The organism is Pseudomonas alloputida (assembly GCF_021283545.2).
Lineage (GTDB): Bacteria > Pseudomonadota > Gammaproteobacteria > Pseudomonadales > Pseudomonadaceae > Aquipseudomonas > Aquipseudomonas alloputida.
This window is the reverse complement of the sequence record NZ_CP128540.1, coordinates 6063704-6120198: the sequence shown is the minus strand read 5'-3', so window position 1 is coordinate 6120198 and position 56495 is coordinate 6063704. Positions and strand designations below refer to the sequence as shown.

The following is a 56495-nucleotide window of genomic DNA, read 5'->3' as shown; positions in this document are numbered from 1 at the left end:
GAAGCGCTCGAAGAGTCCGAAGACGGCGAGAGCGACTACATGGAAGTCATGGAATACCTGCGCGTGGCGCCCCTGCTGCTGTTCTCCGAACTGGCCAAGCCGGCCGCACCCGCGCCCAAGCCCTCGCTGCACTGATCAACCAAGGGTAGTCTGCCCATGAGCCACATTCCCAAGGCCGAGTATGCCCGTCGGCGCAAGGCGCTGATGGCGCAGATGGTCCCCAACAGCATCGCCATTCTGCCCGCCGCTGCGGTTGCCATCCGCAACCGCGACGTCGAGCACGTGTACCGCCAGGACAGCGATTTCCAGTACCTCAGCGGCTTCCCGGAGCCCGAGGCGGTGATTGCGTTGATTCCAGGGCGCGAGCATGGCGAGTACGTGCTGTTCTGCCGTGAACGCAACCCTGAGCGCGAGCTGTGGGACGGCCTGCGGGCCGGCCAGGAAGGGGCGGTGCGTGATTTCGGCGCCGACGATGCCTTCCCCATCACGGATATCGACGAGATCCTGCCTGGCCTGATCGAAGGCCGCGAGCGTGTCTACAGCGCCATGGGCAGCAACCCGGAGTTCGACCGCCGGCTGATGGACTGGATCAACGTGATCCGCTCCAAGGCACGCCTGGGCGCCCAGCCACCGAACGAGTTCGTTGCGCTGGATCATCTGCTGCACGATATGCGCCTGTATAAATCGGCGGCGGAAGTGAAGGTGATGCGTGCTGCCGCGGACATTTCTGCGCGGGCCCATGTGCGGGCCATGCAGGCCTGCCGCGCCGGGCTGCACGAGTACAGCCTGGAAGCCGAGCTGGACTACGAATTCCGCAAGGGCGGGGCGAGAATGCCGGCCTATGGCTCGATCGTTGCGGCCGGGCGCAATGGCTGCATCCTGCACTATCAACAGAACGATGCGCCGCTCAAGGATGGCGACCTGGTGCTGATCGACGCTGGCTGCGAAATCGACTGCTATGCCAGCGACATCACCCGCACCTTCCCGGTCAGTGGGCGGTTTTCGCCCGAGCAGAAGGCCATCTACGAGCTGGTGCTAAAGGCACAGGCGGCGGCGTTTGCCGAAATAGCCCCCGGCAAGCACTGGAACCACGCCCATGAGGCGACCGTGCGGGTCATCACCGCGGGCCTGGTGGAGCTGGGCTTGCTCGAAGGTGATGTGCAGGCGCTGATCGAAAGCGAAGCCTATCGCGCCTTCTACATGCACCGCGCCGGGCACTGGCTGGGCATGGATGTGCACGACGTGGGCGAGTACAAGGTGGGCGGCGAGTGGCGGGTACTGGAACCCGGCATGGCGCTGACCGTGGAGCCGGGTATCTACATTGGCGCCGACAATCAGGCCGTGGCCAAAAAGTGGCGCGGCATTGGGGTAAGGATCGAGGACGACGTGGTAGTGACCAGGCAAGGTTGTGAAATCCTGACTTCGGGCGTGCCGCGTACGGTCGCCGTGATCGAGGCGCTGATGCAGGCTGCCCGCAAGGCCGTGGCATGAGCCGGGTAAACCTGGCGATCATCGGCGGTGGCCTGGTTGGCGCAAGCCTGGCGTTGGCCCTGCAGGCCGGCGCCAGGGCGCGCGGCTGGAAGATCCTGCTGATCGAGCCGTTCGCCCCCGGTGACAGCTACCAGCCCAGCTATGATGCGCGCTCTTCGGCATTGTCATTCGGCACCCAGCAGATTTATCAGCAACTGGGCCTGTGGCAGGCCATCGGCCGCCGCGCCGAGCCTATTCGCCAGATTCACGTGTCCGACCGTGGTCGTTTTGGCGCCACCCGCCTGGATGCCCTGGAAGAGGGCGTGCCGGCGCTGGGTTACGTGGTGGAAAACGCCTGGCTCGGCCAGTGCCTGTGGCAAGGGTTGGACAGCGAGGTGGTGAGCTGGCGCTGCCCGGCCGAAGTGACCTCGATGCAGGCCATCGAACGCGGTTACCGCCTGCGGCTGAACGACGACACCCAGCTGGAATGTGACCTGGCGGTACTGGCCGATGGTGGCCGCTCTGGCCTGCGCGAGCAGTTGGGTATCCATGTACGCCACACGCCTTACCAGCAGAGCGCGTTGATCGCCAACATTACCCCGGGTGAGGCCCACGGCGGCCAGGCTTTCGAGCGCTTCACCGAAGAGGGCCCCATGGCCTTGCTGCCGTTGCCGGAAAACCGCTGCGCACTGGTGTGGACCCGTCAGGGCATGGATGCGCGGCGCCTGGCCGACATCGACGAGCGTAGCTTCCTGCGCGAACTGCAGGGCGTGTTCGGCTACCGCCTGGGCGCGCTGCGCCAAGTTGGCGCACGGCACCTCTACCCGCTGTCCTTGATCGAGGCCCAGGAGCAGGTGCGGCCGCACCTGGTGGTGCTGGGCAACGCAGCACACAGCCTGCACCCCATCGCGGGCCAGGGTTTCAATCTGTCGTTGCGTGATGTGCAGGCCCTGGCCGAAGCGCTGCTGGCGGGCCCACAGCAGCCTGGCGACCTGACCACGCTGCAGGCCTATCACCAGCGCCAGCGCCTGGACCAGGCTATGACCATCGGCTTCTCCGACCAGGTCACCCGCCTGTTCGGCAGCAATCAGCCGTTGCTGACGGCCGGACGCAACCTTGGCCTGCTCGGGCTCGACCTGTTGCCACCGGCAAAAAGCTGGTTCGCCCGCCAGGCGATGGGCCTGGGCACCCGCCCTGATCCGCGGGGCCAGGCATGAGCAACCCGCGTAAACTGGCGCGCCGGGCGCGCATGCTGCGCTGGATGCTGAACCTCTACCCACCGTACCTGGGTGCCGGTATCCGTGTGCAGCACATCAGCCCGGACCTGCGTAGCGTCAAGGTGGCGATGAAACTGACTCGCTGGAACCGCAATTACGTCGGTACCCAGTTCGGTGGCAGCCTGTATGCCATGGTCGACCCGTTCTACATGCTGCTGCTGATCGAGCAGCTGGGGCGCGACTACATCGTCTGGGACAAGGCCGCCAGCATCGATTTCATCTCGCCGGGCAAAGGCCCGGTTTATGCCGAATTCCACGTCGATGATGCGCTGCTGGACGAAATCCGCCAGCAGGCCGCCACCGGCAAGAAATGCCTGCCGCGTTTGCAGGTCGATATCCGCGATGGCGCCGGCGAGTTGGTGGCGCGGGTCGATAAAACCCTATACGTGCGGCTCAAGCCGCAAGCGAGGCAGGCGTAAGGCATGGAAATGCGCGCAGATCTGTTGATTGTCGGTGCCGGTATGGTGGGCAGCGCCCTGGCCTTGGCGTTGCGCCACAGTGGCCTGCAAATTTTGTTGCTCGATGGTGGCCCGCTGACGGTCGTACCCTTCGATGCCCAGGCCCCGTTCGAGCCGCGTGTCAGCGCGCTATCGGCGGCCAGCCAGCGCATCCTCGAGCGCCTTGGCGCCTGGGACGGCATTGCCCAGCGGCGCGCCACGCCGTATTCCGACATGCATGTGTGGGATGGCAGCGGCACCGGGCAGATTCACTTCTCGGCGGCCAGTGTGCATGCCCAGGTGCTCGGCCATATCGTCGAGAACCGGGTGGTGCAGGACGGCCTGCTGGAGCGCCTGCACGACAGCGACATCGGCCTGCTGGCCAATGCGAGGCTGGAGCAATTGCGTCGCTCGGGCGATGAGTGGCTGCTGACCCTGGCGGATGGCCGGCAACTGCGGGCACCGTTGGTGATCGCTGCCGACGGTGCCAATTCGGCGGTGCGGCGTCTGGCCGGCTGCGAAACCCGCGAGTGGGATTACCTGCACCATGCCATTGTCACCAGCGTGCGTTGCAGCGCCGGGCACCAGGCCACGGCCTGGCAGCGCTTCACTGACGAAGGTCCGCTGGCGTTCCTGCCGTTGACCCGCGATGGCCAGCAGGACTGGTGCTCGATCGTCTGGTCGACCACCCCGGAGCATGCCGAGCAGTTGATGGCGATGGATGAAGCGGCCTTCCTGCAGGCCCTGGAGCGGGCCTTCGAAGGGCGTCTGGGCGAGGTGCTTCAGGCCGACCCACGGGTGTGCGTGCCGCTGCGCCAGCGACACGCCAAGCGCTACGTGGATGAAGGCCTGGTCTTGATCGGTGATGCTGCACACACCATTCACCCACTGGCCGGGCAGGGTGTGAACCTCGGCTTCCTCGACGCGGCGGTGCTGGCTGAGGTGCTGGTCAATGCTTGCGAGCGCGGTGAGAGGCTGGCCGATGTGAAGGTGCTGAGCCGTTACGAGCGCCGGCGTATGCCACACAACCTGGCGTTGATGGCGGCGATGGAGGGCTTCGAGAGGTTGTTCCAGGCCGATCCGCTGCCGTTGCGCTGGTTGCGCAACAGCGGGTTGAAGCTGGTGGAGCAGATGCCGGAGGCCAAGGCGCTGTTTGTGCGCCAGGCGTTGGGTTTGAGTGGTGACCTGCCGGATCTGGCCAAGGCTTGAGCGTGGCGGGGCTGCGTAGCAGTCCTTTGCAACATCCGGTAACGCCTAGGTAGGTGAGCCAGAAAATGGGATTCACTACCATTCGCACCTCTCATACGATCGAGGAGTGCTTAAAATGTTGCCACGCAAGCCCCTACTGGCCGCCTTGGCCCTGACCCTGTTCGGCGGCACTGCCCAGGCAGCGGACGAAGTGGTGGTGTACTCCTCGCGCATCGACGAGCTGATCAAGCCGGTGTTCGATGCCTATACCGCCAAGACCGGGGTCAAGATCAAGTTCATCACCGACAAGGAAGCCCCGCTGATGCAGCGCATCAAGGCCGAGGGCGATAACGGCGTGGCCGACCTGCTGCTGACCGTCGATGCAGGCAACCTGTGGCAGGCCGAGCAGATGGGCATTCTGCAGCCGATCGAGTCCGACGTCATCGACCAGAACATCCCGGCGCAGTACCGCGCCTCGTCCCATGACTGGACCGGCCTGAGCCTGCGCGCCCGCACCATCATCTACTCCACCGAGCGGGTCAAACCCGAGGAGTTGAGCACCTACGAAGCCCTGGCTGACAAACAGTGGGAAGGCCGTCTGTGCCTGCGCACGGCCAAGAAGGTGTACAACCAGTCGCTGACCGCCACCCTGATCGAAACCCACGGTGAGGCCAAGACCGAGCAAATCGTCAAAGGGTGGGTCAACAACCTGTCCACCGATGTGTTCTCCGACGACAACGCGGTGATCCAGGCCATCGAGGCCGGGCAATGTGATGTGGGCGTGGTCAACACCTACTACTACGGCCGTCTGCACAAGCAGAACCCGAACCTGCCGGTGAAGATCTTCTGGCCCAACCAGGGTGACCGTGGCGTGCACGTGAACCTGTCGGGCATCGGCCTGACCAAGCATGCGCCACACCCGGAAGCCGCGAAGAAACTGGTGGAATGGATGACCGGCGAAGAAGCGCAAAAGCTGTTTGCTGATATCAACCAGGAGTTCCCGGCCAACCCGAAGGTGAAACCATCGGAGGAAGTGGCGGCGTGGGGCAGCTTCAAGGCCGACAGCATTCCGGTGGAAATTGCCGGCAAGCGCCAGGCTGAAGCCATTCGCCTGATGGATCGGGCTGGCTACAACTAAGCGCCAGGCTTTATCCTCTTTGGGCCCGTTAGGGCCCTTTCGCGGGTAAACCCGCTCCTACAGGATCTGCACTGCCTTGCGCGGTCCCCGTAGGAGCGGGTTTACCCGCGAACGACCGCGCAGCGGTCGCCATCGCACTCGAGATTTCAGCCTTGCCCCACACCCCCCAACGCCGCTGGTACCTCCCGGTCTCCCTGATCGCCGCCTTGGTGCTGCTGCCCCTGAGCGTGCTGCTGTTGTCCTGGCAATCCATCGACCTGCAGATCTGGTCTCATCTGCTCGACACCCAGATGGGGCGCCTGCTCGGCAATACCCTGACCCTGGTGGTGGGCGTGGGCATTGGTGTCACCGTGCTGGGCGTCAGCCTGGCCTGGCTTACCAGCCTCTGCGACTTCCCCGGTCGACGCTGGCTGGACTGGGCGCTGATGCTACCGTTCGCCATCCCGGCCTACGTGCTGGCGTTCGTCTTCGTCGGCCTGCTGGACTTTGCCGGCCCGGTGCAAAGCGCCCTGCGCGAGGTGTTCGGGCCAATGCGCCTGCCTCGGGTGCGTTCCACCGGTGGGGTAATCACCGTCCTGGTGCTGGTCTTCTATCCCTATGTCTACTTGTTGGCGCGCACGGCTTTCCTGGCTCAGGGCAAGGGCCTGATGGAGGCGGCGCGGGTACTTGGGTTATCGCCCCTGCAGGCTTTCTGGCGGGTGGCCTTACCCATGGCTCGGCCGGCGATCGGCGCCGGTATCGCCCTGGCGCTGATGGAAACCCTGGCCGACTTCGGTGCAGTGGCCGTATTCAACTTCGACACCTTCACCACAGCCATCTACAAGACCTGGTACGGCTTTTTCAGCTTGTCCAGTGCGGCCCAGCTGGCCAGTCTGCTGCTGCTGGCGGTGATGCTGGTGCTGTACGGCGAGCGCCGCGCCCGCGGTGCCAGCCGGAGCGGCAACGAACGGCCGCGCGCGCAGGCGCTGTATCACCTGCGCGGCCTCAAGGCGCTGTTGGCCAGTGGCTGGTGCCTGCTGGTGTTCGCCTGCGCTTTCGTCATCCCGCTGCTGCAGTTGCTGGCGTGGTTCTGGCAACGCGGCCGGCATGACCTGGATGAGCGTTATATCGGCCTGGTGCTGCACACCCTGTACCTGGGCAGCATGGCGGCGCTGGTCACGGTATGCGTGGCGCTGCTGCTGGCCTTTGCCCGGCGCCAGGCACCGACGGGCGGTATCCGCGCCGGGGTTGGCCTGGCCAATCTGGGGTATGCCCTGCCCGGTTCGGTGTTGGCGGTATCGATCATGCTGGCCTTCAGTTACCTCGACAACCACCTGGTCATCCCGTTGTCCAGTTGGCTGGGCGGCGCCGGCAAGCCGCTGCTGCTAGGTAGCCTCTCGGCGTTGCTGCTGGCCTACCTGGTGCGCTTCATCGCGGTGGCCTACGGGCCGCTGGAGAGCAGCCTGGAGCGCATCCGCCCTTCACTCCCTGAAGCCTCGCGCAGCCTGGGTGTTGGCGGCGCAAGATTGTTTTTCAAGGTGTATCTGCCGCTGCTGGTGCCGGGGGCGCTTGGCGCCGCGCTGCTGGTGTTCGTCGATGTGCTTAAGGAAATGCCCGCCACGTTGCTGATGCGGCCGTTCGGCTGGGATACCCTCGCCGTGCGGGTGTTCGAGATGACCAGCGAGGGCGAGTGGGCGCGCGCCTCGCTGCCGGCACTGACCTTGGTATTGGTGGGCCTGCTGCCGGTCATCGGCCTGATTCGCCGTTCGGCCCGTCGACCCGGTCACAGTCACTGAGGATGTCAGTTTGCGACCTTGCGGCTACAATGCGCGGCATTCGCGCGGCGGGTGTGAGTAACAAGAAAAGCTGACGACCCAACGTCATCGACCGCCGCCGCTTCGCCACGCCCGGAAGGAGAAACCCATGGGACAGCGCACGCTTTTGTATGACCTGCACCTGGCGCTAGGCGCCAAGACGGTCGATTTCGGTGGCTGGGACATGCCCCTGCACTATGGCTCGCAGGTCGAGGAGCACCATCAGGTGCGCAGCGATTGCGGCGTCTTCGATGTTTCTCATATGACCGTGATCGATGTCGACGGCACTGATGCCACAGTTTGGCTGCAGCGCCTGCTGGCCAACGACGTGGCCCGCCTCGACGACCCCGGCAAGGCGCTGTATAGCCCGCTGCTGAACGAACAGGGCGGGGTGATCGATGATCTGATTGTCTACCGCACTGAAACCGGCTATCGCCTGGTCACCAATGCCGCCACCCGTGCCAAGGTGCTCGATTGGCTGCAATTGCAACGTGCCGGTTTTTCCGTGGACTTCCAGGTCCGCCCTGATCTGGCCATCCTTGCCATCCAGGGGCCGCGTGCCCGCGAAAAGGTGGCGGCCCTGCTCAGCCCCGCGCGCGCTGCACTCATCCGCGAACTGCGCCCGTTCGAGGGCGTTGCCGACGGCGACTGGTTCATTGCCCGCACCGGCTATACCGGTGAGGACGGCCTGGAGATCATCTTCCCGGGCGATCAGGCGGTGGCCTTCTTCAACGACCTGGTCGGCGCCGGTATCGCCCCAAGCGGCCTGGGCGCCCGCGATACCCTGCGCCTGGAAGCCGGCATGAACCTGTACGGCCAGGACATCGACGAAAACCACACCCCGCTCACCTCCAACCTGGGCTGGAGCATCGCCTGGGAACCGGCCGAGCGCAACTTCATCGGCCGTGTCGGCCTGCTTGCGGAAATCGAGCACGGCGTGCAGGAAAAGCTGGTGGGTCTGGTGCTGGAAGAGCGCGGTGTACTGCGCGCCCATCAGGTCGTGCGTGTAGCCGGCATTGGCGAAGGGGAGATCACCAGTGGTAGTTTCTCGCCTACGCTGAGCAAGTCCATTGCGTTGGCGCGTGTGCCTATGGCTACCGGGGATCGGGCCGAGGTGGAAATTCGCGGCAAGTGGTACCCGGTGCGGGTGGTCAAACCGACCTTCGTGCGCCACGGCAAGATTCTGATCTGAACAATTTATAACCGGCGGGCGTACCGCTGAGCCAATCGAGGAATTCAAGACATGAGCAATATCCCCGCCGAACTGCGTTTTGCCGAAAGCCATGAGTGGGCTCGCCTGGAAGCCGACGGCAGTGTGACCGTGGGTATCAGCGATCACGCCCAGGAAGCCTTGGGTGATGTGGTATTCGTCGAGCTGGCTGAAGTCGGCAAAGTGTTTGGCGCTGGCGACGCTGCGGGTGTGGTCGAGTCGGTCAAGGCCGCTTCGGACATCTATGCCCCGGTCGGTGGCGAAGTGATTGCGGTCAACGAAGAGCTGGCCGATAGCCCGGAACTGCTGAACGAAGAGCCTTACGGTTCGTGGATCTTCAAATTGAAGCCAAGCAACCCGGCCGAGCTGGACAAGTTGCTGGATGCGGCTGGCTACCAGGCGCTGATTGGCGAGTAAGACCGCGTTGCTTGCTTCGCGGCTAAAGCCGCTCCTACACAGGTACAGCACTGCATTCGAGACGGGTGCAGCCCCTGTAGGAGCGGCTTTAGCCGCGAAGAGGCCGGGCCTGCAAACAAGTTTCCCCGCACAATCGGCAATCCCTTCCTAGACTTGTAAGTTTCCATGAGGCCTGGTCTAGGAAGAGAGCGTCGTCATGTCCCAGTCGCCATCCCTGCATCAACTGCAAGAGCTCAACCCGTTTCTGCGTCGCCACCTGGGCCCCGATGCCACAGAGCAGCAGGCCATGCTCAACGCGCTGGGTATCGCCAGCCGCAACGAGCTGATCGAGCAGACCGTTCCGCCAGACATCCGCCTCAATCGCCCCCTCGACCTCCCAGCGGCACTGGACGAGCAAGCCGCCCTGGCCAAGCTCGCCGGTTACGCCGAACAGAACCAGGTCTGGACCAGCCTCATCGGCATGGGCTACCACGGCACCATCACCCCCACGGTCATCCTGCGCAACGTGCTGGAAAACCCTGGCTGGTACACCGCCTACACGCCCTACCAACCCGAAATTGCCCAAGGCCGGCTGGAGGCGCTGCTGAACTTCCAGCAAATGGTCATCGACCTCACCGGCCTGCCTCTGGCCAATGCCTCGCTGCTCGATGAAGCCACCGCTGCCGCCGAAGCCATGGCCCTGGCCAAGCGGGTGGCACGCAACAAGAGCAACGCCTTCTTTGCCGACGAGCACTGCCATCCGCAGACCCTATCGGTACTCAAGACCCGCGCCGAAGGCTTCGGCTTTGAGCTGATCGTCGATTCTGTGGATAACCTTGCCAAGCACTCGGTGTTCGGCGCCTTGCTGCAGTACCCGGACACCCACGGCGAAGTGCGCGATTTGCGCCCGCTGATCGACCAGTTGCACAGCCAGCAGGCCCTGGCCTGCGTAGCCGCTGACCTGCTGAGCCTGGTGGTGCTGGCACCGCCCGGAGAGCTCGGCGCCGATGTGGTGCTGGGCTCGACCCAGCGCTTTGGTGTGCCGATGGGCTACGGCGGGCCTCACGCGGCCTATTTCGCCTGTCGCGACGACTACAAGCGAGCCATGCCGGGGCGCATCATCGGCGTATCGCGCGATGCCCGTGGCAACACCGCATTACGGATGGCCCTGCAAACCCGCGAGCAGCATATTCGCCGCGAAAAGGCCAACTCCAACATCTGCACGGCCCAGGTGCTGTTGGCCAACATTGCCGGCTTCTACGCGGTGTACCACGGCCCGGAAGGCCTGCAACGCATCGCGCAGCGTGTGCACCGGTTGACCTTCATCCTGGCAGCCGGCCTTGAGGCCAAAGGCATCAAACGCCTCAATCAGCACTTCTTCGACACCCTTACCCTGAATGTTGGCGGTGCCCAGGCGGCCATCATTGAAAGCGCCGAGGCCGCGCACATCAATTTGCGCATTCTCGGTCGCGGGCACCTGGGGGTGAGCCTGGACGAAACCTGCACCGAACAGACGGTGCTGCGCCTGCTCGACATCTTCCTGGGGGTGGATCATGGCCTGGAAATCACCGCCCTCGACCAGCTGGCCCTGCCTGAAGGCATCCCCGCCAGCCTGGTGCGACGCACGCCATTCCTCGCCCATCCGGTGTTCAACCTGCATCACAGCGAAACAGAGATGCTGCGCTACCTCAAGCAGCTAGAGAACAAGGACCTGGCGCTGAACCAGTCGATGATACCGTTGGGCTCGTGCACCATGAAGCTCAACGCCACCAGTGAGATGATCCCCATCACCTGGCCCGGTTTTGCCCAGCTGCACCCGTTCGCCCCGGCGGCCCAGGCAGCGGGCTACAAGGCGATGATCGACGAACTGGAAAGCTGGCTGTGCGCGATCACCGGCTTCGATGCGATCTGCATGCAGCCCAACTCCGGTGCTCAGGGTGAATACGCCGGCCTGATGGCCATTACCCGCTATCACTGCAGCCGCCACCAGCCGATGCGCACGTTGTGCCTGATCCCGTCGTCGGCCCACGGCACCAACCCGGCGTCGGCACAGATGGCCGGCATGGAAGTGGTGATCGTCGATTGCGACAACGATGGCAACGTCGACCTGGCTGACCTCAAAGCCAAGGCGCATGCGGCCGGGGAGCGTCTGTCGTGCCTGATGATTACCTACCCCTCGACCCACGGCGTGTACGAAGAGGGGATACGCGAAATCTGCGATGTGGTGCACCAGTACGGCGGCCAGGTTTACATGGACGGTGCCAACCTCAACGCCCAGGTGGGCCTGGCGCGCCCCGCAGACATTGGGGCCGACGTTTCACACATGAACCTGCACAAGACGTTCTGCATTCCCCACGGCGGCGGCGGCCCGGGTATGGGGCCGATCGGTATCCGCGCGCACCTCAAGCCGTTCGTCGCCAGCCATCCGGTGGTGCCGGTGCCTGGGTTGGACCCGAACAACAGCGCGGTCAGCGCCGCGCCCTGGGGCAGCGCAAGCATCTTGCCGATCAGCTGGATGTACATCGCCATGATGGGCCCGCAGCTGGCCGACGCCAGCGAGGTGGCTATCCTTTCGGCCAACTACCTGGCCAGCCAGTTGGGCGCGGCGTTCCCGGTGCTCTACCGCGGGCGCAACCAGCGCGTGGCGCATGAATGCATCCTCGACCTGCGGCCGTTGAAAGCGCTGACAGGCATCAGCGAAGAGGACGTGGCCAAGCGCCTGATGGACTATGGCTTCCACGCACCGACCATGTCCTTCCCAGTGCCGGGCACGCTGATGGTGGAGCCGACCGAGAGTGAATCGAAGGCTGAGCTGGATCGGTTTGTCGAAGCGATGCTGGCGATTCGCGCGGAAATTGACGAAGTACAGCAGGGCAACTGGCCAGCGGAGAACAACCCGCTGAAACATGCACCGCATACCTTGGCTGATGTCTTGGGGGTATGGGACAGACCGTATAGCCTGGAGCAGGCGGTGGCCCCCAGTGCTCACGTGCGCCAGCACAAATACTGGCCGGCGGTGAACCGGGTAGACAACGTGTATGGGGACAGGAACCTGTTCTGTGCGTGTGTGCCGGTAGAGGCTTATCGCTGAGGTTGGTGTTGGATGCTTCGCGGGTGCCTGTAGGAGCGGGTTCACCCGCGAAGCAGGCGACGCAGTTACTCGGCTACCGCATTCTTGGCCAGGATGGCATTGGCCAACTCCATGTCGGAAGCCTGCATCCCTGGGTTCTCTGCCCGTGCCTCGCGCATGGCCGCTTCCAGGAACGGCCCGCGGATCGCGCCTTCGCTGGCGACGAAGCTGCTGGCGTCATCCTGCGCGGCCACTACCAGCTTGTGATCCCGCGAGGTCAGGTAGCTCGACGCCGTGGTAGCACCGGAAGTCATCACGTTACGCCAGAAGGTATCGGCCATGGCCGAGCCAAGAGGCAGCGAAAGCAAGGTAGCGGCGGCAATGGCGGTTTTGAGACGCATGTTGAAACACCTCGAAGGGTGATGGTTGAAGATGCGCGCTTGGATCTTTTCGGGCAAGGCAAGTTCCTTGAATACAAAGGACTTTTCGTCAGTTGCAGACGCGCAGCACTTCCTCGGCACGGGTCTGCCCAGCGGCCACCTTGGCCTCGCCGCAACGGCGCAGGTCAACCAGGCCATCGGCCAGCGCCTGGCGCCGCAAACAGGTCAGGTCGGCATCAGGGCCGATCAATGCGCGCAAGGTGTCGCTGGGCTCGAGCAGTTCGAATAATCCCGTGCGCCCCTGAAAACCGGTGCCGCGGCAGGCTCGGCAGGTGGCTGATGAACCTGTCTGGCAGTCGGTGCAGACGGTTCGCACCAGGCGCTGGGCCATCACCCCGATAAGCGTCGCCTTGATCAGGTAGTCGGCCACACCCAGCTCTTGCAAACGGGTGATTGCTGCGCAGGCGTCGTTGGTATGCAGGGTCGATAGCACCAGGTGCCCGGTCAGCGCTGCCTGCACCGCCACCAGAGCGGTTTCGCGGTCGCGGATTTCGCCGATCATGATGATGTCGGGGTCTTGGCGCAGCATGGCCCTGACCGCGTTGGCAAACCCCAGGTCCAGCGCGGGCTGCACCTGCAACTGGTTGAAGGCTGGCTCCAGGCGCTCGATCGGGTCTTCGATGGTGCACAGGTTGACCTGTGGTGTGGCCAGCAGTTTGAGGCTGGTGTACAGCGTGCTGGTCTTGCCGGAGCCGGTGGGGCCGGTGACCAGGATGATGCCTTGGCGCTGACGAAGCAGGCGCTGCCATTGGGCCAGTTGCTGGCCGTGCAGGCCAAGGCGGTCGAAGCCCTCTTGCAACTGGTGCGGGTCGAACAGGCGCAACACCAGTTTCTCGCCAAATGGGGTGGGCAGGGTCGAAAGCCGCAGCTCCACTTCGCCACCACCGGGTAGGCGGCTTTGCAGCCGGCCGTCCTGCGGCCGGCGCTTCTCTGCAACGTCCATGCGGCCCAGGTGTTTCAGGCGGCTGACGAGGGCCAGGGTGACCCCGGCGGGGAAGGCGTAGACGGTGTGCAGCAGGCCATCGATACGGTAGCGCAGCTGGCCCTGTTCGCGGCGTGGTTCCAGGTGGATATCGCTGGCGCGTTGCTCGATGGCGTACTGCAACAGCCAGTCGACGATATGCACGATATGCGCGTCGTCTGCGCTGGCCTCGGCCTGGCGTTTGCCCAGCTCAAGCAATTGCTCAAGTTCCCCCAGGCTCGCCGACTGCTGGTATTGCGCGCCTTTTACCGACTGGGCCAGGCGGTGGAACGACTGCGCTGACTGACGGATCTGCTGCGGGCTGGCCAGTACGCGACGGATCGACCGGCCGAGGCTGCGGGCCAGGTCGGCCTGCCAGTCATCCTGGAAAGGCTGGGCGCTGGCGACGGTGACGCTGGAGGCATCGGCCGCGACGATGAGGATGCCGTGGCGCTGGGCGAAGGCTGGGGAGATCAGGCTGGTGACCTGGGGCAGGTCGAGTTGCATGGGGTCGATGCGCAGGTAGGGTTGGCCGACCTTGTCGGCCAGCCACTGGCAAAGGTGCTCCAAGTCCAGGGGCTGGCCGGGGTGCTGGCGGCTTTCCAGGCTGCAGGCGGCGATGTGCTCCAGCGGGTGGCTAGCGGGGTGGGCAGCGGCGTGTTCGAGTACTTGCAGGGTATCGCTGGCGTGCAGGTGCTGGTCAGCGAGCAGGGCCTGGAGCACGCGCTTGAGGTCGAGTGCGGGGTTGTCGGGGGTGTGCATGGTTGGCGTCCGTGCCTGATCGGGTAGTGCTGATCAAGGCTAGCCGGGCGGCGAAAAGCGATCGGAGCTGAAGGGTTTCGGGATTTTGCTGCGTCGGTGCCGGACGCTCAGACCACTGCCAACGCCACTCGCTGCAAGTTGGTCAGGCTCACCTCACCCACACACACCAGGTTACGCAGTTTCTGTGCAATGACCTCGGCCCGGTGCCAGCTCAACCCGCCAATGCCGATTTCGATATCCAGCCAGTCATCCTGCTGGCTGACCTGCACGCTATGCGGGGTCAGGAACTGCAAGGCGAACAGGTTGAGCACCCGGCACAGGCTATCGGGCTCGGCCTCGGCCTGCAGGCGATAGTGCACGGTGCTGTGGGCGTTGTTGGCGGCCCAGGCGTCGGTACGGGGCTGTGCGTTCATACTAGTCTCCGCAAATGAGGGAGAAATTCTTGCACGTTGCTGGCGGTATTTTTTCGCTATGATTGGGTGATTTCGCTCACTTGGCGAATTTTTTTATTCAAGAAAATATGGTGTGGAGAATAAATAATGCACAGCGAGCTGGACGCCTACGACCGTCGCATCCTCGAGCTGCTGCAGGAGGACGCTTCGCTGTCCAGTGCACAGATCGCAGAGCGCGTCGGGCTGTCGCAATCGCCGTGCTGGCGGCGCATTCAGCGCTTGAAGGAAGAGGGGGTGATTCGTGGGCAGGTGACCTTGCTGGACCGCAAGAAGGTCGGCCTGAACACGCAGATTTTCGCCGAAGTGAAACTGAACGCCCATGGGCGCTCCAACTTTACCGAGTTCACCGAGGCGATCCGCGGGTTCCCTGAGGTGCTGGAGTGTTATGTGCTGATGGGGGCCGTGGACTTTCTGCTGCGAATCGTCACGTCGGACATCGAGGCCTACGAGCGGTTCTTCTTCGAAAAACTGTCGAACGTGCCGGGGATTCAGGAGGTGAACTCGATTGTGGCGCTTTCCGAGATCAAGTCCACCACTAGCCTGCCGCTACCGCGGTGAGGCCATTCGCGGGTAAACCCGCGCCTACACCGGCCTCACGCCTGGCGCGAACCTTTGTAGGAGCGGGTTTACCCGCGAAGCAGGCGACGCGGTATCACGCCTTGAGCAGGTGCTTCCAGCCGCGGCTCTGGTCCACCGCCCGAGCCTGTTCGATACGCGCTTCCAGCACTTCATCGCTGATGGGCTGCTCGGCCAGCTCGTGCAGCTTTTTCAGGTCGCCGTACAAGCGGTCCATTTGCGGCGCTTCCAGCACCTGGCGGGCGTGGTGCAGCCAGGCCAGAAGTTGCTCGATACGTGGCAGCTGCTCGGCCAGGTCTTCCGGGCGCTGGGTGTACAGCGGCAGCTTCAGCGCGCGGCCTTCCTCGCCCAGCAGGTGCCCCAGCCAGCTGGCCAGTTGCGCCTTGCCCTGGCGTTCGCCGCGGCCCTTGCGCTCTGCGGTCCAGGTCCGGGCCATCAGCCAGCGTGAGGTTTCCAGCGAGAACTGGCCCCAGCGTACGTCTTCCAGCTCTTCGGCAAACTGCTCGGGCGCGGCGCGACGGATGTCTTCGTCATCGTTGCCGGCCTGCACCAGCGGGCGCCAGTCCTCAAGCAAGGCATCAAGGCTGGCGCGCAGGTCGCGGGTGGTGGCGCGCGGTGCTGCCTGGCCCAGGCTGGCGGTGAGCGCGCGCAGCTCGCTCAGGCACTCGACCCAGTCCTGGAGCAGGCGCCAGTGGCCGTTGTGGCGGTACTGCTCGGCCAGGCGCTGGCTGCTGCCCAGCAGCTGCCAGGCGAGGGCGGCATAGGCGTCGTCCAGGGCCATTTCGGCGTCCAGCGCGGTGTGCGGCAGGTCCAGCTCGTAGCTGTCCGGTTCCAGCAGGCGGTAACCGCGCTCAGCCTTGCTGATGTCGCACGGCATCAGTGGCAGGCTGGCGGCCAGTTCTGCAGCCAGTTCCAGCAGTGCTTGCGGTTCACCTTCACGCAGCTCCAGCTCCAGCTCGCAGATCTCTTCCTTGCGCTTGCCGGCGATCACGAAGCCTTGGTCCAGTGCAGCCTCGATCACCACCTTGCTCTTGCCACGGCCCCAGGCGATTTCAGCGTATTCACGGCTGAAGTCGGTGGTGAACAGCGGCTTGATGGTTTTCTTGTCCAGGTTGGCCAGTTGCTCGGGCCAGCAGGTGGCGTCCAGCTTCTTCAGGTCGAGCTTGACCTTGTCCAGGTTCCATTCGTACTCGTTGCGTTCGGACAGGCCGGCCACGCTCTGGCCGCGGCACTTGAGGGTTTGAATGACAGCGTCGCCATCGCGGCGCAGGCGCAGGGCGACACGGGCGGCGGACAGCTCACGCTCGGGGGTGTCGAAGTACTGGTTGAGCAGTTCACGGGTCTGCCAGCCGGACTTGTTGCGCTTTTTCAGCAGAGGGTGCTCGCGCAGGGCGGCAAGGGTCTCGCGGCTGGCGCGGAGCTTCAGTTCGGTTTCTTTGTGCATCACAGACTCGAAAGAGGGGGCGTGGTTGGCAGAGAGTCTACAGCAGTCAGCCCTCAACGGTTTATTCCAGACAGCGGATAGTCCTATGATGGGCAACGTTTCCGAGGAGTACGCGCATGCCGTTGCCGACGCTGAAAGACCAGTTTGCCGCCTTGATCGCCGCGCCTTCGGTCAGCTGTACCCAACCTGCGCTGGACCAGTCCAACCGCCAGGTTATCGACCTGCTGGCCGGTTGGCTGGGCGACCTGGGTTTCAAGTGCGATATCCAGCAGGTCAGCCCCGGCAAGTTCAACCTGCTGGCCAGCCGTGGCACCGGCCCGGGAGGGCTGGTGCTGGCCGGGCACAGCGATACCGTGCCCTATGACGAACAGCTGTGGGCCAGCGACCCGCTGAAGCTGATCGAGACCGATGGCCGTTGGGTCGGCCTGGGCAGCTGCGACATGAAGGGCTTCTTCGCCCTGGTCATCGAAGCGGTCATCCCGCTGCTGGAGCACGACTTCAAGGAGCCGCTGCTGATCCTTGCCACCTGCGACGAAGAAAGCTCCATGTCCGGCGCCCGTGCCCTGGCCGAGGCCGGCCAGCCACTGGGCCGTGCAGCGATCCTCGGTGAGCCTACCGGGCTGCGGCCGATCCGCATGCACAAGGGCATCCTCATGGACCGCATCGACATCCTCGGTCGCAGCGGCCATTCGTCGGACCCAAGCCTGGGCCGCAGCGCCATGGAGGCCATGCATGCGGTCATGGGCGAGCTGATGGGCCTGCGCCAGCAGTGGCAACAAACCTATAGCAACCCGCAATTCACCGTGCCGACCCCGACCATGAACTTCGGCTGCATCCACGGCGGTGACAACCCCAACCGTATCTGCGGCCAGTGCGCCCTGGAGTTCGACCTGCGGCCGCTGCCGGGCATGGACGTGGACCAGCTGCGCGCGGCCATTCGCGAAAAGCTGGTACTCGTGGCCGAGCGCCATGAGGTGCGCATCGACTATGCGCCGCTGTTCCCGGAGGTGCCGCCGTTCGAGCAGGCAGCCGATGTCGAACTGGTACAGGTCGCGGAGCGCCTGACTGGCCATCGCGCTGAAGCGGTGGCGTTCGGCACCGAAGCACCTTATCTTCAGCAACTGGGCTGCCAGACCATCGTGCTGGGCCCTGGCGACATTGCCTGTGCCCACCAGCCCGGCGAATACCTTGAAATGTCACGAATCGAGCCTACCGTGCGTCTATTGCGTGACCTGATCCGGCACTATTGCCTGCACTAAACGTCAATCGAACTGATTCGTTCCTGCCTAGAGGAGACCGCGCGTGACCGCAAGCCTGTTCCGACGATGATCCTGAACGCCCCCTGCATCGCCGTTCTCCGTCCACTTATCCACAGGCCCTGTCATGCCCGATTACGTCAACTGGCTGCGTCATGCATCCCCCTATATCAATGCCCATCGCGACTGCACCTTCGTGGTCATGCTCCCTGGCGATGGGGTGGAACACCCTAATTTCGGCAATATCGTCCACGACCTGGTGCTGCTGCACAGCCTCGGCGTGCGGCTGGTGCTGGTGCATGGCTCGCGCCCGCAGATCGAAAGCCGGCTGGCCGATCGCGGCCTGACCCCGCACTACCACCGGGGCATGCGTATTACTGATGCGGCCACCCTGGACTGCGTGATCGATGCCGTCGGCGCCCTGCGCCTGGCCATTGAAGCGCGGCTGTCGATGGACATCGCCGCTTCGCCGATGCAGGGCTCGCGCCTGCGCGTGGCCTCCGGCAACCTGGTCACCGCGCGGCCGATCGGCGTGCTCGAAGGCGTGGACTACCACCACACTGGCGAAGTGCGCCGGGTCGACCGCAAGGGCATCAGCCGCCTGCTCGACGAGCGTTCCATCGTGCTGTTGTCGCCCTTGGGCTACTCGCCTACCGGGGAAATTTTCAACCTGGCCTGCGAAGACGTGGCTACCCGTGCGGCCATCGAACTGGGCGCCGACAAGTTGCTGCTGTTCGGCGCCGAGCCGGGCCTGTTGGACGCTGACGGTAGGCTGGTGCGCGAACTGCGCCCGCAGCAGGTTGCTCCGCATCTGCAGCGTCTAGGCAGCGATTACCAGGGCGAACTGCTGGATGCTGCGGCCGAGGCTTGCAAAGGCGGTGTGGCGCGCAGCCATATCGTCAGCTATGCCGAGGACGGCGCGCTGCTCACCGAGCTGTTCACACGGGGCGGTGGCGGTACGCTGGTGTCGCAGGAGCAGTTCGAAGTGGTGCGCGAGGCGACCATCGAGGACGTCGGTGGCCTGCTGGAATTGATCAGCCCGCTGGAAGAGCAGGGCATCCTGGTGCGCCGCTCGCGCGAAGTGCTGGAGCGAGAGATCGAGCAGTTCAGCGTGGTCGAGCGCGAGGGCATGATCATCGCCTGTGCGGCGCTGTACCCGATTGCCGATTCCGAAGCAGGGGAGCTGGCTTGCCTGGCTGTGAACCCGGAGTACCGCCATGGCGGGCGTGGCGATGAGCTGCTGGAACGCATCGAAAGCCGGGCACGGCAGATGGGCTTGAGTACTTTGTTCGTGCTGACTACGCGCACTGCGCACTGGTTCCGCGAGCGCGGCTTTGCGCCGAGTGGCGTGGAGCGGCTGCCGGCGGCGCGGGCTTCGCTGTACAACTACCAGCGCAATTCGAAGATTTTCGAGAAGCCCCTGTAAGCCTGGGCCGCCCTCTTCGCGGGCACGCCCGCTCCCACAGGTAAGTCACAGGCTTCAGCCTTCGAAATTACCCTGCGGGAGCGGGCGTGCCCGCGAAGAGGGCGACACCGGTCTCAAACAAAAACGCCGCCCTTGAGGGGCGGCGTTTTCGTTTACACGGTATGCAGGTACCAGTTGTACTCGAGGTCGGAGATCGAGTGCTCGAACTCTTCCAGCTCGCTTTCCTTGCACGCGACGAAGATGTCGATGTACTTCGGATCGATGTACTTGTTCAGGATCTCGCTGTCGTCCAGCTCGCGCAGGGCATCGCGCAGGTTGTTCGGCAGGCTCTGCTCCAGCTGCTCGTACGAGTTGCCTTCGATCGGCGCGCCTGGCTCGATCTTGTTGGTCAGGCCATGGTGCACGCCAGCCAGTACGGCAGCCATCATCAGGTACGGGTTGGCGTCGGCACCGGCGACGCGGTGCTCGATGCGCACGGCATCGGCCGAGCCGGTCGGTACGCGTAGCGCTACGGTGCGGTTGTCCAGGCCCCAGCTTGGCGCGTTCGGCACGTAGAACTGCGCGCCAAAGCGGCGGTACGAGTTGACGTTCGGGCAAAGGAAGGCCATGGACGCGGGCAGGGTCTCGAGCACACCGCCGACAGCGTGACGTAGCGCGGCGTTCTGCTCGGGATCCTCGCTGGTGAAGATGTTGTTGCCATCTTTGTCCAGCACGGAAATGTGCACGTGCAGGCCGTTGCCTGCCTGGCCCGGATAGGGCTTGGCCATGAAGGTGGTGTCCATTTCATGGTCGTAGGCGATGTTCTTGATCAACCGCTTGAGCAGTACCGCGTAGTCGCAGGCCTTGAGCGGGTCGGCCACGTGGTGCAGGTTGACTTCGAACTGCGCCGGGGCGCTTTCCTTGACGATGGCGTCGGCCGGGATGCCTTGTTCTTTCGCGCCTTCGAGGATGTCCTGCAGGCAGTCGGCATATTCGTCGAGGTCGTCGATCAGGTACACCTGGGTCGACTGCGGGCGTTTGCCCGAAATTGGCGAGCGTGGTGGCTGCGGGCGGCCGTTCACGTTCTCCTGGTCGATCAGGTAGAACTCCAGCTCGAATGCGGCGCAGATAGTCAGGCCCAGTTCGTCGAACTTGGTCACCACCTGACGCAGCACTTCGCGCGGGTCGGCGAAGAACGGCTCGCCTTCCAGCTCGTGCATGGTCATCAGCAGCTGGGCGGTGGGGCGCTTTTGCCATGGCTCGTTACAGAGCGTGTCGGGGATTGGATAGCAGATGCGGTCAGCATCGCCGATGTCCAGGCCCAGCCCGGTGCTTTCGACGGTGGAACCGTTGATGTCCAGGGCAAAGAGGGAGGCCGGCAGATTGATGCCTTTCTCGTAAACCTTGTGGAGGCTGGTGCGCTCTATGCGCTTGCCACGCACCACACCATTCATATCTGCAATCAGAAGGTCAACGTAGAGAACCTCAGGATGTTCCTTAAGGAACGCGTTCGCTTCGTTAAGCTGAACGGCACGCGGGGGTACCGACATGATGCAACACCTTTGTTGTTAAAAATATCAATCAAGGGGGGCTTGCAAGACCAGTCAATCGAAAAGAGATACTGATGTCAAGCCGACCCCATGATGCCCTGAAATGGCACATCTACGGCAGATTTGCTGCATATCGGGGCAATCCATTATCCGCTATTTCCCGGGTAAAGGGCTATCTCCGGTGCGCCGTGTTTTATTTTTTACGGAGGTGTTGTGTAAAAAAATGAACAAGGCTAAGCTCGGTTTCAACCCAAAACACAATAATACGAGGGTCACATGGTCCGCTTGCCGCGACCTGAAAGCATTGCCTGCGCAGTGCCATCGGGTACATCCGTCGTTTTTGCAAGCTTCGTCAATGGCGTGGTCGCCCTGGCCGCAATAATTGACGTTTCGCGTTCCCGGACCGGTCCTCGCAGCGGCTTGCCGCCTTTCGCTTCACCTTCCTGCCTTTTGAACTCATTACGGACACAGCTGATTTCAGTGTATCCACTGTGGCTCTGCGCGTGGGTTTTTGCTTTAGCAATCGACTCCATCCAGAATCAAGTCGCGGACCACCTTACCTCCTGAGGTATTTATGAGTAACAACCTCGACCAGCTCACCGATTGGTTGAAAGAGCACAAGATCACCGAAGTCGAATGCATGATCAGCGACCTGACCGGCATCACGCGCGGCAAGATTTCGCCAACCAACAAATTCATCGCTGAAAAAGGCATGCGGCTGCCCGAGAGCGTGCTGCTGCAGACCGTGACCGGCGACTACGTCGACGACGACATCTATTACGAACTGCTCGACCCGGCAGACATCGACATGATCTGCCGCCCTGACGAGAACGCTGTGTTCCTCGTGCCGTGGGCCATCGAGCCGACCGCACAGGTCATCCACGACACCTACGACAAGAAGGGCAACCCGGTCGAACTGTCGCCGCGCAACGTGCTGAAGAAAGTGCTCAAGCTATACGCCGACAAGGGCTGGCAGCCGATCGTCGCCCCCGAGATGGAGTTCTACCTGACCAAGCGCAGCGAAGACCCGGACTTTCCGCTGCAGCCCCCGGTAGGCCGTTCCGGTCGCCCGGAAACCGGCCGTCAGTCGTTCTCGATCGAAGCTGCCAACGAATTCGACCCGCTGTTCGAAGACGTCTACGACTGGTGCGAGCTGCAGCAGCTGGACCTCGACACGCTGATCCACGAAGACGGCACGGCGCAGATGGAAATCAACTTCCGTCACGGCGACGCTCTGCACCTGGCCGACCAGATCCTGGTGTTCAAGCGCACCATGCGCGAGGCGGCGCTCAAGCACAACGTGGCTGCCACTTTCATGGCCAAACCGATGACCGGCGAGCCGGGCAGTGCCATGCACCTGCACCAGAGTGTGGTCGACGTGGCCACCGGCAAGAACATCTTCAGCAATGAAGACGGCAGCATGAGCGCGCTGTTCCTCAACCACATCGGCGGCCTGCAGAAGTTCATCCCCGAGGCGCTGCCGCTGTTCGCGCCCAACGTCAACTCGTTCCGCCGCTTCCTGCCCGACACTTCGGCGCCGGTGAATGTGGAGTGGGGCGAAGAAAACCGCACCGTCGGCCTGCGCGTACCGGATGCCGGCCCGCAAAGCCGGCGCGTCGAGAACCGCCTGCCGGGCGCCGACGCCAACCCGTACCTGGCCATCGCCGCCAGCCTACTGTGTGGCTACATCGGCATGGTCGAAGGTATCGAGGCCAGCGCGCCAGTGCAGGGCCGTGGCTACGAACGCCGCAACCTGCGCCTGCCCCTGACCATCGAGGACGCCTTGGAACGCATGGAAAACAGCCGTGCGCTGGTGCAGTACCTGGGCAAGAAATTCATCACCGGGTATGTCGCTACCAAGCGCGCCGAGCATGAAAACTTCAAGCGCGTCATCAGTTCGTGGGAGCGTGAGTTCCTGCTGTTCGCTGTCTGATCAACCCTGGTGCCGCAGGAGCGCGGCGGTCCAATAACGGAGAAGCACATGAGCGTCAACAACCCGCAAACCCGTGAATGGCAAACCCTGAGCGGGGAGCATCACCTCGCACCTTTCAGTGACTACAAGCAGCTGAAGGAGAAGGGGCCGCGCATCATCACCAAGGCCCAGGGTGTGCATTTGTGGGATAGCGAGGGGCACAAGATCCTCGACGGCATGGCCGGTCTATGGTGCGTGGCGGTCGGCTACGGACGTGAAGAGCTGGTGCAGGCGGCGGAAAAACAGATGCGCGAGCTGCCGTACTACAACCTGTTCTTCCAGACCGCTCACCCGCCTGCGCTCGAGCTGGCCAAGGCGATCACCGACGTGGCGCCGAAAGGTATGACCCATGTGTTCTTCACCGGCTCCGGCTCCGAAGGCAACGACACTGTGCTGCGCATGGTGCGTCACTACTGGGCGCTGAAGGGCAAACCGCACAAGCAGACCATCATCGGCCGCATCAACGGTTACCACGGCTCCACCTTCGCCGGTGCATGCCTGGGCGGTATGAGCGGCATGCACGAGCAGGGTGGCCTGCCGATCCCGGGCATCGTGCACATCCCTCAGCCGTACTGGTTCGGCGAGGGAGGCGACATGACCCCTGACGAATTCGGTGTCTGGGCCGCCGAGCAGTTGGAGAAGAAGATCCTCGAAGTCGGCGAAGACAACGTCGCGGCCTTCATCGCCGAGCCGATCCAGGGCGCTGGTGGCGTGATCATCCCGCCGGAAACCTACTGGCCGAAGGTGAAGGAGATCCTCGCCAGGTACGACATCCTGTTCGTCGCCGACGAGGTGATCTGCGGCTTCGGCCGTACCGGCGAGTGGTTCGGCTCGGACTACTACGACCTCAAGCCCGACCTGATGACCATCGCGAAAGGCCTGACCTCCGGTTACATCCCCATGGGCGGTGTGATCGTGCGTGACACCGTGGCCAAGGTGATCAGCGAAGGCGGCGACTTCAACCACGGTTTCACCTACTCCGGCCACCCGGTGGCGGCCGCGGTGGGCCTGGAAAACCTGCGCATTCTGCGTGACGAGAAAATTGTCGAGAAGGCGCGCACGGAAGCGGCACCGTATTTGCAAAAGCGTTTGCGCGAGCTGCAAGACCATCCACTGGTGGGTGAAGTGCGCGGCCTGGGCATGCTGGGAGCGATCGAGCTGGTCAAGGACAAGGCAACCCGCAGCCGTTACGAGGGCAAGGGCGTTGGCATGATCTGTCGCACCTTCTGCTTCGAGAACGGCCTGATCATGCGTGCGGTGGGTGACACCATGATCATCGCGCCGCCGCTGGTAATCAGCCATGCGGAGATCGACGAACTGGTGGAAAAGGCGCGCAAGTGCCTGGACCTGACCCTTGAGGCGATTCAATAAGCGTTTGCTAGGCTAGCGTTGTGACATTAAGTCGTTACATGGCCCTGCTTTCCTTGATACAGGGCCTTGTAACTTGCCAGACTAGCGACTGTTTCAGTCGCCGCGCGCTCTGCACCGTGGGTTCTGGCTGCTGGACAGTTGCTAAATAAAAATTCTGGAGCATTACGCATGAATAAAATGGGCAAGACGTTGCTGGCCGCCGCCCTGATGGGTGCCATGGCCTCCGCTGTTCAGGCTGAAGACAAAGTGTTGAACGTCTATAACTGGTCGGACTACATCGCTCCGGACACCATCGCCAAGTTCGAGAAGCAGACAGGGATCAAGGTCAAGTACGACGTCTTCGACAGCAACGAAACCCTGGAAGCCAAGCTGCTGGCAGGCAAGTCGGGCTATGACATCGTCGTGCCTTCGAACAATTTCCTGGCCAAGCAGATCAAGGCGGGCGTGTACGAGGAGCTGGACCGTTCCAAGCTGCCGAACTGGAAGAACCTCGATCCTGACCTGCTCAAGGCCGTTGGCGATGCCAGCGACAAGGACAACAAGCATGCCTTCCCTTATATGTGGGGCTCGATCGGCATCGGCTACAACCCGGAGAAGGTCAAGGCTGCGCTGGGCGTGGACAAGATCGATTCGTGGGACGTGGTGTTCAAGCCTGAGAACATCGCCAAGCTCAAGAGCTGCGGCGTGAGCTTCCTCGACGCCCCGACCGAAATGCTCCCGGCTGCGCTGCACTACCTCGGCAAGCCGACCGACAGCACCAAGAAAGAAGACCTGAAGGCCGCCGAGGACCTGTTCCTCAAGATCCGTCCTTCGATCACCTACTTCCACTCGTCCAAGTACATCGGCGACATGGCCAACGGCAACATCTGTGTAGCCGTCGGTTACTCGGGTGACCTGGAGCAGTCCAAGGCCCGTGCCCATGAAGCGGGCGACAAGGTCAAAGTGGACTACGTCATTCCGAAGGAAGGTGCCGGTACTTTCTACGACATGGTCGCCATCCCGAAAGATGCCGAACATAAAGACGCTGCCTACGAGTTCATGAACTTCCTGATGCAGCCGGAAATCATGGCTGAAATCACCAACGCCGTGCGCTTTCCGAACGGTAACGCTGCTGCCACCCCGTTCGTGGACAAAGACATCACCAGCGACCCAAGCATCTATCCGCCTGCCGAAGTGAAGAAGCAGCTGTACGCGATCGCTGCGCCTGACGCTTCTGTGCAGCGAGTGATCACCCGCAGCTGGACGAAGATCAAGTCGGGCAAGTAAGCCCGATGCGACAGCTCTGGGCCGGGTTTTTCGGCCCAGAGCCATTGAAAGGTAATTGATGATTGCGGCATCGAAGCTGCGAAGTTAAGTTGCGCGCCGGTTTTGCGTGTGCGGCAGCATTGTCGCTACCCAGGCACTGATTGTGAGGACCCCCACTTGTCTATTTCTGTATTCCGCAAGGCCTTGATGGCTGGCGCGGGCCTGACGCTGGCATGCAGCGTCCAAGCGGCGCCGACGGTGCACTTCTATAACTGGTCCGACTACATCGGCCCCACCACACTCGCGGACTTCGAGAAAGCCACGGGCATCAAGCCTGTGCAAGATGTGTTCGACTCCAACGAAACCCTGGAAGGCAAGCTGCTGGCCGGTAACACCGGCTATGACGTGGTGGTGCCGTCCAACCATTTCCTCGGCAAGCAGATCAAGGCGGGCGCCTTCCAGAAGCTCGACAAGAACCTGCTGCCCAACTATTCCAATCTCGACCCGGCGTTGATGAAGCGCCTGGAAAAGAACGACCCGGGCAACCAGTACGCGGTGCCTTACCTGTGGGGTACCAACGGCATCGGTTACAACGTCGACAAGGTCAAGGCCGCGCTGGGCGTGGACACCATCGACTCCTGGGCCGTGCTGTTCGAACCCGAAAACATGAAGAAGCTCTCCAAGTGCGGTGTGGCCTTCCTCGACTCGGCGGACGAAATGCTGCCAGCGGTGCTCAACTACATGGGCCTCAACCCGAACAGCACCGACCCCAAGGATTACGCCAAGGCCGAGCAGAAGCTGCTGGCCGTGCGCCCGTACGTGACCTACTTCCACTCGTCCAAGTACATCACCGACCTGGCCAATGGCGACATCTGCGTCGCGGCAGGTTTCTCGGGTGATGTATTCCAGGCCAAGGCCCGCGCTGAAGAAGCGAAGAAGGGTGTGAACCTGGCCTACGCCATTCCCAAGGAAGGCGGCAACCTCTGGTTCGACGTGCTGGCGATCCCCAAGGACGCCAAGAACGTCAAAGAGGCGCATGCCTTCATCAACTATTTGCTGAAACCTGAGGTTATCGCCCAGGTCAGTGATTACGTCGGTTACGCCAACCCGAACCCCAAGGCTGGCGCCCTGATGGACCAGGCCGTAAGGACTGACGCCGCGGTTTACCCACCGCAGGAAGTGCTGGACAAGATGTTCGTGAACTCAGAGTTGCCACCCAAGGTGCAACGGCTGATGACCCGCAGCTGGACCAAGGTCAAGTCGGGCAAGTAAAAAATCCAGACCCGCGACGGCGCCGTAGAACAGGCCACGCGGGCACAAAAATCTTGTTGGGAGTTTCACTCATGGCAGTTGCCTCCGGTGCCTATAAAAAAGCCCTCGAGGGTGGCCAGCAACCCAAGCAGGTGCTGGTCAAGATCGACCGGGTCACGAAAAAGTTCGACGAAACGGTAGCCGTGGACGATGTGTCCCTGGAAATCCGCAAGGGTGAGATCTTCGCCCTGCTGGGCGGCTCCGGTTCCGGCAAGTCCACCTTGCTGCGCATGCTGGCCGGCTTCGAGCGCCCGTCCGAAGGGCGGATCTTCCTCGATGGCGTCGACATCACCGACATGCCGCCCTACGAGCGGCCAATCAACATGATGTTCCAGTCCTACGCACTGTTCCCGCACATGACCGTGGCGCAGAACATCGCCTTCGGCCTGCAGCAGGACAAGATGCCCAAGGCCGAGATCGATGCCCGCGTGGCCGAGATGCTCAAGCTGGTGCACATGACCCAGTACGCCAAGCGCAAGCCGCACCAGTTGTCGGGCGGCCAGCGTCAGCGTGTGGCGTTGGCCCGCTCGCTGGCCAAGCGCCCTAAACTGCTGCTGCTCGACGAGCCAATGGGTGCACTGGACAAGAAACTGCGTTCGCAGATGCAGCTGGAGCTGGTCGAGATCATCGAGCGCGTGGGTGTAACCTGCGTGATGGTGACCCACGACCAGGAAGAGGCCATGACCATGGCCCAGCGCATCGCCATCATGCACCTGGGCTGGATCGCCCAGATCGGCTCGCCAGTGGACATCTACGAGACGCCTACCAGCCGCCTGGTGTGCGAGTTCATCGGTAACGTCAACCTGTTCGAAGGTGACGTGGTCGACGACGCCGAAGGCTACGCGATCATTGCCAGCCCGGAGCTGGAGCGCAAGATCTACGTGGGCCACGGCATCACCACCTCGGTGGAAGACAAGCACATCACCTACGCCCTGCGCCCGGAAAAGATGCTGGTCACCACCCAGCAGCCAACCTGCGAGCACAACTGGTCGCGCGGCAAGATCCACGACATCGCCTACCTGGGCGGCCACTCGGTGTTCTATGTCGAGCTGCCGAGCGGCAAGGTCGTCCAGTCGTTCGTTGCCAACGCCGAGCGCCAAGGTACCCGTCCTACCTGGGGCGATGAAGTGTACGTATGGTGGGAAGACGACAGCGGCGTGGTACTGCGGTCATGAAACTGCGCAAGCTCAAGCGAGCCTTCCAGCGTCTGGTCCCGGAGGGGCGGCACTTGGTGATCGGCGTGCCGTTCATCTGGCTGTTCCTGTTCTTCATGCTGCCGTTCTTCATCGTCCTGAAGATCAGTTTTGCCGAAGCTGACGTGGCAATTCCGCCGTATACCGAGATCTACACCTACGTCGAAGACAAGATCCAGCTGGTCCTCAACCTGGCCAACTACGGGCTGTTGACCGAGGATGAGCTGTACCTCTCGGCCTATCTGGGTTCGCTGAAGATGGCGTTCTTCAGCACCCTGCTGTGCCTGCTGATCGGCTTCCCGATGGCCTACGCCATTGCCAACGCCAAGAAGGAGACCCAGACGGTCCTGCTGTTGCTGATCATGATGCCAACCTGGACCGCGATCCTGATCCGCGTCTATGCCTGGATGGGTATCCTCAGCAACAACGGCCTGCTCAACGGTTTCCTCCTGTGGACCGGCTTGATCGACCAGCCGTTGCAGATCCTCAACACCAACCTGGCGGTGTACATCGGCGTGGTCTATTCGTACCTGCCGTTCATGATCCTGCCGCTGTTCGCCAACCTGGTTAAGCATGATCCGAGCCTGCTCGAAGCTGCCTCCGACCTGGGTTCGAGCACCTTCAACAGCTTCTGGAAGATCACGGTACCGTTGTCGAAGAACGGCATCATCGCCGGCTGCATGCTGGTGTTCATCCCGGTGGTGGGCGAGTTCGTGATCCCGGAACTGCTGGGTGGCCCGGAAACCCTGATGATCGGTAAAGTGCTGTGGCAGGAGTTCTTCAACAACCGTGACTGGCCGGTGGCATCCGCCCTGGCGGTGGTGATGCTGGCAATCCTGATCGTGCCGATCCTGCTGTTCAACCGTAGCCAGGCCAAAGAGATGGAGGGCCGCGCATGAAACGCTTCAGTTTCTCCAAGCTGATGCTGGTGCTCGGCTTGCTGTTCATCTACCTGCCGATGCTGATCCTGGTGATCTACTCGTTCAACGCCTCCAAACTGGTGACGGTGTGGGGCGGCTGGTCGATCAAATGGTACGTCGGCCTGCTCGACAACTCCCAGCTGATGGGTTCGGTGATGCGCTCGCTGGAAATCGCTTGCTACACGGCGGTGGCGGCAGTGGCGCTGGGTACCCTGGCGGCCTTCGTGCTGACCCGCGTCACCCGCTTCAAGGGCCGCACGCTGTTCGGTGGCCTGGTCACTGCGCCGCTGGTAATGCCCGAAGTGATCACCGGTCTGTCGCTGTTGCTGCTGTTCGTGGCCATGGCGCAGATGATCGGCTGGCCTCAGGAGCGGGGTATCGTCACCATCTGGATCGCCCATACAACGTTCTGTGCGGCGTATGTGGCGGTGGTGGTGTCGGCTCGCCTGCGTGAGCTGGACCTGTCGATCGAGGAAGCGGCGATGGACCTGGGTGCCAAGCCGTGGAAGGTGTTCTTCCTGATCACCATCCCGATGATCGCGCCATCGCTGGCGGCGGGCGGCATGATGTCGTTTGCCCTGTCGCTGGACGACCTGGTATTGGCCAGCTTCGTCTCCGGGCCTGGCTCGACCACCTTGCCGATGGAAGTGTTCTCGGCGGTGCGCCTGGGTGTGAAGCCTGAGATCAACGCCGTGGCCAGCCTGATCTTGCTGTCGGTATCGCTGGTGACCTTCTTCGTCTGGTACTTCAGCCGCCAGGCCGAAGAGCGTCGTCGCAAGGCGATTCAGCAGGCGATCGAAGAGGGTGCTGCAGCCAACGCTTCGCAGCCGCAGGTCAAGCGCCCGGCGCAGGTGGCTGCGTCGGCCTGACCTGGCCCTTTCGCGGGCACGCCCGCTCCCACAGGGACCTCACAGCCTTCAGGGTTGTGGTGAGCCCTGTGGGAGCGGGCATGCCCGCGAAGGCTCCAGCACCGATTCAAAGCCATACCGCATCCCAATGTGGATAGTCCCTGATACTTCTGACCAATCCAGCCCTCAAGGGATTGGCAACAATGTACCGGGCTACATGAACCACACACTCTTCCTGCCGCAGCGCATGGTCCTGGTAACCCGGTTGCCATATCGGCTTGTGCCCGACACCGGCCTTGCGCAAGGCAATCGCTGTGCGTGATTTGAACTTGCGCATCAACGTTCCCAATGTCACTTCTTTCAGCTCAATCAGCCAATGCAGATGGTCCGGCATCACTACCCAGGCCAACGATTGGCAGTCCTGAATGTCATCTGAGGCCCGAAGGTGTTTGACCACCAGACGGGCATGGTGGAAGTCGCGGAACAGTGGTTTGCGTTGATGCGTGATGGTGGTCAGCTGTAGAGCCTGCCGGGCTCGGAGAAGCGCCCACGGCGCAATCGGTGGCATTCGGCTAACGGCATTTTGATCTTCCTTGAATGTGAGCCTCCCTGTGAAAGGTAGCGGTTGGAACGGGGATGGCCGATGCCTGATGGTTTCTGGATATGGCAGATACTGATACATGGCTGTGGAGGCCTCTTCGCGGGCTCGCCCGCGAAGAGGCCCCCGCAGGCACCAAAAATGCCAGCATGGCCCCCGTCAGTGATGTTTATCGAACCCTGAACTACGCTCACAGTCGCATCCCACAAATCATTTGTGCACAAGCAAGGAGCCAGCATGGCGTTGATGCGTCCGCTGTCGGTTGTCTGCCTGGGGCTGTTGTACATGCTCACCGGCTGTAGCAAGGAAGAGGTCCCCGAGACACTGCCTCGGGTGGGTGTGCAGCAGGTACAACCCACCGATTTCGCTGCCAGGGTCACTTTGACCGGCGACGTGCAGGCGCGGGTGCAGACCGATTTGTCATTCCGCGTCGGCGGCAAGATCATTTCGCGTAGCGTCGACGTGGGCGATCACGTCAAGGCCAACCAGGTGCTCGCCCGGCTTGACCCGAAAGACCTGCAGAACAATGTCGACTCGGCCAAGGCCGAGGTATTCGCCGCGCAGGCGCGGGTCACCCAGACCAGTGCGGCCTTCGTGCGCCAGCAAAAACTGCTGCCCAAGGGCTACACCAGCCAGAGCGAGTACGATGCTGCCGAGGCCGCGCTGCGCAGCAATCAGAGCGCACTCAAGGCCGCCCAGGCGCAACTGGCCAATGCCAACGAGCAACTCAGCTACACCGCACTGGTCTCCGAGGCCGCCGGGGTGATCACCGAGCGTCAGGCCGAGGTTGGCCAGGTGGTGCAGGCGACCATGCCGATCTTCAGCCTGGCCGTCGATGGCGACCGCGATGCGGTGTTCAACGTCTACGAGTCGCTGCTGGTGGCGCCGCCCAGCGATGCCGGGGTAGTCGTGAGCCTGCTGGACGATCCCAAGGTCCAGGCCCATGGCTTCGTACGTGAAATCACCCCCACGGTGTCGGCGCAAAGCGGCACCGTACAGGTCAAGGTAGGGCTCAAGGACGTGCCGCCCGGGATGCAGTTGGGGGCACCGGTTACTGCCACCACCAACGCCCAGGGCCGGCCCAGCATCGAGCTGCCATGGTCGGCACTGACCAAGGCCTTGCATGAGCCTGCCGTGTGGGTGGTGGGCGAGGGCGACAAGGTGGAACTGCGCAAGGTCGAAATCCGCCGTTACCTCACCGGCAAGATCGTGGTCGCCAGCGGCCTGAAAGGCGGCGAGACCGTAGTGGTCAACGGCGGCCAGTTGCTGCACCCCGGCATGCAGGTACTGAAGGTCGACGCCAAGGGCCCGGGGGGTGAGCTATGAAGCGTCTGTTGCTGATGCTCTCGGCCGCTGTGCTGCTGGTCGGTTGCACTAGTGAAGAAGAGGCACCAGAGGTGATCCGGCCAGTGCTGTCGGTCAAGGTCGAACCTCAGGTGCAGTCGCAGCTGGGCCGCTTCGCCGGCAGTATCCAGGCGCGCTTCGAAAGCACCTTGGGCTTCCGGGTTTCCGGGCGCATTGCCCGACGCTGGCTGGACGTGGGCGCCCAGGTGAAGCCGGGCGACACCTTGGCCACCCTGGACCCGACCGACCAGCAGAACCAGTTGCGCGCCGCCGAAGGCGATCTGGCCAAGGTGCAGGCACAGTGGATCAACGCCCAGGCCGATGCCCGTCGCCAGCAGCAGTTGTATGACCGTGGGGTAGGCGCCCAGGCACAGCTGGATATCGCCCAGACCAACCTGAAAACCACCAGTGCGGCGTTGGAGCAGGCGCGCTCCGCCGTCAGCCAGGCCCGTGACCAGCTTGACTACAGCACCCTGCGTGCAGACCACGCTGCCGTGATTACCGCGTGGCAGGCCGAAGCCGGGCAAACCGTTACCGCCGGGCAAGCCGTGGTGACCCTGGCCCGGCCGGACGTGAAGGAGGCGGTAATCGACCTGCCGATCGGCCTGGCCGAGCAGTTGAGCAAAGGCCTGACCTTCACCGTTGCCTCGCAACTGGACCCGACCATCAACACCACGGCCAGCCTGCGTGAACTGGAGCCCCAGGCTGATGCTACCACCCGTACCCGCCGCGCTCGCCTGACCCTGGCCAGCACACCGGCGGCCTTTCACCTCGGCACCGCCATCAGTGTGACCCTTAGCTCGGAAGTGTCCCCGCGCAGCGAACTGCCCTTGAGTGCCTTGCTCGAGCGTGATGGCAAGACCCAGGTGTGGGTGATCGATACGCAGAACAAGACCGTGGCCACCCGTGACGTGGCGCTGATCGACCGCACCGCTGACAGCATCGTGCTGAGCGCCGGTGTGCAGCCCGGTGAGCGCGTGGTCACCGCCGGCGTCAACAGCCTCAAGCCTGGCCAGAAGGTCACCTTCGACGAGGATGCGCAATGAAAGGAAGCTTCAACCTGTCCGACTGGGCACTCAAGCATCAATCGTTCGTCTGGTACCTGATGTTCGTTAGCCTGTTGATGGGGATTTTTTCCTACTTCAACCTGGGCCGCGAGGAAGACCCGTCGTTCACCATCAAGACCATGGTCATCCAGACCCGGTGGCCCGGTGCGACCCAGGACGAAACCCTGTACCAGGTTACCGACCGCATCGAGAAGAAGCTCGAAGAACTCGACTCGCTCGACTACACCAAAAGCTACACCCGCCCTGGCGAATCCACGGTCTACGTGTACCTTCGCGATACCACCAAGGCCAAGGACATTCCGGATATCTGGTACCAGGTGCGCAAGAAAATCCAGGATATTCGTGGCGAATTTCCCGCCGGTATCCAGGGGCCGGGCTTCAACGACGAATTCGGTGATGTATTCGGCTCGATCTATGCCTTTACCGCTGACGGCCTGACCCTGCGCCAACTGCGGGACTACGTGGAACAGGCACGGGCCGAGGTCCGCGATGTACCCAACATCGGCAAGATCGAGCTGGTCGGCACCCAGGACGAAGTGCTGTACCTGAACTTCTCCACCCGCAAGCTGGCAGCCCTGGGCATTGACCAGCGCCAGGTGATGCAGGCACTTCAAGCGCAGAACGCGGTAACGCCGGCCGGCATGATCGAGGCCGGCCCGGAGCGCATCTCGGTGCGTACGTCCGGGCAGTTTGCCTCGGAAAAAGACCTGCAAACCGTCAACTTGAGGATCAACGACCGCTTCTTCCGCCTGGCCGATATCGCCGACATCGAGCGCGGCTACGTCGACCCGCCTTCGCCAATGTTCCGTTACAACGGCCAGACAGCCATTGGCCTCGCCATCGGCATGAAGGCCGGCGGCAACATCCAGGTGTTCGGTGCGGCGTTGAAAAAGCGCATGGACCAGGTGGTCCAGGACCTGCCGGTGGGTGTCGGTGTACACACCGTTTCTGACCAGGCCGTGGTGGTCAAGCAGGCGGTAGGCGGTTTCACCAGCGCACTGTTCGAGGCGGTGGTGATCGTGCTGGCCGTGAGCTTTGTCAGTCTTGGCGTGCGCGCCGGGCTGGTGGTGGCCTGCTCGATCCCACTGGTGCTGGCCATGGTGTTCGTGTTCATGGAGTACAGCGGCATCACCATGCAGCGGATCTCGCTGGGTGCGCTGATCATTGCGCTAGGCCTGCTGGTGGACGATGCGATGATTACCGTGGAGGTGATGGTCACGCGGCTGGAAATGGGTGAAAGCAAGGAGCAGGCGGCGACGTTCGCCTACACCTCCACAGCCTTCCCCATGCTTACCGGCACCTTGGTGACCGTGGCCGGGTTCGTGCCTATCGGCCTCAACGCCAGTTCTGCGGGTGAATACACCTTCACCCTGTTCGCGGTGATTGCCGTGGCCCTGATCGTGTCGTGGGTGGTGGCTGTGTTCTTCGCGCCGGTGCTTGGCGTGCATATTCTCAAAGGCGACAAGCTCAAGGCTCACGAGGCTGAGCCTGGCCGGGTCGGGCGGGCATTTGAAGGCGGGTTGCTGTGGTGCATGCGCAACCGCTGGTTGACCATCATCGGCACCGTGGTGCTGTTCGCCCTGGCGATCTTCTGCATGCGTTTTGTGCAGAACCAGTTCTTCCCGTCCTCGGACCGCCCGGAAATTCTCGTCGACCTCAACCTGCCGCAGAACGCTTCGATCGAGGAGACGCGCAAGGTGGTCGACCGTTTCGAGGCGCGGATCAAGGACGACCCGGACCTGGTGCACTGGAGTACCTACATCGGCCAGGGCGCGATCCGCTTCTACCTGCCCCTCGATCAGCAGTTGCAGAACCCTTACTACGCGCAGCTGGTGATTGTCAGCAAGGGCTTCGAAGAGCGTCAGGCCATGATGGACCGCCTGCAGAAGATCCTGCATGAAGAATTCGTCGGCGTCGGCACCAACGTGCAATCGCTGGAGATGGGCCCGCCGGTGGGCCGGCCGATTCAGTACCGGGTCAGCGGTGCCGACATCGACCAGGTGCGCAAACACGCCATCGAGCTGGCCACCTTGCTCGACCAGAACGAGCACATCGGCGAGATGATCTACGACTGGAACGAGCCGGGTAAGGTGCTGCGCGTGGAAATTGCCCAGGACAAGGCACGCCAGCTGGGGCTGTCGTCCGAAGATGTTGCCAATGTGATGAACAGCATCGTAAGTGGCGTGCAGATCACCCAGGTCAACGACAATATCTACCTGGTCGATGTGGTCGCCCGCGCCGAAGACAGCGAGCGTGGCTCACCTGATACGCTGCAGAACCTGCAAATTCTTACCCCTAACGGCACGTCGATCCCGCTGCTGTCGTTCGCCACCGTGCGCTACGAACTGGAACAGCCGCTGGTGTGGCGCCGCGACCGCAAGCCGACCATCACCATCAAGGCCTCGGTCAATGGCGAGATCCAGCCCACTGACCTGGTGGCCCAGCTGAAGCCGAAAATCGACGAATTCGCCAGCAAGTTGCCGGTAGGCTTCGAAGTGGCTACCGGCGGTACGGTGGAGGAGAGTGCCAAGGCGCAAGGGCCGATCCGCAAGGTTATCCCGCTGATGCTGTTCCTGATGGCGACCTTCCTGATGATCCAGTTGCACAGCGTGCAGAAGCTGTTTCTGGTGGTCAGCGTGGCGCCGTTGGGGCTGATCGGGGTGGTGCTGGCGCTGGTGCCTACGGGTACGCCGATGGGCTTTGTGGCGATCCTCGGCATCCTCGCGCTGGCGGGCATCATCATTCGTAACTCGGTGATTCTGGTGACCCAGATAGACGAGTTCGAAGCCCAGGGCTTGTCGCCGTGGGATGCGGTGGTGGAGGCCACCAACCACCGACGCCGGCCGATCCTGCTGACCGCGGCGGCGGCGAGCCTGGGCATGATCCCGATTGCACGCGAGGTGTTCTGGGGCCCCATGGCCTACGCCATGATTGGCGGGATCATCGTGGCGACCTTGCTGACGCTGCTGTTCCTGCCGGCGCTGTACGTGGCCTGGTACAAGATCCGCGAGCCGCAGAAACACGCCTGAAGGCCCATATGGCCCCTGGTAGGAGCGGGTTTACCCGCGAATGCGATGGTGCATCGACCACCGTATTCGCGGGTAAACCCGCTCCTACCAGAGGCGTGTTCTCTTAAATGGTTATATAAAAATTCTTAAACAGTATTTTTAAGAATAATCCCGCCTCACTACTATTGCCCTCAAGCCAGGCGCAAAACCCCTTCAAACCTCTGCCCGGCGCCCTCACTCCAAGGAGAACGAGCATGAGTGCATCTCTGCGTAGCATCGACGGTCAGGACGAAGCCACCATCTTGCGTGAAATCCAGAGCGCCCTGCGCGACCTGCGTTTCGGTGCGGTGGAGATCACCGTGCACAACGCTCAGGTCGTACAGATCGAGCGCAAGGAGAAGTTCCGCCTGCAACAGCCCGGCAACAAGCCCGGCTGATCGGCGCCACAACATCCAAAACTAGAAAAATGCCAATCGGGAGCTTCACCATGTCCATCCGCCGTTATGCGCTCGCCGCCCTGGCCAGTGCTGTTTTTGCCGGTTCCGCCATCGCCAAGGACTACGAACTGCTCAACGTGTCCTATGACCCGACCCGTGAGCTGTACCAGCAGTACAACGCCGAGTTCATCAAACACTGGCAACAGGCCCACCCGGGTGACAAGGTGAAAATCCAGCAATCCCATGGGGGGTCGGGCAAGCAGGCCCGTGCGGTGATCGACGGCCTGCGCGCCGACGTGGTGACCCTGGCCCTGGCCGGTGACATCGACGAAGTGGCCAAGCTTGGCAAGACCCTGCCCGAGAACTGGCAGACCCGCCTGCCTGACGCCAGCACCCCGTACACCTCGACCATCGTGTTCCTGGTGCGCAAGGGCAACCCGAAAGGCATCAAGGACTGGGGCGACCTGATCAAGAAGGACGTGTCGGTCATCACCCCGAACCCGAAAACCTCCGGCGGTGCGCGCTGGAACTTCCTCGCAGCGTGGGCGTACGGCCTGAAGGTTGGCGGTAGCGAAGAGAAGGCCAAGGCCTATGTGCAGGAGCTGTTCAAGCATGTACCGGTGCTGGATACCGGCGCCCGTGGTTCGACCATCACCTTCGTCAACAATGGCCAGGGCGACGTGTTGCTGGCCTGGGAAAACGAAGCCTTCCTGGCCCTGAAGGAAGACGGTGGTGCCAACAAGTTCGAGATCGTCGTGCCGTCGCTGTCGATCCTGGCCGAGCCGCCAGTGGCCGTGGTCGACAAGAACGCCGAGAAGAAGGGCAATACCGAGATTGCCATCGAATACCTCAAGCACCTGTACAGCCCGGCCGGGCAGAAGATTGCCGCCGAGAACTTCTACCGCCCGCGTGACGAGAAAGTCGCTGCGCAGTTCGGCAAGCAGTTCCCGAAACTGGACCTGGTGACCATCGACAAGGACTTTGGTGGGTGGAAGACTGCACAACCGAAATTCTTCAATGATGGCGGTGTGTTCGACCAGATCTATCAGGCACAGTAAGCGCCAAAGGAAAGCGGGGCCGCGTGCGGCCCATTCGCGGCACAAGGTCGCTTCCACAAGGAACCATGATCTCCTGTGGGAGCGGCCTTGTGTCGCGAATGGGCTGCCAAGCAGCCCCAGGATTCAAAAGCTTGCACCGGCCCGGGATTGTTTCCGGGCTTAGTGCGTTCAACCAGGGATATTTATGTCGCGTCGTATCTCCCCCGTCATACCCGGCTTCGGGCTGACGCTGGGCTACACCTTGGTGTACCTCAGCCTGATCGTGCTGATACCGCTGGCGGCCATGTTCATCCATGCCTCGCAGCTGACCTTCGAGCAGTTCTGGAACATCATCAGTGCGCCGCGGGTGATCGCTGCGCTCAAGCTGAGCTTCGGCACCGCCCTGTTCGCCGCCATCATCAACGGTGTGATCGGTACCCTGCTTGCCTGGGTGCTGGTGCGTTACACCTTCCCCGGGCGCAAGATCATCGATGCGATGATTGACCTGCCGTTTGCCTTGCCCACCGCGGTTGCCGGTATCGCCCTGACGGCCCTGTACGCGCCGCAGGGCTGGGTCGGCCAGTTCGCCACCGACCTGGGCTTCAAGATCGCCTACACCCCGCTGGGCATCACCCTGGCACTGACCTTCGTGACCTTGCCGTTCGTGGTGCGTACGGTGCAGCCGGTACTGGCCGACATCCCGCGTGAAGTGGAAGAGGCCGCAGCCTGCCTGGGGGCCAAGCCACTGCAGGTGTTCCGCCACATCCTGGCGCCGGCCCTGCTGCCGGCATGGCTCACCGGCTTTGCCCTGGCCTTCGCCCGTGGCGTGGGCGAGTATGGTTCGGTGATCTTCATTGCCGGCAACATGCCGATGAAGACCGAGATTCTGCCGCTGCTGATCATGGTCAAGCTCGACCAGTACGACTACACCGGCGCGACCGCCATCGGCGTGTTGATGCTGGTGGTTTCCTTCATCCTGCTGCTGCTGATCAACCTGCTGCAGCGCCGCATCGAAACCCCTTGAAGGAGGCCGGCATGTCCAGTTCATCCCTGAGTGCAAGTGCCGCAGCCAACGCCGCCCGCCGTGGCAGCGCCACGTCACGGCGTATCCTGATCGGCCTTGGCTGGCTGGTGTTCGCCCTGTTCCTGCTGCTGCCGCTGGTGATCGTGGTATCGCAGGCGCTGAAGAACGGTTTTGGCACCTTCTTCGAGGCGATATTCGAACCCGATGCGTTGTCGGCGCTGAAGCTGACCCTGCTCGCCGTGGTTATCTCGGTGCCGCTGAACCTGGTATTTGGCGTAAGCGCTGCCTGGTGCGTCAGCAAGTACACCTTCCGTGGCAAGAGCATCCTGGTCACCCTGATCGACCTGCCGTTCTCGGTGTCCCCCGTGATCGCCGGCCTGGTCTACGTGCTGATGTTCGGCGCGCAAGGCCTGCTCGGGCCGTGGCTGCAGGACCACGATATCCAGATAGTGTTCGCCCTGCCGGGCATTGTCCTGGCGACCATTTTCGTGACCGTACCGTTCGTGGCCCGTGAGCTGATCCCGCTGATGCAGGAGCAAGGCACGCAAGAGGAGGAGGCCGCACGGCTGCTCGGTGCCAACGGCTGGCAGATGTTCTGGCACGTGACCCTGCCGAACATCAAATGGGGCCTGATTTACGGCGTGGTGCTGTGTACCGCGCGGGCCATGGGCGAGTTTGGCGCGGTGTCGGTGGTGTCGGGCCACATCCGTGGCGTGACCAACACCTTGCCGCTGCATGTGGAGATCCTCTACAACGAGTACAACCACGTCGCGGCCTTCAGCGTGGCCAGCCTGTTGCTGATCCTGGCGCTCTTCATCCTGCTGCTCAAGCAGTGGAGCGAGAACCGTATTAACCGCCTGCGCCACAGCGCCGCGGAGGAATGATTCATGTCGATCGAAGTTCGTAACGTCAGCAAGCGCTTCAACAGCTTCCAGGCCCTGAACGCTATCAACCTGGACATCAACAGCGGCGAGCTGGTGGCTTTGCTCGGCCCGTCCGGCTGTGGCAAGACCACCCTGCTGCGCATCATTGCCGGCCTGGAAACCCCGGACCAGGGCAACATCGTGTTCCATGGCGAGGACGTTTCCGGCCATGATGTGCGTGACCGTAACGTCGGGTTCGTGTTCCAGCACTACGCGCTGTTCCGCCACATGAGCGTGTTCGACAACGTTGCCTTCGGCCTGCGCATGAAGCCCAAGGGCGAGCGCCCGAGCGAGAGCAAGATTGCCGAGAAGGTGCATGAGCTGCTGAACATGGTGCAACTGGACTGGCTGTCCGACCGCTACCCCGAGCAGCTTTCCGGTGGCCAGCGTCAGCGTATCGCCCTGGCCCGTGCCCTGGCGGTGGAGCCGAAGGTGCTGCTGCTGGACGAGCCATTCGGTGCGCTGGATGCCAAGGTGCGCAAGGAGCTGCGTCGCTGGCTGGCGCGGCTGCACGAGGATATCAACCTGACGTCGGTGTTCGTTACCCACGACCAGGAAGAAGCCATGGAAGTAGCCGACCGCATCGTGGTGATGAACAAGGGCGTGATCGAGCAGATCGGCTCGCCGGGTGAAGTGTACGATCAGCCGGCCAACGATTTCGTCTACCACTTCCTCGGTGACTCCAACCGCCTGGCCTTGAGCGAAGGGCATCACGTGCTGTTTCGCCCGCACGAGGTGTCGCTGTCGCGGCACGAGACCGAAGGGCACCATGCGGCCGAGGTGCGCGACATTCGGCCGTTGGGCGCAACCACGCGGGTGACCTTGAAGGTGGAAGGGCAGAGTGAGCTGATCGAGGCCGAAGTGGTGAAAGACCATGACAGCCTGACCGGGTTGGCGCGGGGAGAGACGTTGTTCTTCCGGCCGAAGGTGTGGCAGAAGGTGGCGGATATCTAAGTCGCACAAGGCAAAGAGAGCCCGGGCATGGTCCCGGGTTTTTCTTGCCTGAACGCGTGACAGGGCAGCTTTACAGCCTTTCTCAAGCGAGTGGCTGTAGCCTGCTTGTTATGCAATATGGGTATTAATAAATATCTTCTTATTCCTTTACGAATATTTCGCCCTCCCTATACTTGTCTCCAAGCACGCAAACTTACTGGAGGCGTCCCCATGCGCAATGAGTCGATTCGCTACCTGATTGTGCCGGGTTGGCAAGGATCGCCAGACAACCATTGGCAGAGTCACTGGCAGCGCACCCTGCCCAACAGTGCACGGGTTGAACAGCAAGACTGGCTCACCCCGCAGCGGCAGGACTGGGTGCACGCGTTGGAGCAGGCGATTGCCGCCGAGCGCTCGCCGGTGATCCTGATTGCCCACAGCCTTGGTTGCATCACTGTCGCCCATTGGGCAGCGCAGGCAAGCCCGGCCTTGCTACGGCAGGTGCGTGGTGCACTGCTGGTGGCGCCGGCAGATGTCGAACGGCCCACTTGCGCACCCGTGCTGCGCAACTTTGCGCCGATCCCTACCGAGGTGCTGCCGTTCCCTAGCCAGGTTGTCAGCTCGGACAACGACCCAGCCGTGAACGTGCCACGGGCGCTGTACCTGGCCCAGGCATGGGGCGCCGAAGCGGGTTTGCTGAGCAATGCCGGGCACATCAACGTCAAGTCCGGTCATGAGCGCTGGGAACAAGGCTTCGCCTACCTGTATCGCCTGCAGAGCCGGATTGAGCAGCGCGCACTGCGCCGCGCCTGATCGCCCTTACTGTTCACCCTTTGCCTGACGCCTGGCCATTACGGGCCTGGGGCGGGAGTTCGTCATGACGTTTCAAAACCCGTTCGGCCAGCCGCTACTGACCTTTCCCGAGCTGGACAAGAGCCCGCTGAGCATTCGTGCCAAGGCGCTGGTGTTTATCGACCCGCGCTCGCAGCAGCTGCGCGAGGACCTTGAGCGCCTGGCGCCACAACCTTTGCCGGTGCTGATCCGTGGCGAAACCGGCACCGGCAAGGAGCTGCTGGCCCGGCAGATCCACCGTACCAGCGACCGTGGAGGGTTGTTCGTGTCGGTCAACTGCGCGGCCATCAGCCCCACCTACGCCGATGCCGAGCTGTTTGGCTATAGCGCCGGCAGCCATGGCGGTACGGCCAGCAGCCGCGCCGGCTGGTTCGGTTCGGCCAGCGGCGGCACCTTGTACCTGGACGAGATTGCCGACTTGCCGTTGGCCATCCAGGGCAAGCTGCTGGCGGCCCTGGAAAACCGCGAGGTCACTCGGGTGGGCGCGCAGCAGCCACAGCCGGTGGATGTGCGTCTGGTAGCCGCCACCAGCATCGACCTGGCCCGTGTGGTGCGTGCAGGGCGCTTCAACGAGCGCCTGTACCAGTATTTGCGCGAGGGCGCGCTGGAACTGCCGCCGCTGCGCGAGCGGCCGGGCGATATCCTGCCGCTGGCCGAGTACTTTGCGGGCATCTACAGCGTGCGCCTGCAACGGCCTGTGCCCTTGGTGAGCGAGGCGGCGCAGCGGGTTCTGGAGGGGCATTTCTGGCCCGGCAATACCCGCGAACTGGAGAACGTCATCCACTTTGCATTGCTGGTCAATGACGGCGAAGAGATCCTGCCCGAAGACCTCGACCTGCCTGACCCCGCACGTTAGATATCGCTCCTGAGTAAGGAGGCTTATGTAATTCTGTTTTTGGAATAAGCAGCTAAGTAAAAGATATTGTTGCGGAATAAAAAATTTGGGTATCGTCCGCCTCACGCCCACTGGTGAACCGGTTGGGCACCCGATTCGCCATCGTCGATGGCCCAGATTCAGAACAAGGACCACCATGAAGAAGACCCTGCTGACCACTGCCCTGGCTGCTGCCCTGTCGTTCTCCGGCCTGGCCGCTGCTGCCGAGAAACTGGTGGTTGCCGCTACCCCGGTACCGCACGCCGAAATCCTCGAATTGATCAAGCCGACCCTGGCAAAAGAAGGCGTGGACCTTCAGATCAAGGTCTTCACCGATTACGTGCAGCCGAACGTGCAGGTGGACCAGAAGCGTCTGGACGCCAACTACTTCCAGACGCTGCCGTACCTGCAGAACTTCAACGAAGGCAAGGGCACCCACCTGGAAACCGTGGTGGGTGTACACGTAGAGCCCTTCGGTGGCTACTCGAAGAAGGTCAAGGCCCTGAGCGAGCTGAAAGAAGGCGCAACCGTTGCCATCCCTAACGAGGGCAGCAACAGCGGCCGTGCGCTGCTGCTGCTGCAGAAGGCCGGCCTGATTACCTTGAAAGACCCGAAGAATGCCCTGGCCACCCCCAAGGATATCGCCGAGAACCCGAAGAAGCTGAAGTTCCGCGAGCTTGAGTCGGCCATGCTGCCCCGTGTGCTGGACCAGGTCGACCTGGACATGATCAACACCAACTACGCCCTGGAAGCTGGCCTGAACCCGGCTAAAGATGCACTGGTGATCGAAGGTGCCGACTCGCCTTACGTGAACTTCCTGGTGGCCCGCCCGGACAACAAGGACAGTGAGGCCATCCAGAAACTGGCCAAGGCCCTGACCAGCCCGGAAGTCAAGGCATTCATTGCCAAGAAGTACCAAGGTGCCGTACTGCCGGCGTTCTGATTTCGCTAGCAACGCCTGATATGTGCCAACGCCGACACCTTGTGTCGGCGTTTTTCTTCAGCCCTGCCCGCACAGCACCGTAGAAGCCTTTTGCTGCGAAGCGGCCGCAAAGCAGCCTCTTACTTCGGGGGTACCAGCCGTAAGGTACTTTGCGCCGGAATCACCCCCATCTGCGCCCGCTGATACTGCCCCTGCACATACCCCTCGGCCTGGTCCGCGTAATGCCGGTCGAACGGCACGCCACTCTGCCCGACCGGGTTGATGGTCAGCGCCTGCCCGGCATCGGCAAAGTCGATCAGCCGCCGCGTCGACGGCCCATAGGTCACCGGCCATGGCGCAGAGCTGATCTTCGCCGAGAGGTTGTTCGGCACTTCATGGGTACCGGGTGCGGCGAATGGCCCAACGTTGAACAGCAGGTTCAGCGGCTTTTTCACCCCAAGCGGATGGTTGTGGGTCAGGGTATGGGCCTTGCCCCATTGCCAGCTGGCTGGGTCTTTGCCGAGGGTGTCGCGCAAGTGGCCAAGGCTCTTCTGCCAGGCTTCGCGCACGATCGAGCTGCGGTCAGTGCGCTGGTTGGCGCCGCGGGTGTTCCACCAGGGCGACTCGGCATCGGCGGCCAGGCGCGGCAGCGCAGCATCGATGGCACGGGTGCTGATCAGCACCGGGAACCAGATATCGCCCAATTCGTCATGCAACGCGGCATAGGCCAGCTCGTAGAGGAACTGGTTGAACAGCGTGGCGCTGGTTGAGTCCAGTGGATAGTCGCCGCGCCAGGCAGCCAGCTGCTCGACCAGTTCCTCTTCCTCGTCACCCTGGGCGATCTGACGCAACGTCGCTAGCAGCGGTGCCAAGGTGCGCGGGCCGTAATCGCTGGCCGTATCGAGTTGCAGCGCCTGGCTGTTCTGCATGTCCCATTTCACCTCCGGGTTGGCCAGCTGGCGATCGAGCTGGCGGCCGCGGTCGGCGAGGTTGTAGTAGCCGGGTATCGGCACCACGGCGGGTGGCTGGTAGTTGGCCGAGACGATATAACCGCTGGCCGGATTCTCCTGTTGCGGGTTGACGCTGAAGGGGTAAAAGCCGGGTTTGTCGGCCTGGCTGCTGGCGCCGTCGAGGATGAACGCCGGGTTCACACCGTCCGGGCGAATCGGCAGTTTCGCCGCCGCCCACCAGCCGATATCGCCACGGGCATTGGCCCAGACGAAGTTCAGCCCCGGCGCCTGCACCTTGGCAGCCGCTTCGCGCATCTTGCCCAGGGTGTCGGCGCGATTGAGCTGGTAGAAGCCTTCGAGGATCGGGTTCTCGGTTTCGAGGAACGCCCACCACATGGCAATCGGCGTGGCCCCTGCCGTGGCGCCGAGGACTTCGTTGACGATTGGCCCGTGGGGTGAGCGGCGCAGGTTGATGGTGACCGGTTGCTCGCCTTTGATTGCAATCTGTTGCTCGGTCTTTTCCAGTGTGCGCCACTGGCCATCGACCATGACCTGGTCAGCGTTGGCAGGGTTGGTCTTTTCTGCGATCAGGTCGACGTCGTCGTTCTGGAACATGGTCAGGCTCCAGCCGAAGTCACGGTTGTGGCCGAGCAGAGCGAATGGGTTGAGTGCCTGAAAAAAGCCGTAGAGGTTGAAGCCGGGCGCTGACAGCTCGGCCTCGTACCACACCGCAGGTACGGCAAAGCTGATGTGCGGGTCGCCAGCCAGCAACGGCTTGCCACTGCGGGTGCGGCTACCCGCCACCGCCCAGGCGTTGCTGCCTTCGAACTGCGGGATGCCGGCATCGCCCAGCGCCTCATCGCTTAAGCGCGCAAGTGCTTCCAGGCTTTGCCAGTCGGCAGCGGCCAGTGGCGTGCCCAGTGCGCCCTCGGGTTGCCAGCCAAGGTCGAATATTTTCAGGTAGTCAGGCCCCAGCTGGTCTCGGATGTAGGTCAGAGCAGGCTCGGTGCGGAACGCGGCGGCAAAACTGTAGGCCAGGTAGCCGGCGATGCTCAACGTGTCCTCGGCGGTGAACGGGCGCGGGGTGATGCCGAGCAGGTCGAATTCCGTGGGCTTGGGGTGGCTGGCCTGCCAACTGTTGACCCCGTCGAGGTAGGCTTGCAGGGCCTGCCATGCCGGCGCCTGCGGATCCTGGCGCTTGGCCATCAGCGCGGCCTGCTCGCGTATGCGCAGGCTACGGAACAGGGTGTCGGTGGGCAGCAGCTTGTCGCCGAGCACCTCAGCCAGTTCGCCACGGGCCAGGCGGCGTAGGATCTCCATCTGGAACAAACGGTCCTGGGCATGCACGTAGCCCAGTGCGCGGTAAAGGTCCGGCTCGCTCTGTGCCTGCAGGTGTGGCACGCCGCGTGCGTCGTAGCGCACGCTGACCGGCGCTTGCAGGCCGGCAACGGCGACCTCGCCCTCGCGCTGCGGCAGCTTGCCCTGAACGTACCAGTACCCGGAGGCGCCAGCGGCCACGGTGACTACCACCGCCAGCAGGGTCAGGCTGCGCTTCATTCAGACTCCTTGTGCATTCAAACGAAAAATGTGGTCCGATCATCGGCGGATTCGCGAACAGAGCATAGCCCCAGGAAGGAGTTTCCATGTCCCTCAGCGAAAAACACAAAATGCTCACCGGCCAGCTCTACCACGCTGGCTGCCCTGAACTACAGGCCGAGCAGATCGCCAACAAGCACTGGATGCATCGCTACAACAACAGTGTCGAACTGCTCAACGACGCACGCCACGGGCTGCTTGTGGAGCACTTTGGCCAGGTTGGCGAAGGCGCGGTGATTCGCCCGCCGTTCTATTGCGACTACGGCTACAACATCAGCGTTGGCCGTAATACTTTCATGAACTTCAACTGCGTGATCCTCGACGTGGTGCCGGTGCGTATCGGCGAGGACTGCCAGATCGGTCCCAACGTGCAGATCTATACCGCCGACCATCCGCTCGATCCTGAAGTGCGGCGCAGCGGGCTGGAGAGCGGGCGGCCGGTAACCATCGGCGACAACGTGTGGATTGGCGGTGCGGCGATCATCCTGCCGGGGGTGACCATCGGTGATAATGCCATCGTCGGCGCCGGCAGTGTGGTGACCCGGGATGTGCCCGCGGGCGCGACGGTGGTGGGTAACCCGGCGAGGGTCCGTCAGCCCGACCAAGGGCAGTAGCAGCCTACCGCCAGGGTATTGGAGGCGTTGACCTGGCGGCCGTCGAGCAAAGCCTTGAGGATTGGCTCGATGAAGCTGTTGCTGGCGTTGCACACGGCACCTTCGCTGTAGGGGCCAAAATAAGCCAGGCGGCCTTGCCGGTCCCAGATGGCCACGGCCGGGGACGCAGGCAGGTGCTCGCTGCCGGGCAGGTGGGTGATGGGTTGCAAGCTGCCGATATTGGCCGGCAGCTGGCCGTGGCTGCCGGGTTTTTGCAGCACATGGAAGGTAACGTCGTGGCCAGCGAACTGGCTGATAAGGTCGCCCAGGTGCTGTTGGTTGCCGACGTTGCATGGGCAGGCCGGGTCCCAGAAATGCACGACGCGGATCGGGCCAGCACCGGCCAGCTCGGCAGGTAGCTGTAACTGGCTGCCGTCGAATAGCGTGGCCTGGTTGTCGAACGGGCGCAGGTAGCGAGCCTGAAAGGCGCTGTAGGCCTGCCAGAGGATTACGGCGCCGACCAACAAGGCGATGACCGTGCACAGCGGTTTGATGATTCGGCTATTCATGAAGAGTCGGTGGCCCTTGTGGAAGCAACTGTCTTGCTCAATTTCTAAAAGCTGGCGCCGATCCCTGTGGGAGCGGCCTTGCGTCGCGAAAGGCCGCTCCCGCAATTAGTTCGATGCTGGTTGTTCGAGGTGAGCAAGCTTGCCATGGCGCCGGCCAGAGCTGAAGATTCCAGATCAATACTTGCATCAATGTGGATGTACCCGATGCCCCCTGCCTTTCACCCCGACCGCCTGCGCACCCGCCTGGCGCCGTTCACCACTCGCCAGCCACTGTCGGCACAAGCGCAGGACTACCAGCGCTTCTATGGCCTGAACCTGCCGGCACACAGCTGGCTGGGTAGCTTTCAGGCAGCGGGGTTCGACCTGGTCGGGCAGGCATGGCTGCCCGAGCAGCCAAGCGCGACGCTGTTCCTGCTGCACGGCTATTACGACCACATGGGCCTCTACCGACATGTGATCGAGTGGGCACTCAAGCAGGGTTTCGCCGTGATCAGCTGTGACCTGCCCGGCCACGGCCTGTCCAGCGGCGAGCGGGCCAGCATCACTGACTTCGCGGTGTACCAGCAGGTGCTGGAGGCCTTGTTCGAACAGGCGCACACGCTGCAACTGCCGCACCCGTGGCACCTTTGTGGGCAGAGCACGGGGGGGGCGATTGCCGTGGACCATCTGCTGCACCAGGGTGCACGCAGCCCCGTCGATGGCCAGGTCATCCTGCTGGCCCCGCTGGTGCGGCCAAGTTCCTGGCGTTGGTCGAAGTTCAGTTATTGCGTGCTGCGCCACTTCGTCAATGGCATCGAACGGCGCTTCAGTGAGAACACCAACGACCCGGCCTTTCTGCCGTTCCTGGAGGCCGACCCGCTGCAACCGCGTCGCCTGCCAACGGCCTGGGTGGGCGCACTGATCGCCTGGGTCAAACGCATCGAGGCCGCGCCGCGCAGTGCGCGTCGGCCATTGATCGTGCAGGGGGAGGCGGATGGCACGGTGGACTGGCCCCACAACCTCGAAGTGCTCAAGGCCAAGTTTGCCGAGCCACAGATCCTGATGCTGCCCGAAGCCCGTCACCACCTGGCCAACGAGTTGCCGGGAATCCGCCAGCGCTACTTCGACTTCATCGACCAGCGCCTGGGCTGATCACTTCAGGTCGTTGGTGCTCTGGCCAACCGCCAGGCCGGCACGTACAGCGGCCAGGGCCGCCTGGTAGTAAGCCTTGCCCTCGGGCGACTCGGCAAAGGTGGCGAACGCTTCCAGCTCGGCATCGGACAGGTCGCGGTAGACGTACAGCAGGGTGTTGTTCAGGTCTTCGCCAATCTGCCCCATCAACCGCTGGCGCTGGCCATCCAGCAGGCTCTGGGCCTGGCCGCCGCCGAACAGGCCGGGGATCATCGAGCTGAGGCTGTCGGCGGCTACACCGGCGATGGCAAGGCTGACTTCGGCGCCGGCTTCCCGCGCAGGCAGGGCTTGGGCCAGGTGGCCGATGATCAGCAGACGATCGTCGCTGGCCTGGATCTTGGGCAGGCCTTTGGCGTTCTTGGCCAGTTCGTCCTTGCGGGTGGCCTTGAGCTCGGCCGCCACCACTTTGCGCCCCAGCGGCGACTGGAAGAAGGCCAGGGCTGGTGCCGGGTCGGCCAGGGTGGCGCGCAGCTTTGCCTGGGCGCGACGGTCCACCGCCTGGGCCTGGAAGCGCTGGTTGCTGTTGTTGACCAGCGCCTGGTACACGGCGGGTGGCAAACTGTTGCGGTAGCGCTCCTGGGCAGCGGTCAGGGCATCGTTGAAGTGGGCGCGCTGGTCGGGCCAGCCGGCAGCCTTATACAGTTGATCCAGGTTGTCTGCCCAGACAGGCATGGTGCAGATCATCAGCAGAATCAGGGAAAACAGACGGCGCATTCAGGACTCCTGTCGGCAGGTGGCTATTGTCCTTGGCCCGGCGCCGGTTTGTCGAGATATCCGCGTGTTTCTCGGCCAAGTGGCGCTGTGCGGCGACAGGGCGAATGGATATGATGCGCGCCATGCACATATCCCCTGAACACCCGATGCTTGCGGCCGTCGTCGACGATCTGGCCACCCATGGCTGGTCCCAGCAGGCGCACTTTCTGCCTGCCGACCTGGTGCGCGCACTTGCAGCCGAGTGCCGGCGCCGTGATGCCGAAGGCGAACTCAACCCCGCAGGGGTTGGGCGGGGAGCTACCCAGGAGGTGCGCGAAACCATTCGCGGTGACCAGATCCAGTGGATCGACCCGGGGCAGGCCGAGGCCTGCGACCAGTACCTGGCGGCCATGGATCAGCTGCGCCTGGCAATCAACCAAGGCCTTTTCCTGGGCCTGGAAGACTTCGAATGCCACTTTGCCCTGTATCCACCGGGGGCATTCTATCGCCGGCACCTGGATCGTTTTCGCGACGATGACCGGCGCATGGTCTCGGCGGTGCTTTACCTCAATGAAGGCTGGCAACCGCATGACGGTGGCCAGTTGCGCATGTTCCTGGCCGACGGTGTCGAGCACGATGTCGAGCCAGTGGCCGGTTGCCTGGTGGTATTCCTGTCGGGCGAAGTGCCTCACGAAGTACTGCCGGCCGGGCGTGAGCGGCTGTCATTGACCGGCTGGTTCAGGCGGCGTGGCAATGACCCGTTCTGATAGGCCCAAGGTGCTGGTGAGCGCCTGCCTGTTGGGGCAGCCAGTTCGCTATGACGGCCGGGCCAGCGGCCATCCCGATTTGTTGCAGCAGTGGCAGGCCGAAGGGCACGTGGTGCCGTTGTGCCCCGAGGTAGCAGGCGGCTTGCCGACACCACGGCCGCCAGCGGAGATCCCGGGAGGGCAGGGCAGCGCAGTGCTCGAGGGTGACACACAGGTGCTGACAGTGACGGGTGAAGATGTCAGTGCCGCGTTTCTGGCCGGAGCGCAGTTGGCGCTGGAACTGGTGCGGCAGCATGGCATTCGTGTAGCGGTGCTGAAGTCTGGCAGCCCTTCGTGTGGCAACCGGTTGACCTATGATGGCACCTTCAGTGGTGTGAAAGTGGCGGGGGAAGGGGTAACCACGGCGCTGCTGCGGCGGGCGGGAGTGCAGGTGTTCAGCGAGCTGGAACTGGACCAGGCGCAGCGGGCTTTGGCTAATATATCTGCTTGAACCTGTGCCGGCCCTTTCGCGGGTGAACCCGCTGATGGACACACGTCGAGGGTTGGACCTAGGCCGCCGTAGGATCGGGTTTACCCGCGAAGAGGCCAGCACAGGTTGCAAACAAGACCTTACTGCCCGCCTGCAGTCTCCTGCACACCCTTGAACCACTTCTGCTCAAGTTCGGCAGTCCGGCCACTGTCTTTCAAACGTTGCAACGCATTGTTTACGGCACTTTCAAAAGCCGGGTTGTCCTTCTGGAACGGGATCACCAGCTTCTTCTCGCCAATCGGCAGGCTTACATCGAGCGGGCCGTCGCCTGTGAGCGATTCACTCGACGGGGTGAATGCGATGTCGTACTTGCCACTCTCGACACCCGCCAGCACTTCGGTAGCCGGGGCTTCGACGAACTCGGCGCGCAAATCCAGTTCCTTGGCCAGGGCCTGGCCAAATTCGATGTCGAAACCTGTCAGGTGGTCGTCTTGCTTGAAGGCGTATGGCGAGTTCTCGGCCTGTACGGCAATGCGCAGTTCGCCCCGGTCGGCGATTTCGTCGATCAGCTCCGCCTGAGCCAATGGACTGATCAGTACTGCCAGCAGTACCCCTATGGTCGAACGCATGTATGCCCCTTTTCTTTTAGCAGTTTGAAATCGATCGCCACGGCTTTCTTCCTCGCCGTGATCGAGCGCAGCCTATGACCTTCAAGCCTCGGCATTGTTTAACCCTGACGGAAATATTTCTGTCAGGCAATGTGAACACCTTGGCGGTTATTTCAACTAAGGTGAACTACCGCCGCGTTTGGATGACAGGCTGCGGTCAATAAGTGAACCACAGGAGAAGTGAATGAACAGCCTATTTTCGCGTGCTGCCGTTGCCGGTCTGCTGATGGGAGCGTCGGTGTTCGCCAGTGCCGCAGACGCCCTGAAGAGCCAGGAGCCGCCCAAGGAGGCGAAGGTCTTCATCGTTTCCCCCGCCGATGGTGCCACGGTCGACAAGACCTTCACCGTCAAGTTCGGTATCGAGGGTATGGGCCTCAAACCTGCGGGTGACCAAACCCCGCACACCGGGCACCACCATCTGCTGGTGGATGTCGACAAAGAGCCGGTGGCTGACATGCCGCTGCCGACCAGCCTGATGCCAGAGGCCGGCGTCGCACTGCCGAAGGGACCGCAAGTGCTGCACTTCGGCAAGGCACAGACCGAAACCAGCATTACCCTGACCCCGGGCAAGCACACCCTGCAACTGATTCTGGGTGACCAGTATCATGTGCCATTCAAGCCTAGCGTCGAGTCGAAGAAGATCACGGTTGAAGTGAAATAAAAAAAGGGAGGCCACCAGGGCCTCCCTTTTTCATACCGCCAGCGACCTTAGAACAGGACGCGCGAACGGATGGTGCCTTTGACCTGTTGCAGTTTTTCCTGCGCCAGGTCCGAGTACTCGGCGTCAACATCGATTACCACGTAACCGACTTTCTCGTTGGTCTGCAGGAACTGACCGGAGATGTTGATACCGTTCTCGGCGAAGACCTTGTTGATCTCGCTGAGCACGCCCGGGATGTTTTCGTGAATGTGCAGCAGACGGTGTTTGCCTGGGTGCGCTGGCAGGGCCACTTCCGGGAAGTTGACCGAGGACACCGAGGTACCGTTGTCGCTGTACTTGACCAGTTTCTCGGCCACTTCCAGGCCGATGTTGGCCTGGGCTTCGGCGGTGGAACCACCAATGTGCGGCGTCAGGATCACGTTGTCGAGGCCGCGCAGCGGGCTCTCGAACTCTTCGTCGTTGGAGCGTGGCTCGACCGGGAACACGTCGATGGCGGCGCCGATCAGGTGCTTGTCCTTGATGGCAGCGGCCAGGTGGTCCAGCTCGACCACGGTGCCACGGGCGGCGTTGATCAGGATCGCGCCCTTCTTCATCGAGCGGATTTCCTTCTCGCCGATCATCCACTGGGTGGATGGCAGCTCAGGCACGTGCAGCGAGACGATGTCAGCCAGGCCCAGCAGCTCGTTCAGGCTGGTGACCTGCACGGCGTTGCCCAGTGGCAGCTTGGTCAGCGGGTCGAAGAAGTACACCTGCATGCCCATGTTCTCAGCCAGTACCGAAAGCTGGGTACCAATCGAGCCGTAGCCGACGATGCCCAGTTTCTTGCCGCGGATTTCGAACGAGTTGGCCGCGCTCTTGATCCAGCCGCCACGGTGGCAGGAGGCGTTCTTCTCTGGGATGCCGCGCAGCAGCAGGATGGCTTCGGCCAGTACCAGCTCGGCCACCGAGCGGGTGTTGGAGTATGGCGCGTTGAACACGGCGATACCGCGCGCGCGGGCAGCTTCCAGGTCAACCTGGTTGGTGCCGATGCAGAAGCAGCCAACTGCGACCAGTTTCTTGGCACAGTCGAAGATCTCTTCGGTGAGCTGGGTACGCGAACGGATGCCGATGAAGTGGGCATCGGCGATCTTTTCCTTCAGCTCGGCTTCCGGCAACGAACCAGTGAGGTATTCGATGTTGGTGTAGCCGGCGGCCTTGAGGGTATCGACCGCGTTCTGGTGCACACCTTCAAGAAGAAGGAACCGGATCTTGCTCTTGTCGAGAGAAGTCTTGCTCATCTGCGTAAACCTGTATCCCGGAGATAAATTGGCGAGGGGTGATGCCAGGCGCGAGGGCAGCCTTAGCATGAACAGCGGGAGGGCTATGCTAGCATACGCGACACAATCTGAGCTTATCCCGACAGGTGAAGAGTGCTCAGGGTGACCATGAATAAGTCGAGAGTTCCAGCGATGACCCACCCCGCTGTTATTGAAGAACTGATGACCCTTGTCGACCCTGGCAAGGTCCTGACTGACCCGGTTTCCCTCGAAGCGTATGGCAAGGACTGGACCAAGCATTACCCGCCTGCGCCCAGCGCCATCGTCTTTCCCAAAACGATAGAACAGGTGCAAGCCATTGTGCACTGGGCCAATGCGCACAAGGTGGCGCTGGTGCCCTCTGGCGGGCGCACCGGGCTTTCTGCCGGCGCCGTGGCGGCCAATGGCGAGGTTGTCGTCGCCTTCGACTACATGAACCAGATCCTTGGCTTCAATGCTTTCGACCGTACTGTGGTTTGCCAGCCAGGGGTCGTCACCCGCCAGCTGCAAACCTACGCCGAAGAGCAAGGCCTTTATTACCCGGTGGACTTCGCTTCCAGCGGTTCCAGCCAGATTGGCGGCAATATCGGCACCAACGCCGGCGGGATCAAGGTGATTCGTTACGGTATGACCCGCAACTGGGTGGCCGGGCTGAAAGTGGTCACCGGCAAGGGCGAGTTGCTGGAGCTGAACAAAGACCTGATCAAGAACGCCACCGGCTACGACCTGCGCCAGCTGTTCATTGGTGCCGAGGGTACGCTGGGCTTCGTGGTCGAGGCCACCATGCGCCTGGACCGCGCACCGCGCAACCTCACCGCCATGGTGCTGGGCACACCGGACTTCGACTCGATCATGCCGGTGCTGCACGCCTTCCAGGGCAAGCTGGACCTGACCGCTTTCGAGTTCTTCTCCGACAAGGGGTTGGCCAAGATCCTCGCCCGCGGCGATGTGCCTGCGCCCTTCGCGACGGATTGCCCGTTCTATGCGCTGCTGGAGTTCGAGGCCAGCACTGAAGACGTGGCCAACGAAGCATTGGCTACCTTCGAGCACTGCGTCGAGCAGGGTTGGGTGCTGGACGGGGTGATGAGCCAGAGCGAAAGCCAGCTGAAAAACCTGTGGAAGCTGCGCGAGTACCTGTCGGAAACCATTTCGCACTGGACACCGTACAAGAACGACATTTCCGTCACCGTCTCGAAAGTGCCTGCGTTCCTGCGCGATATCGACGCCATCGTCTCTGAACATTATCCGGACTATGAAGTGGTGTGGTACGGCCATATTGGTGACGGCAACCTGCACCTGAACATCCTCAAGCCTGAGCATATGAGCAAGGACGACTTCTTCGCTTCGTGTGCCAAGGTCAACAAGTGGGTGTTCGAGATCGTCGAGCGTTACAACGGGTCGATTTCTGCCGAGCATGGCGTGGGCATGACCAAGCGCGACTACCTGGGCTACAGCCGTTCCCCCGAAGAAATCGCCTGCATGAAGGCAATAAAGGCCGTGTTCGACCCTAACGGCATCATGAATCCGGGTAAGATCTTCGCACCTGAATAAAAAGCAGTATCCAGAAGGAGTCGGCCATGAGTTACCAGCACCAGTACGTAGACGGCACGCGCATTCACTTCCCCTTGGGCAAGGTGGTGTGCATCGGCCGTAACTATGCCGAGCATGCCAAGGAACTGGACAACCCGATCCCCACCGAGCCGCTGCTGTTCATCAAGCCAGGCAGCTGCGTGGTGCCGGCCGAAGGTGGCTTCAAGATCCCGGCCGAGCGCGGGTCGGTGCACTATGAGGTTGAAATCGCCGTGCTGCTGGGCAAGCCGCTGTCGACCCACCCGAGCGAGGAAGAGGTGCTGGACGCCATTTCCGGTTACGCACCGGCGCTGGACCTGACCCTGCGCGACGTGCAGGCCAAACTGAAGGAAAAGGGGCTGCCCTGGGAGCTGGCCAAGTGCTTTGACGGCGCTTGCGTGCTGCCACCGTTCGTCTCGGCCGCCAGCTTCGAGGACGTGACAGACATCCCGGTGCGCCTGACCGTGAACGGCGAAGTACGCCAGGATGGTAATAGCGCGATGATGCTGAACCCGATCGTGCCGATGATTCAGTACATGGCAGCGCATTTCTCGCTACAAGCGGGGGATGTGATCCTCACCGGTACCCCGGCCGGCGTCGGGCCGTTCAATGTCGGTGACGAGCTGGTGCTGGAGCTGCCGGGTGTGAGCCGCTTCGAAAGCCGGGTGCTTTGACTCGAAACCGCGTCGCTTTCTTCGCGGGTAAACCCGCTCCTACAGGGGTTGCACAGGGCCTTGAATACTGTGCAGTACCTTGGGCACGGGTTTACCGGCGAAGAGGCCGGCCCTGTTTACCGATTTTTCACACCCAATCCGGATAATGCGCGCACCTACGCCCATTTTCCCAGGATCACCGCATGCCATCCTCCTCCAGCGCCCCGGCAACCTCCAAGCGTCGCTTCTACCTGCGCTGGCCCTTCGGCCTGGCCGTGGCGGCGGTGATCGGCTATGGCGTGGCCGTGGCCATGCACTGGGATGACCGCGGTGCACTGTGGGTAAAAGAAAGCTTCGAAAGCACCGCCGCGCGCAGCGATAGCGTATGGCTGCCGGATTACCAGGTGGACATCGACGCCAAGCCGCTGCCGGGCATGGACGATGATGAAGCCTCGGATGTGGCCTTCAACCCGCAGACCCGCACCCTGTTCGCGGTCATGGGCAAGAACCCGTTCCTGGTCGAGCTGAGCCTGGAGGGCGATGTACTGCGCAAGATCCCGCTCAACGGCTGGAACAACCCCGAGGGCGTCGCGGTGCTGGAAGACGGCAACCTGGCCATCACCGACGAGCGCCTGCACGATCTGACCGTGGTCAAGGTGGACGCGCAGACCACCGCACTGAATCACGACGACTTCTCGAGCTACGACCTGGGCCCGTCGGTCAAGAGCAACAAGGGCTTCGAGGCCATTGCCTGGGACCCGCTGCGCCAGCGCCTGATCATTGGCGAGGAGCGCCCGCCCAAGCTGTACACCTGGAACACCGATGGCCGCAGCCCGCTCAAGGGTGAGAAGCAGCCGTTGCCTAGCGATGAACTCGACTTGCGCAACCTGTCTGCGCTGGGTGTCGACCCGCGTACTGGCCACTTGCTGGTGCTATCGGCCGACTCCAACATGCTGCTGGAGCTGGACGAGCAGGGCCAGCAAGTCAGCTTCATGACGCTGCTGGGCGGCTTCAACGGGCTTGAAGGCACCATTCCGCGGGCTGAAGGGGTGGCCATGGACGACAGGGGCAACTTGTACATGGTCAGCGAGCCGGCGCTTTTCTATCGATTCAAAAAGAACTGACAACATCATCAGAATTGCCTGACGCTTGCATTAAGCTTTGCTTCAGCCATTCATGATTAGATTCGCCATCCTTGTGTCGAGTCTGTCCCTATGCGTCGTTTTGTTCGCCTGTTCCTTGTTCTGGCTGCCCTTGCTCTGCTGCTGCTTGGCTGGGCCGGGCAGGAGTTTCGCCTGTTCGAGCGTGGCTGGTTCAATCTCAAGACCTGGTGGCAGCCTGTGGAGCGCAGCATTGGCCTGGATCGCTACCGGGTGGTGCTGGAGGCGCAACCGATCGAAGGGCTGGATGATGACATTTCGGCGCTGACCTACGACCCCGACCGCAAAACCCTCTTCACGGTCACCAACGCCCGTTCGGAGCTGATCGAGCTGTCGCTGGATGGCCGTATCCTGCGCCGTGTGCCGCTGACTGGCTTCGGCGACCCGGAGGCTGTTGAGTACGTTGGGCCAAACAGCTATGTGATCACCGACGAGCGTCAGCAACGGCTGATTCGCGTACGGCTGGAAGACGACACGATGTTTCTCGATGCCGGTGATGCCGAACAGCTGACGTTGGGTATTGGCCTCAATGGCAACAAAGGCTTCGAGGGCCTGGCGTACGATTCGGCGGGCAAGCGCCTGTTCGTGGCGAAGGAGCGTGACCCGATGCTGATCTATGAGGTGCATGGCTTCCCGCATGACAATCCGGAAAAGCCCTACGCCGTGCATGTGGTGCAGGACCGCAAGCGCGATTCACGGTTGTTTGTGCGGGATTTGTCGAGCTTGCAGTTCGATGAACGCAGTGGGCATTTGCTGGCATTGTCGGACGAGTCGCGGTTGGTGCTGGAGCTGGATGTACAGGGCCAGCCGCTGAGTACCTTGTCGTTGCGCAAGGGTTTCCAGGGGTTGCAGGCGACGGTGCCGCAGGCGGAGGGGATTGCGATGGATGAAGCGGGGACCATTTACCTGGTCAGTGAGCCGAACCTGTTCTATGTGTTCAAGCAGCCGACTGACTGATCGCCTGTCAGGGCCTGTTCG

At 62.5% G+C, this 56495-nt stretch carries 51 protein-coding genes and 1 pseudogene (1 of these 52 cut by a window edge); 40 read left to right on the top strand and 12 right to left on the bottom strand.

The genetic code is table 11. The features are described from left to right. The 10 genes from LU682_RS28250 to gcvP form a co-directional block, all read left to right on the top strand. A protein-coding gene (locus tag LU682_RS28250) for a YecA/YgfB family protein (RefSeq protein WP_010955725.1) crosses the window boundary here: on the top strand, positions 1 to 135 show its end. 420 nt of this gene lie to the left of the window's left edge; the window shows 135 of its 555 coding nt (coding positions 421-555); the start codon falls outside the window, past its left edge; it ends in the stop codon at positions 133 to 135. A gap of 21 nt (positions 136 to 156) precedes the next feature. Continuing rightward, positions 157 to 1491 carry a Xaa-Pro aminopeptidase gene (gene pepP, locus LU682_RS28245; RefSeq protein WP_232914908.1) on the top strand — a complete coding sequence of 445 codons (1335 nt, stop codon included), beginning with the start codon at positions 157 to 159 and terminating at the stop codon, positions 1489 to 1491. Further along, on the top strand, positions 1488 to 2687 hold the full coding sequence (ubiH, locus tag LU682_RS28240; protein ID WP_010955723.1) for a 2-octaprenyl-6-methoxyphenyl hydroxylase: 1200 nt from the start codon (positions 1488 to 1490) through the stop codon (positions 2685 to 2687). The genes pepP and ubiH overlap by 4 nt, the downstream gene beginning before the upstream one ends. Continuing rightward, positions 2684 to 3166, top strand: coding sequence for a DUF4442 domain-containing protein (locus tag LU682_RS28235; protein ID WP_010955722.1), 483 nt, complete (start codon positions 2684 to 2686; stop codon positions 3164 to 3166). The genes ubiH and LU682_RS28235 overlap by 4 nt, the downstream gene beginning before the upstream one ends. Before the next feature lie 9 nt (positions 3167 to 3175). Then, positions 3176 to 4393 carry a 2-octaprenyl-3-methyl-6-methoxy-1,4-benzoquinol hydroxylase gene (locus tag LU682_RS28230; protein WP_164721831.1) on the top strand — a complete coding sequence of 406 codons (1218 nt, stop codon included), beginning with the start codon at positions 3176 to 3178 and terminating at the stop codon, positions 4391 to 4393. Between the two features lie 115 nt (positions 4394 to 4508). Then, positions 4509 to 5510, top strand: coding sequence for an extracellular solute-binding protein (locus LU682_RS28225; RefSeq protein ID WP_004575832.1), 1002 nt, complete (start codon positions 4509 to 4511; stop codon positions 5508 to 5510). Positions 5511 to 5662: 152 nt separating this feature from the next. Then, positions 5663 to 7285 (top strand): ABC transporter permease, encoded by a 1623-nt coding sequence (locus LU682_RS28220; RefSeq protein ID WP_010955720.1) that lies wholly within the window; start codon positions 5663 to 5665, stop codon positions 7283 to 7285. Positions 7286 to 7412: 127 nt separating this feature from the next. Beyond that, a complete protein-coding gene (gene gcvT / locus LU682_RS28215; RefSeq protein WP_010955719.1) occupies positions 7413 to 8495 on the top strand; it encodes a glycine cleavage system aminomethyltransferase GcvT in 1083 nt (360 codons plus the stop codon). 51 nt (positions 8496 to 8546) lie between these two features. After that, a complete protein-coding gene (gcvH, locus tag LU682_RS28210; protein ID WP_010955718.1) occupies positions 8547 to 8930 on the top strand; it encodes a glycine cleavage system protein GcvH in 384 nt (127 codons plus the stop codon). 196 nt (positions 8931 to 9126) lie between these two features. After that, positions 9127 to 12000, top strand: a complete 2874-nt coding sequence (gene gcvP, locus LU682_RS28205) for an aminomethyl-transferring glycine dehydrogenase (RefSeq protein ID WP_010955717.1) — start codon at positions 9127 to 9129, stop codon at positions 11998 to 12000. A gap of 65 nt (positions 12001 to 12065) precedes the next feature. On the opposite strand, the gene LU682_RS28200 is transcribed toward gcvP, so the two are convergent. From LU682_RS28200 to LU682_RS28190, 3 genes are all read right to left on the bottom strand, one after another. Then, positions 12066 to 12380 (bottom strand): DUF2388 domain-containing protein, encoded by a 315-nt coding sequence (locus tag LU682_RS28200; RefSeq protein WP_003253711.1) that lies wholly within the window; start codon positions 12378 to 12380, stop codon positions 12066 to 12068. Positions 12381 to 12468: 88 nt separating this feature from the next. After that, positions 12469 to 14142, bottom strand: coding sequence for a GspE/PulE family protein (locus tag LU682_RS28195; protein WP_010955716.1), 1674 nt, complete (start codon positions 14140 to 14142; stop codon positions 12469 to 12471). A 107-nt stretch (positions 14143 to 14249) separates the two neighbouring features. Further along, positions 14250 to 14555, bottom strand: coding sequence for an ACT-like domain-containing protein (locus tag LU682_RS28190; RefSeq protein ID WP_010955715.1), 306 nt, complete (start codon positions 14553 to 14555; stop codon positions 14250 to 14252). Between the two features lie 126 nt (positions 14556 to 14681). Here LU682_RS28190 and LU682_RS28185 point away from each other — a divergent pair, with 126 nt between their 5' ends. Further along, positions 14682 to 15152, top strand: a complete 471-nt coding sequence (locus LU682_RS28185) for an Lrp/AsnC family transcriptional regulator (RefSeq protein WP_010955714.1) — start codon at positions 14682 to 14684, stop codon at positions 15150 to 15152. A gap of 94 nt (positions 15153 to 15246) precedes the next feature. On the opposite strand, the gene LU682_RS28180 is transcribed toward LU682_RS28185, so the two are convergent. Continuing rightward, positions 15247 to 16614 carry a CYTH domain-containing protein gene (locus LU682_RS28180; RefSeq protein WP_010955713.1) on the bottom strand — a complete coding sequence of 456 codons (1368 nt, stop codon included), beginning with the start codon at positions 16612 to 16614 and terminating at the stop codon, positions 15247 to 15249. A 116-nt stretch (positions 16615 to 16730) separates the two neighbouring features. Between LU682_RS28180 and argE the strand changes: the two genes are divergently transcribed. Continuing rightward, positions 16731 to 17873, top strand: a complete 1143-nt coding sequence (argE, locus tag LU682_RS28175) for an acetylornithine deacetylase (protein WP_010955712.1) — start codon at positions 16731 to 16733, stop codon at positions 17871 to 17873. Between the two features lie 124 nt (positions 17874 to 17997). Beyond that, positions 17998 to 19296, top strand: a complete 1299-nt coding sequence (gene argA / locus LU682_RS28170) for an amino-acid N-acetyltransferase (RefSeq protein WP_003253723.1) — start codon at positions 17998 to 18000, stop codon at positions 19294 to 19296. A gap of 152 nt (positions 19297 to 19448) precedes the next feature. On the opposite strand, the gene LU682_RS28165 is transcribed toward argA, so the two are convergent. Then, positions 19449 to 20825, bottom strand: a complete 1377-nt coding sequence (locus LU682_RS28165; protein ID WP_010955711.1) for a glutamine synthetase family protein — start codon at positions 20823 to 20825, stop codon at positions 19449 to 19451. A gap of 272 nt (positions 20826 to 21097) precedes the next feature. After that, positions 21098 to 21358: a hypothetical protein gene (locus LU682_RS28160; RefSeq protein WP_020193883.1), complete on the bottom strand. Its 261-nt coding sequence runs from the start codon at positions 21356 to 21358 to the stop codon at positions 21098 to 21100. A gap of 41 nt (positions 21359 to 21399) precedes the next feature. Here LU682_RS28160 and LU682_RS28155 point away from each other — a divergent pair, with 41 nt between their 5' ends. From LU682_RS28155 to LU682_RS28125, 7 genes are all read left to right on the top strand, one after another. Then, on the top strand, positions 21400 to 22758 hold the full coding sequence (locus LU682_RS28155) for a glutamine synthetase family protein (RefSeq protein WP_010955710.1): 1359 nt from the start codon (positions 21400 to 21402) through the stop codon (positions 22756 to 22758). Between the two features lie 48 nt (positions 22759 to 22806). Further along, positions 22807 to 24168: an aspartate aminotransferase family protein gene (locus LU682_RS28150; protein WP_010955709.1), complete on the top strand. Its 1362-nt coding sequence runs from the start codon at positions 22807 to 22809 to the stop codon at positions 24166 to 24168. Between the two features lie 168 nt (positions 24169 to 24336). After that, positions 24337 to 25434 (top strand): polyamine ABC transporter substrate-binding protein, encoded by a 1098-nt coding sequence (locus tag LU682_RS28145; protein WP_010955708.1) that lies wholly within the window; start codon positions 24337 to 24339, stop codon positions 25432 to 25434. A gap of 156 nt (positions 25435 to 25590) precedes the next feature. Continuing rightward, the gene (locus tag LU682_RS28140; RefSeq protein ID WP_010955707.1) at positions 25591 to 26685 is read left to right on the top strand and encodes a polyamine ABC transporter substrate-binding protein; all 1095 of its coding nucleotides are present in this window, start codon (positions 25591 to 25593) and stop codon (positions 26683 to 26685) included. 71 nt (positions 26686 to 26756) lie between these two features. After that, a complete protein-coding gene (potA, locus tag LU682_RS28135; protein ID WP_010955706.1) occupies positions 26757 to 27899 on the top strand; it encodes a polyamine ABC transporter ATP-binding protein in 1143 nt (380 codons plus the stop codon). Beyond that, positions 27896 to 28816 (top strand): ABC transporter permease subunit, encoded by a 921-nt coding sequence (locus LU682_RS28130; protein WP_003253736.1) that lies wholly within the window; start codon positions 27896 to 27898, stop codon positions 28814 to 28816. Before potA ends, LU682_RS28130 begins: the two co-directional genes overlap by 4 nt. Further along, entirely contained in the window at positions 28813 to 29706 is an 894-nt protein-coding gene (locus LU682_RS28125; protein ID WP_010955705.1) for an ABC transporter permease subunit, read from the top strand. Before LU682_RS28130 ends, LU682_RS28125 begins: the two co-directional genes overlap by 4 nt. A gap of 106 nt (positions 29707 to 29812) precedes the next feature. Here LU682_RS28125 and LU682_RS28120 read toward each other — a convergent pair. Next, positions 29813 to 30267, bottom strand: a pseudogene (locus tag LU682_RS28120) (REP-associated tyrosine transposase). Positions 30268 to 30520: 253 nt separating this feature from the next. Between LU682_RS28120 and LU682_RS28115 the strand changes: the two are divergent. The 11 genes from LU682_RS28115 to LU682_RS28065 all read left to right on the top strand — a co-directional run bounded on the left by LU682_RS28115 (position 30521) and on the right by LU682_RS28065 (position 42725). Next, on the top strand, positions 30521 to 31609 hold the full coding sequence (locus tag LU682_RS28115) for an efflux RND transporter periplasmic adaptor subunit (protein WP_010955703.1): 1089 nt from the start codon (positions 30521 to 30523) through the stop codon (positions 31607 to 31609). Then, positions 31606 to 32673 carry an efflux RND transporter periplasmic adaptor subunit gene (locus tag LU682_RS28110; protein WP_010955702.1) on the top strand — a complete coding sequence of 356 codons (1068 nt, stop codon included), beginning with the start codon at positions 31606 to 31608 and terminating at the stop codon, positions 32671 to 32673. Before LU682_RS28115 ends, LU682_RS28110 begins: the two co-directional genes overlap by 4 nt. Beyond that, positions 32670 to 35723 (top strand): efflux RND transporter permease subunit, encoded by a 3054-nt coding sequence (locus LU682_RS28105; protein WP_010955701.1) that lies wholly within the window; start codon positions 32670 to 32672, stop codon positions 35721 to 35723. The genes LU682_RS28110 and LU682_RS28105 overlap by 4 nt, the downstream gene beginning before the upstream one ends. Positions 35724 to 35956: 233 nt before the next feature. Next, on the top strand, positions 35957 to 36139 hold the full coding sequence (gene oscA, locus LU682_RS28100) for a sulfur starvation response protein OscA (RefSeq protein WP_003248957.1): 183 nt from the start codon (positions 35957 to 35959) through the stop codon (positions 36137 to 36139). Between the two features lie 50 nt (positions 36140 to 36189). Further along, a complete protein-coding gene (locus LU682_RS28095; RefSeq protein ID WP_049588325.1) occupies positions 36190 to 37197 on the top strand; it encodes a sulfate ABC transporter substrate-binding protein in 1008 nt (335 codons plus the stop codon). A gap of 184 nt (positions 37198 to 37381) precedes the next feature. Continuing rightward, positions 37382 to 38200, top strand: a complete 819-nt coding sequence (cysT, locus tag LU682_RS28090) for a sulfate ABC transporter permease subunit CysT (RefSeq protein WP_010955699.1) — start codon at positions 37382 to 37384, stop codon at positions 38198 to 38200. Between the two features lie 11 nt (positions 38201 to 38211). Next, a complete protein-coding gene (gene cysW, locus LU682_RS28085; protein ID WP_010955698.1) occupies positions 38212 to 39084 on the top strand; it encodes a sulfate ABC transporter permease subunit CysW in 873 nt (290 codons plus the stop codon). 3 nt (positions 39085 to 39087) lie between these two features. Continuing rightward, positions 39088 to 40077, top strand: coding sequence for a sulfate/molybdate ABC transporter ATP-binding protein (locus LU682_RS28080; RefSeq protein ID WP_003248965.1), 990 nt, complete (start codon positions 39088 to 39090; stop codon positions 40075 to 40077). A gap of 210 nt (positions 40078 to 40287) precedes the next feature. Next, a complete protein-coding gene (locus LU682_RS28075; RefSeq protein ID WP_010955697.1) occupies positions 40288 to 40869 on the top strand; it encodes an alpha/beta hydrolase in 582 nt (193 codons plus the stop codon). 64 nt (positions 40870 to 40933) lie between these two features. Continuing rightward, entirely contained in the window at positions 40934 to 41764 is an 831-nt protein-coding gene (locus LU682_RS28070) for a sigma 54-interacting transcriptional regulator (protein WP_010955696.1), read from the top strand. A 175-nt stretch (positions 41765 to 41939) separates the two neighbouring features. Continuing rightward, positions 41940 to 42725, top strand: a complete 786-nt coding sequence (locus LU682_RS28065) for a MetQ/NlpA family ABC transporter substrate-binding protein (protein ID WP_010955695.1) — start codon at positions 41940 to 41942, stop codon at positions 42723 to 42725. A 119-nt stretch (positions 42726 to 42844) separates the two neighbouring features. Here LU682_RS28065 and LU682_RS28060 read toward each other — a convergent pair whose 3' ends face one another. Further along, the gene (locus LU682_RS28060; protein ID WP_010955694.1) at positions 42845 to 45211 is read right to left on the bottom strand and encodes a penicillin acylase family protein; all 2367 of its coding nucleotides are present in this window, start codon (positions 45209 to 45211) and stop codon (positions 42845 to 42847) included. A gap of 86 nt (positions 45212 to 45297) precedes the next feature. Here LU682_RS28060 and LU682_RS28055 point away from each other — a divergent pair, with 86 nt between their 5' ends. Continuing rightward, on the top strand, positions 45298 to 45864 hold the full coding sequence (locus tag LU682_RS28055) for a sugar O-acetyltransferase (protein ID WP_004575846.1): 567 nt from the start codon (positions 45298 to 45300) through the stop codon (positions 45862 to 45864). Here LU682_RS28055 and LU682_RS28050 read toward each other — a convergent pair. Beyond that, a complete protein-coding gene (locus tag LU682_RS28050; protein WP_010955693.1) occupies positions 45843 to 46412 on the bottom strand; it encodes a DUF6436 domain-containing protein in 570 nt (189 codons plus the stop codon). The genes LU682_RS28055 and LU682_RS28050 overlap by 22 nt on opposite strands. A 204-nt stretch (positions 46413 to 46616) precedes the next feature. Here LU682_RS28050 and bipL point away from each other — a divergent pair, with 204 nt between their 5' ends. After that, entirely contained in the window at positions 46617 to 47543 is a 927-nt protein-coding gene (gene bipL, locus LU682_RS28045; RefSeq protein ID WP_049588323.1) for a phospholipase BipL, read from the top strand. Here bipL and LU682_RS28040 read toward each other — a convergent pair whose 3' ends face one another. Then, a complete protein-coding gene (locus LU682_RS28040) occupies positions 47544 to 48296 on the bottom strand; it encodes a DUF2059 domain-containing protein (protein ID WP_010955691.1) in 753 nt (250 codons plus the stop codon). 113 nt (positions 48297 to 48409) lie between these two features. On the opposite strand from LU682_RS28040, the gene LU682_RS28035 reads away from it, so the two are divergent. Both LU682_RS28035 and LU682_RS28030 read left to right on the top strand, forming a co-directional pair. Next, on the top strand, positions 48410 to 49042 hold the full coding sequence (locus LU682_RS28035) for a 2OG-Fe(II) oxygenase (protein ID WP_049588366.1): 633 nt from the start codon (positions 48410 to 48412) through the stop codon (positions 49040 to 49042). Continuing rightward, positions 49029 to 49532: a 2-thiouracil desulfurase family protein gene (locus LU682_RS28030; protein WP_010955689.1), complete on the top strand. Its 504-nt coding sequence runs from the start codon at positions 49029 to 49031 to the stop codon at positions 49530 to 49532. The genes LU682_RS28035 and LU682_RS28030 overlap by 14 nt, the downstream gene beginning before the upstream one ends. Before the next feature lie 119 nt (positions 49533 to 49651). On the opposite strand, the gene LU682_RS28025 is transcribed toward LU682_RS28030, so the two are convergent. Next, a complete protein-coding gene (locus LU682_RS28025; RefSeq protein ID WP_010955688.1) occupies positions 49652 to 50140 on the bottom strand; it encodes a transporter substrate-binding domain-containing protein in 489 nt (162 codons plus the stop codon). A 223-nt stretch (positions 50141 to 50363) separates the two neighbouring features. On the opposite strand from LU682_RS28025, the gene LU682_RS28020 reads away from it, so the two are divergent. Then, the gene (locus LU682_RS28020; protein ID WP_010955687.1) at positions 50364 to 50840 is read left to right on the top strand and encodes a DUF4399 domain-containing protein; all 477 of its coding nucleotides are present in this window, start codon (positions 50364 to 50366) and stop codon (positions 50838 to 50840) included. 47 nt (positions 50841 to 50887) lie between these two features. On the opposite strand, the gene serA is transcribed toward LU682_RS28020, so the two are convergent. After that, a complete protein-coding gene (gene serA, locus LU682_RS28015) occupies positions 50888 to 52117 on the bottom strand; it encodes a phosphoglycerate dehydrogenase (RefSeq protein ID WP_003248995.1) in 1230 nt (409 codons plus the stop codon). Positions 52118 to 52288: 171 nt separating this feature from the next. On the opposite strand from serA, the gene LU682_RS28010 reads away from it, so the two are divergent. The 4 genes from LU682_RS28010 (at position 52289) to LU682_RS27995 (ending at position 56474) form a co-directional block, all read left to right on the top strand. Beyond that, complete coding sequence (locus tag LU682_RS28010) at positions 52289 to 53686, top strand: FAD-binding oxidoreductase (protein ID WP_049588320.1); 1398 nt, start codon at positions 52289 to 52291, stop codon at positions 53684 to 53686. Between the two features lie 26 nt (positions 53687 to 53712). Further along, on the top strand, positions 53713 to 54378 hold the full coding sequence (locus LU682_RS28005) for a fumarylacetoacetate hydrolase family protein (protein ID WP_010955685.1): 666 nt from the start codon (positions 53713 to 53715) through the stop codon (positions 54376 to 54378). Between the two features lie 182 nt (positions 54379 to 54560). Next, complete coding sequence (locus LU682_RS28000) at positions 54561 to 55481, top strand: SdiA-regulated domain-containing protein (RefSeq protein WP_010955684.1); 921 nt, start codon at positions 54561 to 54563, stop codon at positions 55479 to 55481. 90 nt (positions 55482 to 55571) lie between these two features. Next, the gene (locus tag LU682_RS27995) at positions 55572 to 56474 is read left to right on the top strand and encodes an SdiA-regulated domain-containing protein (protein WP_010955683.1); all 903 of its coding nucleotides are present in this window, start codon (positions 55572 to 55574) and stop codon (positions 56472 to 56474) included. Positions 56475 to 56495: the final 21 nt, after the last annotated feature.

Coding starts and splice junctions, on each gene's coding strand:
- pepP (WP_232914908.1), top strand. CDS start 157: ATGAGCCACATTCCCAAGGCCGAGTATGCCCGTCGGCGCAAGGCGCTG.
- ubiH (WP_010955723.1), top strand. CDS start 1,488: ATGAGCCGGGTAAACCTGGCGATCATCGGCGGTGGCCTGGTTGGCGCA.
- LU682_RS28235 (WP_010955722.1), top strand. CDS start 2,684: ATGAGCAACCCGCGTAAACTGGCGCGCCGGGCGCGCATGCTGCGCTGG.
- LU682_RS28230 (WP_164721831.1), top strand. CDS start 3,176: ATGCGCGCAGATCTGTTGATTGTCGGTGCCGGTATGGTGGGCAGCGCC.
- LU682_RS28225 (WP_004575832.1), top strand. CDS start 4,509: ATGTTGCCACGCAAGCCCCTACTGGCCGCCTTGGCCCTGACCCTGTTC.
- gcvT (WP_010955719.1), top strand. CDS start 7,413: ATGGGACAGCGCACGCTTTTGTATGACCTGCACCTGGCGCTAGGCGCC.
- gcvH (WP_010955718.1), top strand. CDS start 8,547: ATGAGCAATATCCCCGCCGAACTGCGTTTTGCCGAAAGCCATGAGTGG.
- gcvP (WP_010955717.1), top strand. CDS start 9,127: ATGTCCCAGTCGCCATCCCTGCATCAACTGCAAGAGCTCAACCCGTTT.
- LU682_RS28200 (WP_003253711.1), bottom strand. CDS start 12,380: ATGCGTCTCAAAACCGCCATTGCCGCCGCTACCTTGCTTTCGCTGCCT.
- LU682_RS28195 (WP_010955716.1), bottom strand. CDS start 14,142: ATGCACACCCCCGACAACCCCGCACTCGACCTCAAGCGCGTGCTCCAG.
- LU682_RS28190 (WP_010955715.1), bottom strand. CDS start 14,555: ATGAACGCACAGCCCCGTACCGACGCCTGGGCCGCCAACAACGCCCAC.
- LU682_RS28185 (WP_010955714.1), top strand. CDS start 14,682: ATGCACAGCGAGCTGGACGCCTACGACCGTCGCATCCTCGAGCTGCTG.
- LU682_RS28180 (WP_010955713.1), bottom strand. CDS start 16,614: ATGCACAAAGAAACCGAACTGAAGCTCCGCGCCAGCCGCGAGACCCTT.
- argE (WP_010955712.1), top strand. CDS start 16,731: ATGCCGTTGCCGACGCTGAAAGACCAGTTTGCCGCCTTGATCGCCGCG.
- argA (WP_003253723.1), top strand. CDS start 17,998: ATGCCCGATTACGTCAACTGGCTGCGTCATGCATCCCCCTATATCAAT.
- LU682_RS28165 (WP_010955711.1), bottom strand. CDS start 20,825: ATGTCGGTACCCCCGCGTGCCGTTCAGCTTAACGAAGCGAACGCGTTC.
- LU682_RS28160 (WP_020193883.1), bottom strand. CDS start 21,358: ATGGAGTCGATTGCTAAAGCAAAAACCCACGCGCAGAGCCACAGTGGA.
- LU682_RS28155 (WP_010955710.1), top strand. CDS start 21,400: ATGAGTAACAACCTCGACCAGCTCACCGATTGGTTGAAAGAGCACAAG.
- LU682_RS28150 (WP_010955709.1), top strand. CDS start 22,807: ATGAGCGTCAACAACCCGCAAACCCGTGAATGGCAAACCCTGAGCGGG.
- LU682_RS28145 (WP_010955708.1), top strand. CDS start 24,337: ATGAATAAAATGGGCAAGACGTTGCTGGCCGCCGCCCTGATGGGTGCC.
- potA (WP_010955706.1), top strand. CDS start 26,757: ATGGCAGTTGCCTCCGGTGCCTATAAAAAAGCCCTCGAGGGTGGCCAG.
- LU682_RS28130 (WP_003253736.1), top strand. CDS start 27,896: ATGAAACTGCGCAAGCTCAAGCGAGCCTTCCAGCGTCTGGTCCCGGAG.
- LU682_RS28125 (WP_010955705.1), top strand. CDS start 28,813: ATGAAACGCTTCAGTTTCTCCAAGCTGATGCTGGTGCTCGGCTTGCTG.
- LU682_RS28115 (WP_010955703.1), top strand. CDS start 30,521: ATGGCGTTGATGCGTCCGCTGTCGGTTGTCTGCCTGGGGCTGTTGTAC.
- LU682_RS28110 (WP_010955702.1), top strand. CDS start 31,606: ATGAAGCGTCTGTTGCTGATGCTCTCGGCCGCTGTGCTGCTGGTCGGT.
- LU682_RS28105 (WP_010955701.1), top strand. CDS start 32,670: ATGAAAGGAAGCTTCAACCTGTCCGACTGGGCACTCAAGCATCAATCG.
- oscA (WP_003248957.1), top strand. CDS start 35,957: ATGAGTGCATCTCTGCGTAGCATCGACGGTCAGGACGAAGCCACCATC.
- LU682_RS28095 (WP_049588325.1), top strand. CDS start 36,190: ATGTCCATCCGCCGTTATGCGCTCGCCGCCCTGGCCAGTGCTGTTTTT.
- cysT (WP_010955699.1), top strand. CDS start 37,382: ATGTCGCGTCGTATCTCCCCCGTCATACCCGGCTTCGGGCTGACGCTG.
- cysW (WP_010955698.1), top strand. CDS start 38,212: ATGTCCAGTTCATCCCTGAGTGCAAGTGCCGCAGCCAACGCCGCCCGC.
- LU682_RS28080 (WP_003248965.1), top strand. CDS start 39,088: ATGTCGATCGAAGTTCGTAACGTCAGCAAGCGCTTCAACAGCTTCCAG.
- LU682_RS28075 (WP_010955697.1), top strand. CDS start 40,288: ATGCGCAATGAGTCGATTCGCTACCTGATTGTGCCGGGTTGGCAAGGA.
- LU682_RS28070 (WP_010955696.1), top strand. CDS start 40,934: ATGACGTTTCAAAACCCGTTCGGCCAGCCGCTACTGACCTTTCCCGAG.
- LU682_RS28065 (WP_010955695.1), top strand. CDS start 41,940: ATGAAGAAGACCCTGCTGACCACTGCCCTGGCTGCTGCCCTGTCGTTC.
- LU682_RS28060 (WP_010955694.1), bottom strand. CDS start 45,211: ATGAAGCGCAGCCTGACCCTGCTGGCGGTGGTAGTCACCGTGGCCGCT.
- LU682_RS28055 (WP_004575846.1), top strand. CDS start 45,298: ATGTCCCTCAGCGAAAAACACAAAATGCTCACCGGCCAGCTCTACCAC.
- LU682_RS28050 (WP_010955693.1), bottom strand. CDS start 46,412: ATGAATAGCCGAATCATCAAACCGCTGTGCACGGTCATCGCCTTGTTG.
- bipL (WP_049588323.1), top strand. CDS start 46,617: ATGCCCCCTGCCTTTCACCCCGACCGCCTGCGCACCCGCCTGGCGCCG.
- LU682_RS28040 (WP_010955691.1), bottom strand. CDS start 48,296: ATGCGCCGTCTGTTTTCCCTGATTCTGCTGATGATCTGCACCATGCCT.
- LU682_RS28035 (WP_049588366.1), top strand. CDS start 48,410: ATGCGCGCCATGCACATATCCCCTGAACACCCGATGCTTGCGGCCGTC.
- LU682_RS28030 (WP_010955689.1), top strand. CDS start 49,029: ATGACCCGTTCTGATAGGCCCAAGGTGCTGGTGAGCGCCTGCCTGTTG.
- LU682_RS28025 (WP_010955688.1), bottom strand. CDS start 50,140: ATGCGTTCGACCATAGGGGTACTGCTGGCAGTACTGATCAGTCCATTG.
- LU682_RS28020 (WP_010955687.1), top strand. CDS start 50,364: ATGAACAGCCTATTTTCGCGTGCTGCCGTTGCCGGTCTGCTGATGGGA.
- serA (WP_003248995.1), bottom strand. CDS start 52,117: ATGAGCAAGACTTCTCTCGACAAGAGCAAGATCCGGTTCCTTCTTCTT.
- LU682_RS28010 (WP_049588320.1), top strand. CDS start 52,289: ATGACCCACCCCGCTGTTATTGAAGAACTGATGACCCTTGTCGACCCT.
- LU682_RS28005 (WP_010955685.1), top strand. CDS start 53,713: ATGAGTTACCAGCACCAGTACGTAGACGGCACGCGCATTCACTTCCCC.
- LU682_RS28000 (WP_010955684.1), top strand. CDS start 54,561: ATGCCATCCTCCTCCAGCGCCCCGGCAACCTCCAAGCGTCGCTTCTAC.
- LU682_RS27995 (WP_010955683.1), top strand. CDS start 55,572: ATGCGTCGTTTTGTTCGCCTGTTCCTTGTTCTGGCTGCCCTTGCTCTG.